Origin of the sequence: Erwinia mallotivora (genome assembly GCF_000590885.1) — a bacterium.
GTDB lineage: Bacteria > Pseudomonadota > Gammaproteobacteria > Enterobacterales > Enterobacteriaceae > Erwinia > Erwinia mallotivora.
Genome location: NZ_JFHN01000075.1, coordinates 57,672 through 114,419 on the forward strand (window position 1 = coordinate 57,672; position 56,748 = coordinate 114,419).

Annotated in this window: 58 protein-coding genes, 3 tRNA genes, 1 other RNA gene, 1 pseudogene and 1 riboswitch (1 of these 64 cut by a window edge); of the genes and pseudogenes, 19 read left to right on the plus strand and 44 right to left on the minus strand. The window is 52.9% G+C overall.

Features of this window, described 5'->3' with window-relative positions; genetic code table 11:
• Nucleotides 1-909: the 5' portion of an ATP-dependent RNA helicase RhlE gene (gene rhlE, locus BG55_RS20325; protein WP_034941475.1), read on the minus strand. 504 nt of this gene lie to the left of the window's left edge; the window shows 909 of its 1,413 coding nt (coding positions 1-909); its start codon is at nt 907-909; its stop codon lies beyond the left edge, outside the window.
• 277 nt (nt 910-1,186) lie between these two features.
• Nucleotides 1,187-1,576: a YbhQ family protein gene (locus tag BG55_RS20330; RefSeq protein WP_034941476.1), complete on the minus strand. Its 390-nt coding sequence runs from the start codon at nt 1,574-1,576 to the stop codon at nt 1,187-1,189.
• 182 nt (nt 1,577-1,758) lie between these two features.
• Between BG55_RS20330 and BG55_RS20335 the strand changes: the two genes are divergently transcribed.
• The 3 genes from BG55_RS20335 to BG55_RS20345 are packed head-to-tail and all read left to right on the plus strand — an operon-like array spanning nt 1,759 to nt 4,705.
• Nucleotides 1,759-2,520 (plus strand): endonuclease/exonuclease/phosphatase family protein, encoded by a 762-nt coding sequence (locus BG55_RS20335; RefSeq protein ID WP_034941478.1) that lies wholly within the window; start codon nt 1,759-1,761, stop codon nt 2,518-2,520.
• Nucleotides 2,521-2,522: 2 nt separating this feature from the next.
• On the plus strand, nt 2,523-3,755 hold the full coding sequence (clsB, locus tag BG55_RS20340; RefSeq protein WP_420889626.1) for a cardiolipin synthase ClsB: 1,233 nt from the start codon (nt 2,523-2,525) through the stop codon (nt 3,753-3,755).
• On the plus strand, nt 3,755-4,705 hold the full coding sequence (locus tag BG55_RS20345) for a lysylphosphatidylglycerol synthase domain-containing protein (protein ID WP_034941481.1): 951 nt from the start codon (nt 3,755-3,757) through the stop codon (nt 4,703-4,705). The genes clsB and BG55_RS20345 overlap by 1 nt, the downstream gene beginning before the upstream one ends.
• Nucleotides 4,706-4,790: 85 nt before the next feature.
• Here the strand turns inward: BG55_RS20345 and BG55_RS20350 are convergent, their stop codons facing one another.
• The 7 genes from BG55_RS20350 to moaA form a co-directional block, all read right to left on the minus strand.
• The gene (locus tag BG55_RS20350; protein WP_034941483.1) at nt 4,791-5,501 is read right to left on the minus strand and encodes a Bax inhibitor-1/YccA family protein; all 711 of its coding nucleotides are present in this window, start codon (nt 5,499-5,501) and stop codon (nt 4,791-4,793) included.
• Nucleotides 5,502-5,732: 231 nt separating this feature from the next.
• Nucleotides 5,733-6,836 carry a DUF1615 domain-containing protein gene (locus tag BG55_RS20355; protein ID WP_034941484.1) on the minus strand — a complete coding sequence of 368 codons (1,104 nt, stop codon included), beginning with the start codon at nt 6,834-6,836 and terminating at the stop codon, nt 5,733-5,735.
• A gap of 112 nt (nt 6,837-6,948) precedes the next feature.
• Entirely contained in the window at nt 6,949-7,401 is a 453-nt protein-coding gene (gene moaE / locus BG55_RS20360) for a molybdopterin synthase catalytic subunit MoaE (RefSeq protein ID WP_034941485.1), read from the minus strand.
• A gap of 2 nt (nt 7,402-7,403) precedes the next feature.
• A complete protein-coding gene (moaD, locus tag BG55_RS20365) occupies nt 7,404-7,649 on the minus strand; it encodes a molybdopterin synthase sulfur carrier subunit (protein WP_034941870.1) in 246 nt (81 codons plus the stop codon).
• On the minus strand, nt 7,642-8,127 hold the full coding sequence (gene moaC, locus BG55_RS20370) for a cyclic pyranopterin monophosphate synthase MoaC (protein ID WP_034941486.1): 486 nt from the start codon (nt 8,125-8,127) through the stop codon (nt 7,642-7,644). Before moaC ends, moaD begins: the two co-directional genes overlap by 8 nt.
• A 3-nt stretch (nt 8,128-8,130) precedes the next feature.
• Complete coding sequence (gene moaB, locus BG55_RS20375) at nt 8,131-8,646, minus strand: molybdenum cofactor biosynthesis protein B (protein WP_034941489.1); 516 nt, start codon at nt 8,644-8,646, stop codon at nt 8,131-8,133.
• Between the two features lie 17 nt (nt 8,647-8,663).
• The gene (gene moaA, locus BG55_RS20380) at nt 8,664-9,653 is read right to left on the minus strand and encodes a GTP 3',8-cyclase MoaA (protein WP_152542870.1); all 990 of its coding nucleotides are present in this window, start codon (nt 9,651-9,653) and stop codon (nt 8,664-8,666) included.
• Nucleotides 9,640-9,770: riboswitch (molybdenum cofactor riboswitch) on the minus strand. (Overlaps the previous gene by 14 nt.)
• A 181-nt stretch (nt 9,771-9,951) precedes the next feature.
• Between moaA and BG55_RS20385 the strand changes: the two genes are divergently transcribed.
• A complete protein-coding gene (locus tag BG55_RS20385; protein ID WP_034941494.1) occupies nt 9,952-10,860 on the plus strand; it encodes a gluconeogenesis factor YvcK family protein in 909 nt (302 codons plus the stop codon).
• Nucleotides 10,861-11,046: 186 nt separating this feature from the next.
• On the opposite strand, the gene uvrB is transcribed toward BG55_RS20385, so the two are convergent.
• Both uvrB and BG55_RS20395 read right to left on the minus strand, forming a co-directional pair.
• Entirely contained in the window at nt 11,047-13,071 is a 2,025-nt protein-coding gene (gene uvrB, locus BG55_RS20390; RefSeq protein ID WP_034941496.1) for an excinuclease ABC subunit UvrB, read from the minus strand.
• 300 nt (nt 13,072-13,371) lie between these two features.
• Nucleotides 13,372-13,755 (minus strand): hypothetical protein, encoded by a 384-nt coding sequence (locus BG55_RS20395; RefSeq protein WP_034941499.1) that lies wholly within the window; start codon nt 13,753-13,755, stop codon nt 13,372-13,374.
• A 202-nt stretch (nt 13,756-13,957) separates the two neighbouring features.
• On the opposite strand from BG55_RS20395, the gene BG55_RS20400 reads away from it, so the two are divergent.
• The gene (locus BG55_RS20400) at nt 13,958-14,677 is read left to right on the plus strand and encodes an ABC transporter ATP-binding protein (protein WP_034941501.1); all 720 of its coding nucleotides are present in this window, start codon (nt 13,958-13,960) and stop codon (nt 14,675-14,677) included.
• Nucleotides 14,678-15,155: 478 nt separating this feature from the next.
• Here BG55_RS20400 and BG55_RS20405 read toward each other — a convergent pair whose 3' ends face one another.
• The 8 genes from BG55_RS20405 to bioB form a co-directional block, all read right to left on the minus strand.
• Complete coding sequence (locus BG55_RS20405; protein WP_034941502.1) at nt 15,156-15,899, minus strand: hypothetical protein; 744 nt, start codon at nt 15,897-15,899, stop codon at nt 15,156-15,158.
• Nucleotides 15,900-16,196: 297 nt separating this feature from the next.
• On the minus strand, nt 16,197-17,375 hold the full coding sequence (locus BG55_RS20410; protein ID WP_034941503.1) for a hypothetical protein: 1,179 nt from the start codon (nt 17,373-17,375) through the stop codon (nt 16,197-16,199).
• Between the two features lie 90 nt (nt 17,376-17,465).
• Nucleotides 17,466-17,720: a hypothetical protein gene (locus BG55_RS20415; protein WP_160170879.1), complete on the minus strand. Its 255-nt coding sequence runs from the start codon at nt 17,718-17,720 to the stop codon at nt 17,466-17,468.
• Nucleotides 17,717-18,190: a hypothetical protein gene (locus BG55_RS22725; RefSeq protein ID WP_152542872.1), complete on the minus strand. Its 474-nt coding sequence runs from the start codon at nt 18,188-18,190 to the stop codon at nt 17,717-17,719. The genes BG55_RS20415 and BG55_RS22725 overlap by 4 nt, the downstream gene beginning before the upstream one ends.
• A gap of 248 nt (nt 18,191-18,438) precedes the next feature.
• Nucleotides 18,439-19,113, minus strand: coding sequence for a dethiobiotin synthase (bioD, locus tag BG55_RS20420; protein WP_034941506.1), 675 nt, complete (start codon nt 19,111-19,113; stop codon nt 18,439-18,441).
• On the minus strand, nt 19,106-19,861 hold the full coding sequence (gene bioC, locus BG55_RS20425; protein WP_034941509.1) for a malonyl-ACP O-methyltransferase BioC: 756 nt from the start codon (nt 19,859-19,861) through the stop codon (nt 19,106-19,108). Before bioC ends, bioD begins: the two co-directional genes overlap by 8 nt.
• A complete protein-coding gene (bioF, locus tag BG55_RS20430; RefSeq protein WP_034941512.1) occupies nt 19,845-21,002 on the minus strand; it encodes an 8-amino-7-oxononanoate synthase in 1,158 nt (385 codons plus the stop codon). The genes bioC and bioF overlap by 17 nt, the downstream gene beginning before the upstream one ends.
• On the minus strand, nt 21,003-22,034 hold the full coding sequence (gene bioB, locus BG55_RS20435) for a biotin synthase BioB (RefSeq protein WP_034941515.1): 1,032 nt from the start codon (nt 22,032-22,034) through the stop codon (nt 21,003-21,005).
• 88 nt (nt 22,035-22,122) lie between these two features.
• Here bioB and bioA point away from each other — a divergent pair, with 88 nt between their 5' ends.
• On the plus strand, nt 22,123-23,412 hold the full coding sequence (gene bioA / locus BG55_RS20440; protein WP_034941522.1) for an adenosylmethionine--8-amino-7-oxononanoate transaminase: 1,290 nt from the start codon (nt 22,123-22,125) through the stop codon (nt 23,410-23,412).
• Nucleotides 23,413-23,423: 11 nt separating this feature from the next.
• On the opposite strand, the gene BG55_RS20445 is transcribed toward bioA, so the two are convergent.
• From BG55_RS20445 to BG55_RS20465, 5 genes are read right to left on the minus strand one after another with little or no spacing between them, the layout of a single operon-like run.
• A complete protein-coding gene (locus tag BG55_RS20445) occupies nt 23,424-24,473 on the minus strand; it encodes a fimbrial protein (protein WP_034941530.1) in 1,050 nt (349 codons plus the stop codon).
• Nucleotides 24,473-26,479, minus strand: coding sequence for a fimbria/pilus outer membrane usher protein (locus BG55_RS20450; RefSeq protein ID WP_338070029.1), 2,007 nt, complete (start codon nt 26,477-26,479; stop codon nt 24,473-24,475). The genes BG55_RS20445 and BG55_RS20450 overlap by 1 nt, the downstream gene beginning before the upstream one ends.
• A gap of 6 nt (nt 26,480-26,485) precedes the next feature.
• Nucleotides 26,486-27,016 (minus strand): FimD/PapC N-terminal domain-containing protein, encoded by a 531-nt coding sequence (locus BG55_RS20455; RefSeq protein WP_034941534.1) that lies wholly within the window; start codon nt 27,014-27,016, stop codon nt 26,486-26,488.
• Between the two features lie 27 nt (nt 27,017-27,043).
• The gene (locus tag BG55_RS20460; protein ID WP_034941536.1) at nt 27,044-27,781 is read right to left on the minus strand and encodes a fimbrial biogenesis chaperone; all 738 of its coding nucleotides are present in this window, start codon (nt 27,779-27,781) and stop codon (nt 27,044-27,046) included.
• Nucleotides 27,782-27,839: 58 nt separating this feature from the next.
• A complete protein-coding gene (locus tag BG55_RS20465) occupies nt 27,840-28,583 on the minus strand; it encodes a fimbrial protein (RefSeq protein ID WP_235192809.1) in 744 nt (247 codons plus the stop codon).
• Nucleotides 28,584-29,068: 485 nt separating this feature from the next.
• On the opposite strand from BG55_RS20465, the gene BG55_RS20470 reads away from it, so the two are divergent.
• From BG55_RS20470 to BG55_RS20480, 3 genes are read left to right on the plus strand one after another with little or no spacing between them, the layout of a single operon-like run.
• Nucleotides 29,069-30,112 carry an NADPH-dependent curcumin/dihydrocurcumin reductase gene (locus BG55_RS20470; protein ID WP_034941542.1) on the plus strand — a complete coding sequence of 348 codons (1,044 nt, stop codon included), beginning with the start codon at nt 29,069-29,071 and terminating at the stop codon, nt 30,110-30,112.
• 10 nt (nt 30,113-30,122) lie between these two features.
• Nucleotides 30,123-30,803, plus strand: a complete 681-nt coding sequence (locus BG55_RS20475; protein ID WP_034941544.1) for a type 1 glutamine amidotransferase domain-containing protein — start codon at nt 30,123-30,125, stop codon at nt 30,801-30,803.
• Nucleotides 30,804-30,818: 15 nt separating this feature from the next.
• Nucleotides 30,819-31,295 (plus strand): kinase inhibitor, encoded by a 477-nt coding sequence (locus BG55_RS20480; protein ID WP_034941547.1) that lies wholly within the window; start codon nt 30,819-30,821, stop codon nt 31,293-31,295.
• Between the two features lie 77 nt (nt 31,296-31,372).
• On the opposite strand, the gene pgl is transcribed toward BG55_RS20480, so the two are convergent.
• On the minus strand, nt 31,373-32,368 hold the full coding sequence (gene pgl, locus BG55_RS20485; RefSeq protein ID WP_034941549.1) for a 6-phosphogluconolactonase: 996 nt from the start codon (nt 32,366-32,368) through the stop codon (nt 31,373-31,375).
• Between the two features lie 147 nt (nt 32,369-32,515).
• Here pgl and BG55_RS20490 point away from each other — a divergent pair, with 147 nt between their 5' ends.
• Nucleotides 32,516-33,334, plus strand: a complete 819-nt coding sequence (locus tag BG55_RS20490) for a pyridoxal phosphatase (RefSeq protein ID WP_034941552.1) — start codon at nt 32,516-32,518, stop codon at nt 33,332-33,334.
• Between the two features lie 6 nt (nt 33,335-33,340).
• On the opposite strand, the gene modC is transcribed toward BG55_RS20490, so the two are convergent.
• The 4 genes from modC to BG55_RS22165 all read right to left on the minus strand — a co-directional run bounded on the left by modC (nt 33,341) and on the right by BG55_RS22165 (nt 36,163).
• Entirely contained in the window at nt 33,341-34,399 is a 1,059-nt protein-coding gene (gene modC / locus BG55_RS20495) for a molybdenum ABC transporter ATP-binding protein ModC (protein WP_034941554.1), read from the minus strand.
• Entirely contained in the window at nt 34,393-35,088 is a 696-nt protein-coding gene (gene modB / locus BG55_RS20500) for a molybdate ABC transporter permease subunit (RefSeq protein ID WP_034941557.1), read from the minus strand. Before modB ends, modC begins: the two co-directional genes overlap by 7 nt.
• Entirely contained in the window at nt 35,085-35,858 is a 774-nt protein-coding gene (gene modA, locus BG55_RS20505) for a molybdate ABC transporter substrate-binding protein (protein WP_034941558.1), read from the minus strand. The genes modB and modA overlap by 4 nt, the downstream gene beginning before the upstream one ends.
• 149 nt (nt 35,859-36,007) lie before the next feature.
• The gene (locus BG55_RS22165) at nt 36,008-36,163 is read right to left on the minus strand and encodes an AcrZ family multidrug efflux pump-associated protein (RefSeq protein WP_034941560.1); all 156 of its coding nucleotides are present in this window, start codon (nt 36,161-36,163) and stop codon (nt 36,008-36,010) included.
• A gap of 143 nt (nt 36,164-36,306) precedes the next feature.
• Between BG55_RS22165 and modE the strand changes: the two are divergent.
• From modE to gpmA, 6 genes and pseudogenes are all read left to right on the plus strand, one after another.
• Nucleotides 36,307-37,078, plus strand: a pseudogene (gene modE, locus BG55_RS20515) (molybdenum-dependent transcriptional regulator).
• Nucleotides 37,079-37,153: 75 nt separating this feature from the next.
• The gene (modF, locus tag BG55_RS20520; RefSeq protein WP_034941563.1) at nt 37,154-38,626 is read left to right on the plus strand and encodes a molybdate ABC transporter ATP-binding protein ModF; all 1,473 of its coding nucleotides are present in this window, start codon (nt 37,154-37,156) and stop codon (nt 38,624-38,626) included.
• 336 nt (nt 38,627-38,962) lie between these two features.
• On the plus strand, nt 38,963-40,009 hold the full coding sequence (gene galT / locus BG55_RS20525; RefSeq protein WP_034941565.1) for a galactose-1-phosphate uridylyltransferase: 1,047 nt from the start codon (nt 38,963-38,965) through the stop codon (nt 40,007-40,009).
• Between the two features lie 2 nt (nt 40,010-40,011).
• Complete coding sequence (gene galK, locus BG55_RS20530) at nt 40,012-41,160, plus strand: galactokinase (RefSeq protein ID WP_034941567.1); 1,149 nt, start codon at nt 40,012-40,014, stop codon at nt 41,158-41,160.
• A complete protein-coding gene (galM, locus tag BG55_RS20535; protein WP_034941570.1) occupies nt 41,154-42,194 on the plus strand; it encodes a galactose-1-epimerase in 1,041 nt (346 codons plus the stop codon). The genes galK and galM overlap by 7 nt, the downstream gene beginning before the upstream one ends.
• Nucleotides 42,195-42,346: 152 nt before the next feature.
• Nucleotides 42,347-43,099: a 2,3-diphosphoglycerate-dependent phosphoglycerate mutase gene (gene gpmA / locus BG55_RS20540; protein WP_034941572.1), complete on the plus strand. Its 753-nt coding sequence runs from the start codon at nt 42,347-42,349 to the stop codon at nt 43,097-43,099.
• A 49-nt stretch (nt 43,100-43,148) separates the two neighbouring features.
• Here gpmA and aroG read toward each other — a convergent pair whose 3' ends face one another.
• A complete protein-coding gene (gene aroG / locus BG55_RS20545) occupies nt 43,149-44,213 on the minus strand; it encodes a 3-deoxy-7-phosphoheptulonate synthase AroG (RefSeq protein ID WP_034941574.1) in 1,065 nt (354 codons plus the stop codon).
• A gap of 283 nt (nt 44,214-44,496) precedes the next feature.
• On the opposite strand from aroG, the gene BG55_RS20550 reads away from it, so the two are divergent.
• A complete protein-coding gene (locus BG55_RS20550) occupies nt 44,497-44,841 on the plus strand; it encodes a protein YbgS (RefSeq protein ID WP_034941576.1) in 345 nt (114 codons plus the stop codon).
• 308 nt (nt 44,842-45,149) lie between these two features.
• Nucleotides 45,150-46,067, plus strand: a complete 918-nt coding sequence (zitB, locus tag BG55_RS20555; RefSeq protein ID WP_034941579.1) for a CDF family zinc transporter ZitB — start codon at nt 45,150-45,152, stop codon at nt 46,065-46,067.
• Here zitB and pnuC read toward each other — a convergent pair.
• The 3 genes from pnuC to BG55_RS20570 form a co-directional block, all read right to left on the minus strand.
• The gene (pnuC, locus tag BG55_RS20560) at nt 46,061-46,765 is read right to left on the minus strand and encodes a nicotinamide riboside transporter PnuC (RefSeq protein ID WP_034941581.1); all 705 of its coding nucleotides are present in this window, start codon (nt 46,763-46,765) and stop codon (nt 46,061-46,063) included. The two genes, zitB and pnuC, sit on opposite strands and share 7 nt — an antisense overlap.
• Nucleotides 46,766-46,801: 36 nt before the next feature.
• On the minus strand, nt 46,802-47,845 hold the full coding sequence (gene nadA / locus BG55_RS20565; RefSeq protein ID WP_034941583.1) for a quinolinate synthase NadA: 1,044 nt from the start codon (nt 47,843-47,845) through the stop codon (nt 46,802-46,804).
• Nucleotides 47,846-47,973: 128 nt separating this feature from the next.
• A complete protein-coding gene (locus BG55_RS20570; RefSeq protein WP_034941585.1) occupies nt 47,974-48,504 on the minus strand; it encodes a methylated-DNA--[protein]-cysteine S-methyltransferase in 531 nt (176 codons plus the stop codon).
• A gap of 174 nt (nt 48,505-48,678) precedes the next feature.
• Here BG55_RS20570 and BG55_RS20575 point away from each other — a divergent pair, with 174 nt between their 5' ends.
• Nucleotides 48,679-50,142 (plus strand): AlkA N-terminal domain-containing protein, encoded by a 1,464-nt coding sequence (locus BG55_RS20575; protein ID WP_034941872.1) that lies wholly within the window; start codon nt 48,679-48,681, stop codon nt 50,140-50,142.
• 66 nt (nt 50,143-50,208) lie between these two features.
• On the opposite strand, the gene BG55_RS22170 is transcribed toward BG55_RS20575, so the two are convergent.
• The 11 genes from BG55_RS22170 to ybgC all read right to left on the minus strand — a co-directional run bounded on the left by BG55_RS22170 (nt 50,209) and on the right by ybgC (nt 56,482).
• A non-coding RNA gene (locus BG55_RS22170) (RtT sRNA) lies at nt 50,209-50,333 on the minus strand.
• Nucleotides 50,334-50,364: 31 nt separating this feature from the next.
• Nucleotides 50,365-50,440: transfer RNA gene (locus BG55_RS20580), tRNA-Lys, on the minus strand.
• Between the two features lie 64 nt (nt 50,441-50,504).
• Nucleotides 50,505-50,580, minus strand: a tRNA-Lys gene (locus tag BG55_RS20585).
• Between the two features lie 68 nt (nt 50,581-50,648).
• A tRNA-Lys gene (locus BG55_RS20590) sits at nt 50,649-50,724 on the minus strand.
• Nucleotides 50,725-50,888: 164 nt separating this feature from the next.
• Nucleotides 50,889-51,689, minus strand: coding sequence for a cell division protein CpoB (cpoB, locus tag BG55_RS20595; RefSeq protein WP_034941587.1), 801 nt, complete (start codon nt 51,687-51,689; stop codon nt 50,889-50,891).
• A gap of 9 nt (nt 51,690-51,698) precedes the next feature.
• Nucleotides 51,699-52,214, minus strand: coding sequence for a peptidoglycan-associated lipoprotein Pal (gene pal, locus BG55_RS20600; protein ID WP_034941589.1), 516 nt, complete (start codon nt 52,212-52,214; stop codon nt 51,699-51,701).
• A gap of 44 nt (nt 52,215-52,258) precedes the next feature.
• Complete coding sequence (gene tolB / locus BG55_RS20605) at nt 52,259-53,551, minus strand: Tol-Pal system beta propeller repeat protein TolB (protein WP_034941593.1); 1,293 nt, start codon at nt 53,549-53,551, stop codon at nt 52,259-52,261.
• Between the two features lie 120 nt (nt 53,552-53,671).
• Nucleotides 53,672-54,931: a cell envelope integrity protein TolA gene (tolA, locus tag BG55_RS20610; protein ID WP_034941595.1), complete on the minus strand. Its 1,260-nt coding sequence runs from the start codon at nt 54,929-54,931 to the stop codon at nt 53,672-53,674.
• 29 nt (nt 54,932-54,960) lie between these two features.
• Nucleotides 54,961-55,389 carry a colicin uptake protein TolR gene (gene tolR, locus BG55_RS20615; RefSeq protein ID WP_034941597.1) on the minus strand — a complete coding sequence of 143 codons (429 nt, stop codon included), beginning with the start codon at nt 55,387-55,389 and terminating at the stop codon, nt 54,961-54,963.
• Between the two features lie 8 nt (nt 55,390-55,397).
• Nucleotides 55,398-56,081: a Tol-Pal system protein TolQ gene (gene tolQ, locus BG55_RS20620; RefSeq protein ID WP_034941599.1), complete on the minus strand. Its 684-nt coding sequence runs from the start codon at nt 56,079-56,081 to the stop codon at nt 55,398-55,400.
• Nucleotides 56,078-56,482: a tol-pal system-associated acyl-CoA thioesterase gene (gene ybgC / locus BG55_RS20625; RefSeq protein ID WP_034941601.1), complete on the minus strand. Its 405-nt coding sequence runs from the start codon at nt 56,480-56,482 to the stop codon at nt 56,078-56,080. The genes tolQ and ybgC overlap by 4 nt, the downstream gene beginning before the upstream one ends.
• Between the last annotated feature and the right edge of the window lie 266 nt (nt 56,483-56,748).

A 56,748-nucleotide genomic window follows, 5' to 3' on the forward strand; every position in this document is an offset into this window, starting at 1 on the left:
ATCGGTGGCAACCAGCACGCGAATTTTATTCTCTTTAAAATCGCTCAGCGCGCGGGTGCGGGCACCCTGGCTCTTGTTACCGTGGATCGCCGCGGCGGTGATACCGTCTTTATTCAGCTGTTCCGCCAGATGGTTAGCACCGTGCTTGGTCCGGGTGAACACCAGCACCTGCTGCCAGTTATCACGGCCAATCATCAGTGACAGCAGCTCCCGCTTACGCTTCTTATCAACAAAATGCACATGCTGAGTGACCTGTTCAGATGCGGTATTGCGACGCGCAACCTCAACCTGTTCCGGATTGTGCAGCAGCTTCTCTGCCAGCCCTTTAATTTCATCGGAGAAGGTGGCGGAAAACAGAAGGTTCTGACGTCTGGCGGGCAGTTTTGCCAGCACGCGGCGGATATCGTGAATAAAGCCCATGTCCAACATGCGATCGGCTTCGTCCAGTACCAGGATTTCCACTTTCGACAGATCCAGCGCGTTCTGATGTTCGAGATCGAGCAGGCGGCCGGGGGTGGCAATCAGCACGTCAACGCCACCACGCAGCTTCATCATCTGCGGATTAATGCTGACGCCGCCGAACACCACCAGCGAACGCAGATTGAGGTATTTGCTGTAATCATGCACATTTTCACCCACCTGTGCCGCCAGCTCGCGGGTGGGGGTGAGGATCAGGGCACGAACCGGACGCCGCCCTTTCGGGTTCGGCTCCGCACTGCTGAGTCGTTGTAACAAAGGCAGGGTAAAACCGGCGGTTTTACCGGTACCGGTCTGAGCGCTGGCCATCAGGTCACGGCCCGCCAGTACCACAGGAATCGCCTGACGCTGAATGGGCGTTGGCTCGTTATAGCCCTGTTCAGCAACAGCGCGCAAAATATCGGCATTCAGGCCGAGAGAATCGAATGACATAAAATTGACAGACTCCGGATCCGCCCTGACCGCGCCAGGCGGTGTAGTTTCCAGGGGGAAAATATGACGCCAGGCACTGCCTGACGTTTGAAAGGGGGCACAAACCACGGTGCGTAAGGCGCAGATTATACCAGAGATTATCCTGACACAGAGAGTATTTCTTTTGGCCTCATCCCCCACGGGGAGCAGAGAGAGCTCATTGCGCAACAGTTAACCGGGTTTTGACTCAGGAGAAATCAGAGGGAGAACGGACCACCAGTCTGTGGTCCGTTGTGGCTCAGCGCTGACGCTGGCGGGCGCGGGCCGTCTCTTTCGCCAGCAGCGAAACCACTGCGGGTCCGGTAAGCATCAACACCCCGGCAATACCAAGCAGCAGATTGTTGTGGATAACCTGCGAAAGCAGGTAAAGCACCAACATGGCGGCCCCAAAATAGTAAGTGGTGGTGACGTCTTCAAGAAAGTCACCTGTCCGGCGGAAACCGCTCAGACGCTGGGTCAGTAACATGGCGGCGAATACGCTGGCGTAAAGCGCAAGTAACACCACGCTGACCTGCAACAGTGCCTGGTGCTTCCAGCCCAACACCAGCGCGGCAATCAACATCAGGTGCAGCGTAATATGTACCCAGGTTTGTCCGGTGACAATCTGCACACGATTAGACCATTTCATGATTTTCTCCTGGCAGACCCAACCGGGGTCGCCCAGCTTTGTTAACACGACAGGTGATAACGAATCTCCTCAGACTAACGCAGTTTTCAGATAATGCCGCAAAGATCGCGGCCCGGTGCCACTCTTTTGTGACAAAGACTACACTTTACTCTTCACTTTTCGAAAAGGAGAGCGCGCATAGTATGCCACAGGAGCCGCAAGGATTTTCATTAAAAGTCCTGACGATCAATACACATAAAGGTTTTAACGCCTCAAATCGTCGTTTTATCCTGCCTGAGCTGCGTGATGCAGTCAGAGCAACGGCGGCGGATATTGTTTTTTTACAGGAAGTTATGGGAGCGCACAAGGTCCATCAACTTCAGGTTGCTAACTGGCCCGATACGCCTCACTACGAATTTCTGGCTGATACCATGTGGAATGATTTTGCCTATGGCCGTAATGCCGTCTACCCGGAAGGGGATCACGGTAATGCCGTGCTCTCCCGCTTGCCAATTGTGCAATATGAGAACCGGGACATTTCGGTAGAAGGCACCGAAAAGCGGGGATTGCTGCACTGTCAGATTACCCTTCCCCATGCCCCGGGTACTCTGCATGTGGTCTGTGTGCACCTCGGCCTGCGCGATGCGCATCGGGCACGCCAGCTGTCGTTATTGTGTGAGCTGGTCAACAGCCTGCCAACAGATGCGCCGGTTGTGGTGGCGGGCGACTTTAACGACTGGCAGCAAAAAGCCAATGCCATCCTGCATCACGAAGCCGGGATGGAAGAAGTATTCAGCCGTCAGTCAGGCCGCCCGGCACGCACCTTCCCTGCCCGCTTTCCCCTGCTGCGCCTCGACCGTATCTACGTGCGCAACGCCCGCGTCAGCCATCCGCAAACCATCCCCCTGCGGCCCTGGTCACATCTTTCCGATCACGCCCCTCTGGCAGTGGAGATTCATCTGTGAATATGCAATGGCGTGACGGTAACCGGCTGCGGCTGCTGATCAACGGCGAGGACTATTTTCCCCGCGTGTTTGAAGCTATCCGACGGGCCAGAGAAACGGTGCTGCTGGAAACCTTCATTCTGTTTGAAGATGAGGTGGGAAACCAGCTGCATCAGGTATTGCTGGCAGCCGCCCGACGCGGTGTGAAGGTTGAAGTGATGGTCGATGGTTACGGTTCGCACGAACTGTCTGAAGATTACATCAGCAGCCTCACTTCAGCGGGCGTGCGCTTTATCTGGTACGACCCGCGACCGCGGGTGTTTGGTATGCGAACCAATATTTTTCGTCGTCTGCACCGCAAAACCGTGGTCTGCGACGGCGTGATTGCCTTTGTCGGCGGGATTAACTTTTCTGCCGAGCACAACGTCAGTTTTGGCCCCGAGGCTAAACAGGATTATGCCGTGGAGGTGCGTGGCCCGGTGGTGGATGATATCAGTCGCTATGTGCTTCAGGCGTTCAGCCAGCAAACGCCCGGGCGCTGGCGACGCGCGCGCTCAGGTCGGCCCTCGCGTCACGCCGCGCCGGGTAAGACTCAGGTGCTGTTTGTCTGGCGGGATAACGAAGACCATCGCGACGATATCGAGCAGCATTATCTTGCCATGCTGCGTGAGGCAAAGCAGGAAGTGATCATCGCCAACGCCTACTTTTTTCCGGGTTACCATCTGTTGCGCGAGATGCGTCACGCAGCAAAGCGTGGCGTCAGGGTAAAGCTGATTGTGCAGGGCGAACCCGATATGCCGATTGTTAAGGTGGGTGCTGAGCTGCTCTATAACTATCTGGTGGGCGGGGGGGTGGAAGTTTATGAATATATCCGCCGCCCGCTGCATGCCAAGATTGCCGTACAGGATGAGGCCTGGTCCACCGTGGGCTCCAGCAATCTCGACCCACTGAGCCTGTCGCTTAATCTCGAAGCCAACCTGATGATCGACGATCCTGCTTTCACCCAGATATTACGTCACGAACTTAACAGGCTGCTGAAGGACGAGTGCCGACAGGTGATGGCAGATGAACTGCCGCCGCAAAACGCCTGGCAGATGGTTAAAAACGTGGTGGTGTTCCATTTTTTACGCCACTTCCCGGCCATCGCAGGCTGGCTGCCTGCCCATACCCCAAAACTTGCCCAGGTGCCCCCGCCGGTGCAGCCTGAAATGGAAACGCAGGATCGCGTGGACGCTGAAGAGAGGATGAAATCCTGATGACCCGCCGGAAATGGTTCAAAAAAGTGCTGACGTGGCTGTTTTTTATTGCGGTCACGGTGCTGCTGGTGCTTTACGCCAGCAAAGTGGACTGGCAGGAAGTGATGGAGGTCATTCTCCACTACAACCGGGTGGCTGTTCTGGTTTCGGTGGCGCTGGTGGCAATAAGCTACCTGACCTATGGCGTCTACGATCTGATTGGCCAGGCGTATTGTGGACATAAGCTGCAAAAGCGCCAGGTGATGCTGGTGTCGTTTATCTGCTATGCCTTTAATCTGACCCTCAGCACCTGGGTTGGCGGCGTGGCAATGCGCTATCGACTCTACTCCAGGCTGGGACTGGACAGCAGGACCATCACCCGCATTTTTTCGCTCAGTATTGCCACTAACTGGCTGGGCTATGTGCTGGTTTCCGGCGTGGTGTTCAGTGCGGGTTGGGTGCCGGTGCCTGCCGGCTGGTTTATCGGCGCAGGGACGTTACGGGTAATCGGCGTGGCGCTGCTGGCTTTTGTGGTGGTGTGGCTGGCATTTTGTGCCTTCTCCCCGCGCCGCCGCTGGGCGGTAAAGGGCCATCAGCTGGCACTGCCCTCATTTCGCATGGCGATGTTGCAGTTTGCGGTATCCGGGGCTAACTGGCTGGTGATGGGTGCCATTATCTGGCTGCTGCTGGCGCAGAAGGTGGACTATCCGCAGGTGCTGGGGGTGTTGTTGATCAGCAGTATTGCCGGGGTGATTATTCATATTCCGGCAGGCATCGGCGTGCTGGAAGCGGTGTTTCTGGCGTTGCTCAGCGGCGAACACCTCTCCCACGGCGCAATTATTGCGGCGCTGCTGGCGTATCGGGTGCTCTATTTTATCGCGCCGCTGTTGCTGGCGCTGGTGCTCTATCTGGGGCTGGAGAGTCAGGCGAAAAGCCTGCGGCGAAAAAATCAGCAGGCGATCAACCGGTGAAGGGCGGAGCCTGTTGACGCCAGCAATAAAAAGGGCGTTATTAAACGCCCGTTGGTGTCTGGCGGGGGCCGCCCCGCCACGCCGGTTAACGCCGGTTGCCAAAAATACGTAACAACATCAGGAACAGGTTGATAAAGTCCAGATAGAGGGTCAGCGCGCCCAAAATGGAGTAACGGCGCAGGTTCTCTTTGTCGTTGACGTTGATCTCCTCACCGATATTTTTCAGTTTTTGCGTGTCATAGGCGGTCAGCCCGACAAACACCAGCACTCCGATGTAAGTCACAGCCCACATCAGCGCGGTGCTTTTCAGCCAGATATTGACCAGGGATGCCAGCACAATACCAATCAGCGCCATAAACAACATGCTGCCAAAACCACTGAGGTCGCGTTTGGTGGTGTATCCCCAGAAACTCATTACGCCAAACATACCGCCGGTCACCACAAAAGTACTGGCGATTGAGGAGTAGGTGTAGACGAGGAAAATGCTGGCCAGCGTCAGGCCGGTCAGCGCCGAGTAGAGCATAAACAGCCCGGTCGCCGCCGCGCCACTGAGTTTATGCACCATGCCGGACAGGACAAACACCAGCCCCAACTGGACAATAATCAGGCCAAAGAAGGTGATGCGGTTGGCAAAAACCAGCTCCATCACCGCCGGGGTGTTGGCCGCAAACCACGAAACGAAGGCGGTCAGCAGCAGACCGCAGGTCATCCAGCCATAGACCTGGGCCATATAGGTTTGTAGCCCGGTACTGGCAGGCGAAACAATGGAACCGCCATTGCGTGGATATCTGTCCATGATGCTCCCCTTTAAAGAACGTGAAGGTAATTGTATGCCCCAGATAATTCAGGTTGCAGCAAGGCAGCCAGCAACTCAGGTCAGTGACCGGGATGCGCTTGTGCAGCCAACGCACCTGCAACCTGAAATATGAAGGATATAAAACGATAAGCAGTGAGTCTGGCACAGTCATACCAGGTCAGGCCAGCCCCCACCGCGCTTTTTTTCAACAGAAAAAACCGTTCAGCACGATCAGCGGGCAGCGCCGCCACGGCTGAGGCAGCTCTGATAGCGGCCATCCACCCGTTGAGCAAACCACGCCGTGGTCAGATTACGGGTGATTTTCGGGCTTTCCAGTTTAATGCCCGGCAGCATCTCACGCGGCAGGCGTTTTCCGGCCTCTTTATCCGCCAGCGTAAACACCTGCTGCCATAAAGTCGTCTTCTCAAATGCCTGCGTCTGGCTCTTTTCCAGCGCACGTCGTATAGCGCTGTTGCTCATATCCAGACGTTTCCCCAGCGTGCGTACCGCCAGTTCGGTTGAACCGGCCGCATCGGAATCGTACTGGATCAGATCGCCGTCGAGCGCCAGCCGGATCCCACTCAGGCGGGTGACCGCCGCCTGGAAAGCCGCATTGCGGCTGGCATACCAACCGGCGTTGAAATCAGCGAAGCGATACAACGGTTTGCTGTAATCGGCCGGGTAGCCCAGCAGGTGCTGAGTGCCAAACCAGACGCCGCCACGGCGGGTAAACACTTCCTGACGCAGGGTGCCGTTAATCGGGTATGGATAGCCGCTGGCATGAGCCTCGGCAAAGGCAATGCTCACCTGCATCGGTCCGCCGGTATGGACGGGATTAAGGTTGCCGAACAGCTTCTGTCCCATTGGCACCATATTGATGAAATCGTCAAAAATGGCGCTCAGCTCTTTTTCGTTTTTAACCTTGTCCAGCCGTTCGGCGTAACTTTTGCCGTTGGATGAGTTAATCATCAGCGCGGTGCGCACGAGGATAGCGGGGATGTGCAACTTTGCCGCGCGACGGTCAATCTCTCCCCAGGCAATTTTCGGCAGGCCGGGCACGCTGGCATCAGCATTAAAACCGGACTCCTGGTCGGCAACGGCAATTACCGAGCACAGGTTGCTGACGGAAGGGTCAATTCCCTGGCTGGTTATGGCGACCATAATGTCGTCACTCCAGCCCTGGCGGTCGGTGACTTTCGGGGGGAGCAGCTGGTTAATCTGCGCCTTAATATCGGCCGGACGTCGTTCCGGCCCCTGCGACGTCGGCTTGCTGCTACAGCCTGCCAGCACCAGCAGGGCCAACAGCGCAACACGCTTAATGGAGGAGTGATTCATTATTTTCCTTGTCACGGCCGGTTCCGTCAGGCCATTTATTTTTCTGTCAGTATGCGGAGGTACGGATATCGGTTCTGCCGCGCGCTGCATCAGAGCAGCGGTCGTCTCAGGATTATTTCCAGCGAGCGGCCGCCTGCTGGTCACTGTCCCGGGCGGCCACCCAGCGCTCGCCCTCTGTCGTGGCTTCGCGTTTCCAGAAAGGGGCGCGGGTTTTCAGTTGATCCATAATAAACTCCGCTGCGGCAAATGCGCCTGAACGGTGAGCCGCGCTGACGCCAACCAGCACAATCTCTTCGCCCGGAAACAGCTCACCCGTGCGGTGGATAACCATAACGCGCTGCACTGTCCAACGCTGGCGGGCTTCCGCGACAATCGCCGCCAGCGCTTTTTCCGTCATCCCCGGATAGTGCTCCAGCGTCAGGGCGGCCACTTTATCGCCGAGATTATGATTGCGAACCTTACCGGTGAAGGTAACGACCGCGCCATCTTCATCGCTGGCCGACAACCAGCGATACGCTTCATCCACGCTGAAAGGGGCGGCGTCGACAACAATACGGGTTTCCATTTTTATCCCCCGGTAACCGGAGGAAAGAACGCCACCTCATCGCCGGAATGCAGCGGATGCTGTGGTGAAACCAGCGTCTGATTGACCGCCGCCAGCAGCCTGCCGGATTCCAGCGCCAGCGTCCAGCGCTCACCTTTCGCCGCCAGCGCCGCACGCAGGGCTTCCACCGTCGCATACTCCCCGTCCACGGTAAGGCCTGCGCTACCAACCAGCTCGCGCACCTGCGCAAAAAACAGTACGTTAATCATCATCTTCCACCTGAAAATCTCCTGATTTCCCCCCGCGTTTGCTCAGCAGGCGACAGCACTCAATGCGGATATCTTTCTGCACCGCTTTGCACATGTCATAGATGGTGAGCGCCGCGACCGAGGCCGCCGTCAGCGCCTCCATTTCCACCCCGGTTTTGCCGGTCAGGCGGCAGAGGGATTCGATCCTTACCCGGCTGTTTTCTTCGTCCGCACTCAGGCTGACTTCGACTTTACTCAGCAGCAGCGGATGGCACAGCGGGATCAGCTCCCAGGTGCGTTTTGCCGCCTGAATACCGGCAATGCGCGCCGTGGCAAACACATCACCCTTATGGTGACTGCCGTCGATGATCATCCGCAGGGTGTCGGGATGCATCACCACGAAGGCCTCTGCACGGGCTTCACGGACGGTCTCTTTTTTTGCCGAGACATCCACCATATGGGCTTCACCTGCGGCGTTAATGTGGGTCAGGTCAGACATGGTTCAGCACTTCTTCAGATGAGAAACAAAGTTGCAGGGGCGCGTGCGGGCATCGAGTTGCTGGCAGATGATCCTTTCCCAGGCACTCTGGCAGGCCCCGGTCGAACCGGGAACGGCGCAAATCAGCGTCTGGTTTGCCATCCCGGCCAGCGCGCGGGACTGAAGGGTCGCGCTGGCAATCTCCTCCCAGGAGATCATCCGGAACAGCTCGCCAAATCCCTCGATTTCCCGATCAAACAGCGGCAGCAATGCTTCTGGCGTGCTGTTTTTGCTGTGAAAACCGGTGCCGCCATTGATGATTACCACCTGCACATTTTCGCTGGCGATCCAGCCAGAGACCACGGCGCGGATCGCGTAGCGGTTATCGGCCACCAACGCCCTGTCTGCCAGCCGGTGTCCCTCTTCACTTACTGCCTGTTGCAACCAGTCACCAGAGGTGTCACTGGCCGTATCGCGGCTGTCCGAAACGGTGAGCAGAGCAATATTAAGCGGGATAAATTCAGCCGTGGATTTTGCCATTATTGATCTCCTTAAGGTTAGCCACCGAGATAAGAGAGATTTTGCGTGATGCCGGTATCTCCCTGGTGCAAAAAATGGGTCTGCTTTTTCCCCTGCAAAGCCTCAGTTATCCGTGCCTGCAACTGGTCGAGTTGATTATCTTCTGCCAGTAAATCACGCAGCGAAATGCCCCCATCGCCAAACAGGCAGAGATGCAGTTTCCCGGTGGCCGACACGCGCAGGCGGTTACAACTGGCGCAGAAGTCTTTTTCGTAGGGCATGATCAGCCCCACTTCACCAAGGTAATCCGGATGACGAAACACCTGTGCCGGACCATCACTGCGCCCGCGAGGCTGGCAAACCCAGCCTTCCCGCAGCAGATGGTCACGGATAACGGTGCCGGCAACATGCTGCTTGCGGAACAGTTCGCCGCCGTCGCCGGTTTCCATCAGTTCGATAAAGCGCAGCTGAATGGCCCGGCGACGGATCCAGTCAAGAAAGGTTTGCAGGCTGTGAAGATTAATGTGACGCATCAGCACGGCGTTGACTTTTACCTTGCTGAACCCGGCATCAAACGCCGCATCAATACCGTTCATCACCTGCTGAAATTTATCCTGTCCGGTAATGGCATGAAACTGTCGCGCGTCGAGGCTGTCGATGCTGACATTCAGTGCCGTCAGCCCGGCAGCGCGCCACTTTGCCACATCACGCGCCAGGCGGTAACCGTTGGTCGTCACCGCCAGCTGACGAATTTCAGAATTTTCGCGCACGGCGGCGATGATATCGGTAAAATCACGACGCAGTGAGGGTTCCCCGCCGGTGAGGCGAACTTTTTCCGTGCCCGCTGCCGCAAAAGCACGGGTTACCCGCCGGATTTCATCCAGTGAAAGGAAACTTTTGTTGGCTGTGCCCTGCGGTTTGTAACCATCAGGCAGGCAGTAGCTGCAACGAAAATTGCAGACATCAGTAATCGACAGACGCAGATAATAAAACCGGCGGTCGAAGCTATCGGTAAATTGTGGCACCAGTACACCTTTCCAGAGACGGGAGATGCAGGCATTTCTTTCTGCACCCTGGCAACAACAGTTGCGGCCGGGGCACCCTATCCGCAGACTTAGGTGCCAGGGCTAAGTGTGACTTACCGCAGGCCGGTAAGTCTTGGTGGCGAAATAGTACCGCTAATAGAGCACGCTTACCAGTTCGGCATTACGCTATGCATTTTGATATATAACGATTTTTTACCCCGTTTTTACCTCATGTCAGCGTAATATAAGAAAATAATGCCGTATATTTTCCAGTAAATTCTTAACATTTGGACAAAATTCTATGCGTAATCGCACCTTAGCCGACCTTGACCGCGTGGTGGCACTGGGAGGCGGCCACGGCCTTGGTCGTGTGATGTCTGCCCTTTCTCCTCTGGGATCACGTCTGACCGGCATTGTTACCACCACGGATAATGGGGGTTCCACCGGGCGTATCCGGCGTTCGGAAGGTGGCATCGCCTGGGGCGATATGCGTAACTGTCTGAACCAGATGATCACTGAACCGGGTATTGCTTCCGCCATGTTCGAGTACCGTTTTTCCGGCAATGGTGAGCTGGCAGGGCATAATCTGGGCAATCTGATGCTGAAGGCACTGGATCATCTCAGCGTGCGGCCTCTGGAGGCGATCAATCTGATCCGTAATTTGCTGAAGGTGGATGCGTTTCTGATCCCCATGTCAGAACAGCCGGTTGACCTGGTCGCCATCGACCACGATGGTCATCAGATTTATGGCGAAACAGAGATTGATCAGATGCAGCAACCGCCGCAGGAGCTGATGTTATCGCCAACGGTCAACGCCACGCGGGAAGCCATTGAGGCCGTGGGCGAAGCGGATTTGATCCTGATAGGGCCCGGCAGCTTTTATACCAGCCTGATGCCGGTTCTGCTGATGCCGGAGATGGCGCAGGCATTGCGCCGTACGCCTGCGACTATGGTGTTTATTGGCAATCTTGGCAAAGAGTTAAGCCCGGCGGCCGCGCAGCTGACACTGTCAGACAAACTGGCAATGATGGAAAAATACATTGGCAAAAAAGTCATTGATGCAGTGGTGATTGGACCAGCGGTAAATGCCAGCAATGTCACCGATCGCCTGATTATTCAGCAACCACTGGAAGCGGCAGATATTCAGTACCGCCACGATCGTCAGTTACTTCACAGCGCGCTGGAACGCGCCGTTCAGTCGTTTGGCTGAATCATTTCGACCCTGTTGTCCGCTGAGCTTTATGGAGTGAGACGCCCGGCCCTGCTGTCAGGTAGCGCCGGAACGGCAAAACCAGGCAGAAAAAATGGCTTGCTGGTTGGTGCGCTTTGTTGACCAGAACCCGGTGGCCGTCCAGCCGGGGCTACGGCCAGAAACTGAAGTACCCGACCGGCAGCATCAGGAAGCCGTAATAAACAATTCACGCATCTGATGCAGCTGATCACGAACCTGCGCCGCTTCTTCAAACTCCAGATTCTGCGCATGCTCCTGCATTTTTGCCTCCAGCTCGTGGATTTTCTTTTGCAATCCTTTTGGCGACATATCCAGCGCCACCGCATCCTCTTCAACGATGCTGCGGGAAGATTTGCCCCGGGATCGGGTTTTGTTCTTATTAATCCCCTGCCCCAGCTCCAGAATATCGGCAATTTTTTTGTTAAGCCCCTGCGGAACAATACCGTTCTGCTGATTATAAAGTTCCTGCTTTTCACGGCGACGCTCCGTCTCGCCAATGGCTTTGCTCATCGATGGGGTGATCCGATCGCCGTAAAGAATGGCTTTGCCGTTCACATTACGCGCGGCGCGCCCGATAGTCTGAATCAACGAGCGTTCAGAACGCAGGAAGCCCTCTTTATCAGCATCCAGAATCGCCACCAGCGAGACTTCCGGCATATCCAGCCCTTCTCTCAGCAGGTTGATCCCCACCAGAACATCAAATTTACCCAGTCTGAGGTCACGGATAATTTCCACTCGCTCGACGGTATCAATATCCGAATGCAGATAGCGCACCCGTTCGCCGTGCTCTTCAAGATATTCGGTCAAATCTTCCGCCATCCGTTTGGTCAGCACAGTGACCAGCACGCGTTCGTTAATCGCCACCCTTTTGCGAATTTCCGATAGCAGGTCGTCTACCTGAGTCGCAACGGGCCGGACTTCAACCAGTGGATCAAGCAGCCCGGTTGGACGCACCACCTGATCGATGATTTCACCACCGGACTTCTCAAGTTCATAATTGCCGGGTGTGGCAGAGACATAAATGGTTTGCGGTGCCAGCGCTTCAAACTCTTCAAATTTCATGGGTCGGTTGTCCAGCGCAGAGGGCAGCCGAAAACCATACTCCACCAGCGTCTCCTTACGCGCCCTGTCCCCACGATACATGCCGCCAATCTGCGGGATGGTGACGTGCGACTCATCAATCACCAGTAAACCGTCAGCGGGAAGATAGTCAAACAGCGTCGGCGGGGGTTCGCCAGGCCCGCGGCCCGACAGATAGCGTGAGTAATTTTCAATGCCCGAGCAGTAACCCAGCTCATTCATCATTTCGAGATCAAACTGGGTCCGCTGAGACAGACGCTGTTCTTCCAGCAGTTTATTGTTTGCCAGCAGGTTTTTACGCCTGTCGGACAGTTCCACTTTGATCTCTTCCATCGCCTGAAGAATACGCTCGCGCGGGGTAACATAGTGCGTTTTGGGATAAATGGTATAACGCGGGATCACCGAATCAACCTGCCCGGTCAGTGGATCAAAGATTGACAGCCGTTCAACCTCTTCATCAAACAGCTCCACCCGCAGCGCGTAGTCATCAGACTCTGCCGGGAAAATATCAATCACCTCACCGCGCACACGAAAGGTGCCGCGCTGAAAAGCCTGATCGTTACGGGTATATTGCAGTTCCGCCAGTCTGCGCAGGATGGCGCGTTGATCGATGACCATTCCACGCGTCAGGTGCAGCATCATCTTCAGATAAAGATCGGGGTCGCCCAGACCGTAAATTGCCGATACGGAGGCCACCACGATGACATCGCGGCGCTCCAGCAGTGCTTTGGTGGCGGAAAGGCGCATCTGCTCGATATGTTCATTAACTGATGCATCTTTTTCAATGAAGGTATCAGAACTGGGCACATAAGCCTCAGGCTGATAATAGTCGTAGTAAGAAACAAAATACTCCACGGCGTTATCCGGAAAAAATTCCTTCATCTCACCGTAAAGCTGAGCTGCTAAGGTTTTATTGGGTGCCAGTACCATAGTGGGACGGTTAAGATCGGCAATCACATTGGCGACGGTAAAGGTTTTACCTGAGCCGGTTACGCCAAGCAGCGTCTGATGAGCCAGACCGTCCTCCAGTCCCTCTTCAAGGCGGCGGATGGCTTCAGGCTGGTCGCCGGAAGGTTTGAATTCGGAGTTGAGTTTAAAAACTTTGCTCATTACAAGGCTACCCGCATAAAGATTACATCCACCGGATTCTGATTTTACTCTGCCCTGACATTTTTGCCAGCAAAAAATACTGGATATAATTACAGTTGTATTGCATGATGTTTATCCGCTGTTGAGAAAATGATTTTTGAAAATGCGCGCAATGTTTCTCCCTTCCCCTGCACGGCATTTTATCCCCAGGGGGGGCCATGCTTTAACATTTGTCAAGATGTGCTGACAAAATGCCTGAGTTTGTATCAGGTGGCGTTTTCTGTCGCTTGCTTTTATCCAATATATTGAAATATAACAACTTTATATTTTAGTTAAGTTTCGCACCAACTTAAGCGCAGCCCGCACCCGCTCTCGTTTCTCGCAGGTTTTAAGCCGTTCATGCACAAGTTTATCCACAGGAATAGTGGATAACTGATTACAGCGCCTGAGCCGTCTGATGTGAATAAATTGTCCCTGCGCCATAAAGCAGGCGGCAAATATTTTTTTTTGAATTTTTTTTTCCGGCTCGTAAGTATCAGCGGGACTGAACTGCATATTTACAGCACAAGTACTACCTTTTTTTTCAGTTTTTTGCTGGCCTTTTTTACCACCTGTCTCTTTCCGTCGTGCTGGAGAAGAAGTGGCAGGCACCACAAAAGTGCAGATGAAAATTACCTGGGGCAATTGTTTAACAATTCTGACCATTAACGCGGCTGATTATTTACTTTATTACCCTGTTTCGGTGTTTTTGAAAACTGGCCCGTTAGTTGCCTGTTTACCACAACCGCCCTGTGCAGAGACGCGGGAAACAACAACCGCAGGCCATGCGCAGCTAAGACCGTTAGCCAGACAGCGGAAAGTGGATGCAATCAGGTGCGATCTAAAACTGTATGAAGGAGAGTGTCAGATGCTCAGCTTACGTTCAATCAACCAGTTCTACGGGCAAAATCACATTCTCTGGGATGTAGATCTGGATTTGCCTCCTGGCACCTGTACCGGCGTGCTGGGGCAGTCAGGAATGGGTAAAACCACCCTGGTTAACTGCATCATGGGCCATCTGCCCATTAACAGCGGCTCGATGATCTGGCAGGAGGCAAATCTGCCACCGCAGAATTTGCTGCTACAACCGATGGAACAGCGTGCAGCGTTAGGCATTGGCTATGTGCCGCAGGGACGGCAGATTTTCTCGCAGTTAAGCGTGGAAGAAAACCTGCAAATTGCTCTTCTGGCAGGCGCGGGCCATGAACGTCATCGCGCCATTCCTCAGATGGTTTATGACCTGTTTCCCGCACTCTATTCCCTGCGACACCAGCGCAGCGGTGAGTTAATGCCTGACCAGCAGCAGCAGCTGGCGCTGGCCAGAGCGCTGGTGTTAAAGCCAAAGTTGTTAATTCTCGATGAGCCAACGGAGGGGATGTCGCCCTGGCTGGAAGAAGAAATGGGTAATCTGATCCACCGGCTGAACCACGATTTTGGTCTGACTATCCTGCTGCTCGAACAACGGATTTCATTTATTCGCCGCGTGGCCGACTATTTTTTACTGCTGCACCGTGGGCGCAATGTTGCTCATGGCAGGGTTGCCCAGTTGGATGAACGCATTATTAATACCTGGCTTACGGTGACATGATTGTTTTCAGCCAGCCACCTGTATGGATGCGCAGATCCGCTGCCAGTTTGTTCCCGAAACAACCGGACTGAATGTCAGACAATATTCAGTCCGGAAACCTGTTGCTGCATGACTTTTCCGCAGAATGAGCCTCAGCCACTTCGGGATCAGCAGGATTAATATCGGTAACAATAAACCAGATCCCGTATCTCTTGCTCAGAGCCGTACTCTGCCTGTGTTTACCCTTACCGAGGGAGCCGGGAACTAAAATATATTCAGCTAAGCGGATTTATTAATATTAAGATATTTCTGTTATCTGGCGGTCATCATATTAAAGGGAACATTTTCCCTGCCCGAGAACGCCATCCTTCACAGAATAATTTTTCTAAAAATATTTTTTTTCAAAAGAGACATTTTTTTAAAAAATTTTTCGATTTATTCTTTTCTGCTCCAATTTATTAGAAAGAGCAAGATTTTAAATATCGATTTTATCACCACTTCAATCTACACGATCATTGTCATCTTTATATCCGCTGCTATATTCGCTGTCATAGCCATTTCCATATTCGCTGTCATAGTCATTTCCATCTCCACTCCCGGACAGCTCAGCGTCATCAGAACCGAATTTCACTACAGGAGTGTTGGAATATTCAGATTTCCAGCCGGAATAAGCTTGTGAAACACCTTTTTCCAGCCCTTCGATTGTGCTCATATCACTGGAGTTATCAGGTTTCAGGCCATCAGGCAGCCCTTCATCATGACTGCTATTTTCACCAGACAACATCTCACGGGAAAAATACCCCAGGCCTAAAATGGCAGCTACTGCTGCTGAATACACAATAATTTTTTTTACAGATGAATTATTTTTCCCTGCCCAAGAATTATTGGTTTTTTTAGTCTTTTCCTGCTCCAGAATCATTTTATGGGTTCTACCATCTTTAAGGAAAATTTCTTTCTCTACATCGCCATCTGATGCATAAGCCTGCCGGTTGGTTGAGATACCAAAAACCGACTTTATCTTTGCAGTAAATAGAGTTAACAGTGTATCGGATGTTTTTGGGGAGGATGAAACCAGTAACTCTGGCTTTGTAAGAATGGGCTTATCTTCACTAATATTAATCACCGATGATAAATTTTTTGAGAATCCTTCCGGATTCTTTTTCTCTCCATTTTTATACCCTGAAGATAAATCAGAGTAAATTTTTTGTGAATCGATACTTCCTTCCGTCTTTAAAGGTCCCATACTAAATCCCCATTATAAAAATCAATCTGATAAAAAACCGAGACAAAAAAGCGTGAAAATAATACATTATCCCCGAAGAGAAAAATGTCAAAAAACGCATTTAACAGCTACTACTGCATCGTGGAAGCAACGTTGTTAACAACAGGATTGCCTGATTGGATCAACGCAATTATTAATAACAGGCTGACGGTAAAATGATTTTTCTATCAGCCTTAAACTATCAAATAATTCGCAACGGCTTACCGTAACCGGCCTGAAAGGAGCACAGCCATTGCCTGCTCCTTTATGCCCCATTACTCATTTATTTTGTGCCGGATAGGTATCAGCATACAGCTTTCTGAACCTTGTCAGGGTCCCTATTACTTTGTCACTGAACTCGATCGGAAAACCTCTTTTTTCCATTTCATGCCCCAGAACTCTCAATGTTTCAACCCCGCTTTCAATCTCGCTTCTGGTCAGGGTGTTGCCGTCTTTTTCCAGTTTGCTCAGCATTTCCCTTGCGGTTTCCAGAGCCTGTGCGAAATGTCTGTTATTTGTACCCGATATATCTTTTGTTTTCTTATGCGCGGATTTAATTGATGCATCGAACATTTTTTTTGCTTTTCCGTTTTTAATCCCTTTGTGCAATTCATCAAGATAATCAGATATATTTGAATAGCTTTCATCAATTTCAATTGATGGATGCATTACCAGATCTTCCCTTGGCAGATAGGGAACAGGTGCAGCAATCGCGGTTTCGTCTTCAGTGCTGATGATAAATGATTTATTTCTGATACCAGGAAATTCCCTTGTTAAATCAGCCTCATACTGTAAAGACATGTTACTGGTTTCAGCAGAAATTTTGCCGGGAATACCTAATTTGTCAGCAAGCCTTTCCATTTTCCGCAAAACTTTTTTACCTTCTTTATTTTCCTCTGTTGATAACGTTCTTTTATTTTCAGACAGAAATTTTTTCATTTCAACTCTCATCTCAAGAAACTTACGGTAGTTCTGAGAGTCTGCTTCACTTTCGATGGTGAATTTTTTATTAATAGATACTCTTTCTACAATATTTGTGAAAAGAGATTTTATTTTTTCATTTTTAATATCACCTTCGAAATATTGAATTATTAAAGATAAATTTTCATAAGTTGCTGTTTGTGAAGATGTATCTTCCTTTACAAGAACCGAAGTGCCCTTTGATTCCGGGCCTGTTTTTTCTCCGACAGAAGGAGACTCGCAAGTCAACAGGGAAACTTTTTTTTCAACGGCCTGAAATCTGCTCTGATATTTCTCAGGAACCGCCAGATTTGTGAAAATTTTGTTAATGTGAGTCAATACCTTTTTTCTGTCACTTAGCTCTTCTTCTGGTAGGGTCCGAGCTTCAGCGTAGGTAGCATCGGCAAAGTATTCCACAGCATGATATAAATTCAGAAAATCCTTCTCATCATTATTCTCTGGTGGCTCGATATTAATATTTTCATTTTTATTCGCCACAGCCCGGTCAAGTAGTCTTTTACTACTTCCTTGCGGAAGTCTGTCAACGTAATTCAGAAAGCTGTCGTAATTATAGGCTATTCTTTTACTTCAGGTTCCTTGCGCCTGCGTTACCAACTCCTCATGTTGTTCAGCTTGATAAGCAGAATAAGGAAGTGATGTATCACTTTCCTGAAAAAACACATTATTCAGATCGCTGCTAATATCTGGATTAAGGTTACCTGGCTGCGCTTTACCGTTATTATCACCAGAGCGTATTTCACTGATAAAATAACTTCCTGCAAAACCTAAAATTGTTAAAGCCGTCATTGGCACGGCGACGGCTTTTTTTCTGTTAAAATTCAACAAGGGCTGCTGCCGACAGGTGATATAATGACTGTCTTTCTGTTCCTGGGCCATCTTATCCAATCCCCACCAACAGAACGTATTTCCTCTAACTCCACAGCATATGGTGTCTCTGCCTGTTGCGGCATAATCATTGCTGAAACTGATTCCGTTAAGGTAGTAATACCACCGCTCAATGCATCATATAATTTCGAAGAGAAAAAGTTGAATGAATTTTGATTTTTAATTGATGTTTTATCTTCGTTTGAATTAACAACAGATGATACATTGTTCGAAAAGCCCCCCTTTCCACTCTCACTGCCATTCCCGTTTATATTGTCTGATGGTAATTCACTATAGCTTGCTCGTACATTTCCATCTCTTACAATAGCGGCTAATCCCATTTTTAAAATCCTTTTTCCAGAAAATATATTCAATAAATCACAAATACAACGCAACGCAACGCAACGCAACGCAAGAAAATAGTACATTATCCCTGATGAGAAAAATGTCAAAAAAACGCATTTAATACTAAGCAGGATCATTCCGAGTGAATGATCACTCAGATGAAAAACGGGTAATATTGTTTTTTTAATAGCCTGTGCGAGAAAAAATGCCAGACGGCTATTTAATCTGATAAAACGGCAAAGAATAAGGGGCAGTTTCAGGCCCCCCCTCTTTTGCTGATTTAATTTCCGATAAAAAATAAGAGCGCAGGCCTGTTTACCCGACCTTCAAATTACTCCGGCAGCCGGACGAAATCCGCAAGGCTGTTAAACTGATTGCTATTGGTCAGATAAGGGATCTCGCCGAGCATGGGAACGGGAATACGGTGTTGTAGCGTTGCCAGATACTCAGCATGTCGTCTGCCGGGAGGGTGAATGCCATTAGCAATCCAGCCTGCCAGCCGTAGCCCGCTGCTCTCAATTGCCTGCGCGGTCAGCATCGCATGATTAATACACCCCAGCTTAATTCCTACCACCAGCACGACCGGTAACTGCTCCTGCTTTACCCAGTCGGCAAAGGTCGTTTCAGCTGAAAGCGGCGTATACCAGCCACCGGCACCTTCGGTTAATACCCAGTCAGCCTGACTGGACAACTTTGCCAGCCCGGCTGACAGTTGTGAAAACAGAATGGGCCGCTGCTCTTCTGCGCTGACAATATGGGGAGAAGTCGGCTCCAGAAACGCCATGGGATTAATATCATCATAAGGCAGTGATACCGCGCTGTTGCGCTTCAGCGCCAGTGCATCTTCGTTACGAATGCCGTCAGGCGTCTGCTCGCAGCCCGACGCCACCGGCTTGTAACCAACACAACGATAGCCTGCCGCCTTCGCCGCCTGTAACAGAGCGGTGCTGGCAACCGTTTTGCCCACTTCGGTATCTGTCCCGGTAATAAACCAACGTTTAGTCACAATCAATCACTCCATACACCAGATGGTAACTGAGCAGAAATCCGCGTCTGTCCTGCGGCCAGTAACGCGTCAACAGCGGTAAATGCCGACGGCTGAACAGGGTCGTCTGTCGCCCCTGATGCAAATGGGTCACCCCGGTGCCTTTCAGAGAGCGCAGGGCACTGAGTACATCTGGAAAGGCCAGCGTCAACGTCTGCTGTTGAAAACGTGCCGCCAGTGGCTGACCTGCCCGCTGTATCGCATCAACAGTCAGAAAGCGATTGACAGGTGCCGATAAATCAAGCTGCTGCCAGGCAATATTCAGTTCGCTCAGGCTGCCGGCGGCGAGCGTTGAGAACAGCACCTGGCCGCCTGGCCGGGTCACCCGATGCATTTCACACAGGGCCACCCTTAAGTCACTGCACCATTGCACGACAAGGTTGCTCCAGCAAAGGTCAAAGCTCGCCTCCGCAAACGGCAGAGCTTCGATGTCACCTGACTGATAACCATCGGCAACCTGCTGTGATCGCGCATGAAGCAACATATCGGCTGATAAATCCAGCGCGGTGACATGATTCCCGGCCCGACGCCAGCGCTGACTGAACCAGCCGGTTCCGCATCCCGCATCAAGTATTTTCTGGCCCTGCTGTTGCCGCGCAAAGGTGACCAGATAGTCACCACTTTGTCGTTGCAGTTCCGCGTGCTGATCATAGCCGGTGGCGGCCCGACCAAAAGCCTGTGCAATGGCAGGTTTATTGACGGTTTGCATTTTGCAACGCCTCCAGTAAGCGATGAATATCTTCTGTCTGGTGCTGCGCGGTCAGAGTTATTCTCAGCCGTGCCGTACCCGGCGGGACCGTCGGTGGACGAATAGCGGTCAGCCAGCAGCCCTGTTCTCTCAGCGCCTGCGCCCGTTGTATCGCCAGATGTTCATCACCCACGATCAGCGGCTGTATCGCCGTGTCGGACGGCAATATATTCAGCCCCTGCTGCGCTGCCCCCTGACGAAAAAGGGCAATATTTCTGTGCAATCGATGGCGTAATTCATCCCCCTGCTGAATGCAGGAAAGGGATGCCTGCAATGCGCAGACCTGCGCGGGAGGCATGGCGGTGCTGTAAATCAGATGACGGGCAAATTGCAGCAGGTAGTCAGCCGTGTCATCGCTGCACAGCACCGCTGCACCGCTGATGCCAAACGCTTTCCCAAAGGTCACCACCAGCAGTTCGGGTTTTACCTGCTGCTGCCAGCAGCTTCCCCTGCCCTGCTCGCCAGCTATGCCGATACCGTGGGCATCGTCCACCATCAGCCAGCCCTCGTGAAGCCGGGTCAGCCGGTGCAGTTCTGCCAGCGGCGCACTGTCGCCGTCCATACTGAATACGCCTTCGGTCACCACCAGCGTCTCACCTGTTGTATGTGGTTGACGCAGTAGCTGTGCCAGTGATTCAGGCTGATTGTGGGTAAAGCGCCGCAGGCTGGCAGGACTGAGGGCCGCCGCTTCCAGCAACGAGGCGTGGGCCAGCCGGTCAGCGAAGATGCGGTCATTTTTAGCCAGCATTGCGGTAATCACCGCCTGATTGGCCGCGAAACCGGAGATAAACAGCAGCGCACAGGGATAGCCAAGCCACTCTGCCAGCTGCTGCTCAAACTGCTGGTGCCGATAGCCATATCCGCTGACATGCCCGGAAGCGCCCGCGCCAACGCCATACTCTTCCGCCGCCTGCTGCCAGGCCGCAACGATCTGTGGATGCCGACTCAATCCCAGATAGTCATTGGAGGAAAAGTTGAGGTAGCGACGCCCGCCAGTGTGCAGCGTTCGCGCATCGGCGTGGTGATTCACGCTGCGCTGGCGAAAGAGTCCTTTTTCCCGGCGCTGCGCCAGCGCCAGGCTGATACGTTCTGACCAGCTCATTTACAGCGCCGCGTTATAGAACAGGTCAGTATCGGCATGAAGAAGCTGCCCCGCCAGCGCCTGCTGCTGCTCGTTATCCCCGGCATCCGTGGTGGTTTGCTGCGGGTTCAGCCCCAGCTTGCGGAACAGTTGCAGATCTTTGTCTTCTTCCGGGTTCGGTGTGGTCAGCAGTTTACAACCGTAGAAAATGGAGTTTGCTCCGGCCATAAAGCACATCGCCTGGGTCTGTTCACTCATCGTCTCGCGCCCCGCAGACAGACGGACGTGAGAGGCAGGCATCATAATGCGGGCAACGGCAATGGTGCGAATAAAATCAAAAGGATCGACATCCTCGTTGTCTGCCAGCGGGGTGCCTTTTACCTTCACCAGCATATTGATTGGCACACTTTCCGGTGGGACAGGCAGATTAGCCAGTTGCACCAGCAGACCGGCACGGTCGTTGACCGTTTCTCCCAGGCCGACGATGCCACCGGAACAGACTTTGATCCCGGCATCACGGACTTTACCCAGGGTATCGAGACGCTCCTGATAGCTGCGGGTGGTGATAATGCTGCCATAAAATTCCGGCGAGGTATCGAGATTGTGATTGTAGAAATCCAGCCCGGCACTGGCGAGACGTGCTGCCTGGTCGCCGCTCAGCGTCCCGAGTGTCATGCAGGTTTCCAGCCCCATGGCTTTTACCCCTTTCACCATCTGTTCCAGATAAGGCATGTCACGCTCATGGGGATTTTTCCAGGCCGCGCCCATGCAAAAACGGTCAGATCCGGCGGCTTTGGCTTTACGGGCAGAGGTTAGCACTTCTTCCACTTCCATCAGCCGTTCGGATTCCAGTCCGGTCTTGTAACGCGCACTCTGCGGGCAATATTTGCAGTCTTCCGGGCAGGCACCGGTTTTAATCGACAGCAGGGTGCTGACCTGAACCTGACGGGGATCAAAGTGCTGGCGATGAACCTGCTGTGCCTCGAACATCAGCTCTAAAAAAGGCTTGTCAAACAGGGCCTGAGCCTGTGGGATTGTCCAGCGATTTGCCATTGCTTGCTCCAAAAAAGTCGGTCGTTTATGGTTTTTGACTGCTTGTGGCTGTAAACTAAATTTTTTGAAATTGGTTTACAAGACATTTATGACTCCTTCCGACCTGGCGTTTGACCGTGACCACATCTGGCATCCCTATACCTCCATGAGTCATCCCCTGCCGGTATACCCGGTGGTTGCCGCACGCGGAACGTCGCTTTTTCTGGATGACGGACGCGAGCTGGTTGACGGTATGTCTTCCTGGTGGGCCGCTATTCACGGCTATAACCATCCCCGTCTCAACCAGGCGATGACCACACAGATTGAACAGATGTCACATGTGATGTTTGGCGGCATTACGCATCCGGCGGCGGTGGCCTTGTGTCGTAAGCTGGTAGCGATGACGCCAGCGGGGCTGGACTGTGTTTTTCTGGCAGATTCCGGGTCAGTGGCGGTTGAAGTGGCGATGAAGATGGCCCTGCAATACTGGCAGGCCCGTGGTCAACGCCGCCAGCGTTTTCTCACGCTGCGCAACGGTTATCATGGCGACACCTTTGCAGCCATGTCGGTATGCGATCCGCAAAACTCAATGCACAGCCTGTATCAGGGCTATCTTGCTGACCATCTGTTTGCCCGCGCGCCACGATGCCGTTTTGGTGCAGAGTGGCAGCAGAACGATATTGATGATTTTGCCCGTCTGATTGCCCTGCACGCCGATGAGCTGGCCGCCGTGATCCTTGAGCCGGTGGTACAGGGCGCAGGCGGCATGCGCTTTTACCATCCCCGCTATCTGCAACAGGTCCGCGAGCTGTGCGACCGCCATCATCTGCTGCTGATTGCCGACGAGATCGCCACCGGCTTTGGTCGTACCGGCAAGCTGTTTGCCTGTGAGCATGCGGAAATTGCGCCGGATATTCTTTGTGTAGGCAAAGCGCTGACCGGCGGCACCATGACGCTCTCCGCCACGCTCACCACGCGCGATGTCGCCAGCACCATCAGCAACGGAGAAGCAGGCTGCTTTATGCATGGTCCCACCTTTATGGCTAATCCGCTGGCCTGCGCGGTCGCCTCGGAAAGCCTGGCAATATTGCAGGAGAACCACTGGCAGCAGCAGGTTGCTGACATTGAAGTTGCGCTGCGTGCGGCCCTGTTGCCGTTGAAGAAGAAGCCGGTGGTTGCTGATGCCAGAGTGCTGGGGGCCATCGGAGTGATTGAAACCCACCAGCCGGTTGATATGGCACGTATCCAGGCCTTCTTCGTGGCGCAGGGTGTCTGGCTACGCCCATTCGGCAAACTGATTTATCTGATGCCACCTTATGTGATCGCACCCGAAGCCCTGTTAAAGCTGACTCAGGCTATAGCCGATGCGCTGGATGATCCTTCGCTGTTCAGCCACTGACCTCGGCCCGGCTAGTCATAGTCAAACCACAGCGTGGCGGTGGCGATCACCGTTCCCGGACTGAGCGCTGCGGCGTCGAAGATTTTATAAGCCGCGTAGAGTTCAATGGTCGGATCGACGATGGCCGCGCCTCTGGCGAGGCTGAACAGTGACGTTGCCCCGTCAGCACCGGCAGTGGTGGATAGCGTCACCGGATCCCCTGTGGCGGTGGTCAGTGCCACTCCCACGCCGGATGAGCCCGAGGAAGCGTTGCGCATGATTTGCTGGTTACTGTCAATCAGGTCGGTACTGGAAAGCCGGGCATTAACCGAACGGCTTGCAACGCCCCCCAGCGTGTTGCTACAGCTGACCGGCAGGGTGAAAGCGGTGCGGCCATCAGTCAGACCAGTGCGCAACATGTCCAGCGACACCGAAGGTAATGTTATCGTCTGGTCGGGCATCTGGCAGGTGGTTTCCGCCGGATTGAAGGTTATCGTCAGCGACTGGTAACCCAGATAGTTATTAGTCCAGCTGCCCGCTGCCACGACTTGTGCAACTTCATCTACCGTCGGGACCTTTCCGGTAAAATCAAGATTGGCATTATTCAGCGCCATGGTCACCACCGTGGCGCTGTTGCCTGTGGCAATGGTGTAATAATTGCGGTCAGTGATCCCCGGATCCTCCGTCAGTAATGTCACCGTCAGCGTATAGAGGTAAGTAGAACCATTCAGTATCCAGTCACCATTGGTATGGTTTTCCGGGCTGAGATAATTGCTGGTACTCAGTTTAAGCCAGCGGTCGGCACCTGATGCATCGCTGAATTTTATCCAGTAACCGTTTGCCAGGGGGCTGATGTAATGCACGTTATTCGAATTAATAAATAAAGCGTAACAGGTTATCGGGATCATCCAGCTTCCTGCCCGTGTCTCCGTATAGCTGTCCTGACTGGTCAGCAAATCGGAAAGATTAATAGCATCTGTGGCCTGCACCGTGGAGCCACTTTTCAGCGCACATCCTGCCCAGGCAGCAGATGAACACAGCAGCAGCAAGCTGGCGCAAAGCCGTAATCGAATGTTCATCATCACTGTTCCTTTCTGTCAGCTGCCCGTTGCCAGCCCGCATCGTCTGACGGCAGGCAACGGTTATGAGTGTTGATTTGCGGATTCGCTATCCGGCAGCTTTTGCGTGTGGTCCCTTCTGTCAGTCTGATAATCAGGGATTCCGGCAGCCTCGAGGATTTAATGTAGAGCTGGCTTCCCTGGGCAACATAGCCCAGCGGATTGCCATCAGCATCGGTAATATCAGCTCCGAAAGGCAGAGGTTCGTCGTTCGCTAATCCGGCCGTAAGGGTATAAACCTTGCGGGTGTCGGTCTGATATCTGATGTAGCTGATACTGCCCGCCCAGGGGGCGACATAACCGATATTGCCTTTCAGTTCACCATCATCCTGCCGGTCATTCCTCTCCAGCAGCCGGAAACTGTTCATTTTGTAGGGCGTTACTGAGGTGACCAGCACCAGCCCGTTACGATTGGTGCTGGCATTGGCATTGCCATTCACCGTTGCGTCAGCAATCCCCGGCGCATCGAGAATGGTGAAGGTATTTCCACTGGAGCCGGAGGCCAGCACACCGCCCTGCCAGAGTACCGCGCTGCCACTGACGCCCGCCCCCACCTGGCGGTAACGGGATGCCTGGCTTAAATTGCCGCTGAGTCGCGCATAAGGTGTACGCCAGGCACTCCACAGCCCGGCTACCGACGAATGGTCAGCACGGTCTTCACTGTAATTGAGATGGTAATCGAGGTGCGATGTTGAACCGGCGATCCCGGTCTGAATGCCGTTGTATTTACCGTTTTTCAGGGTGCTGCGCAGCGTGGCACTGGTGCTGTTGCCAGACCAGTTAAAAGGCAGGGTAACGGTAAAATCGATGCGGTTTTCATCATAGCGTTTACGATTAACGTCACTCGGCTGCTGATAGTCGTCGCTGCCGTCATGACTGTCGTACTGATAAAAGCTGCGTCCGATCGCCAGGCTCCAGTTTGCCTGACGAAACATATTGCTCCAGCTCAGGCTGAACTGGCGGGATGACTGTTCACTGTTCCAGTATTGCCGCCACAGCCCGGTCATGGCGACACGTCCCCACCCCGGCGGAAGCGTCTGGTCAAGATTGATGCTGAAACTCTGCCGACTTCTTTTCCAAGTCTGGCTGCCAGATTTATTCAGCCTGATGGCGTTAATCTGGACAGCATCATAAAAGGAGTAATAGTCCGGAGTGCGGTAATACCAGCCTGCCAGCGAAAGATTAAGATTACCGGGAAAATAGCGACTCCAGGATAATTTCCAGCGTTGTCCCTGCCTGACTGCGCCATCGTTAAAACGTGCAGAAGCAAGATCCATCGAGCTGGAAAATGATCCCAGTATCGGTACGCTGATGGCACTTCCCAGCAGCAAAGAGTGGTAGTCTCTGGCCAGTGTGGTGCCCCCGTAGCCGGTCAGATAATTGTTGAGGCCATAAGAGGCGCTTCCCTGAACAAAGTCCGGATGGTATTCCACCCCACGAATCTGCACACTGCCCGCATTCAGCATCCATTCAGCTGAGCCGGTTCGTAGCATGTCGCTGACGGTTGACCAGGGAACAATAAAACGTTCCGTGGTGCCATCGGCATTCGCCACCTCAACGGTCAGATCGTTGCGCGCCCCTGATGGCATCAAATCGGCAATTTCAAACGGACCAGGCGGCACAGTAAGCTGATAAATAAGCGTATTATTCTGATACACCCTGACCAGCGCGTTAGCGGTGGCGATGCCGCGAATCACCGGCATGTAAGTGCGATAAGCATCCGGAAACATTCTCTGTTCCTGCCTGAGCGTAACGCCCCGAAAACGCAGGTTTTCGAACCAGGGCGAATGGGTATAGCTGTCTCCAAAACGGACCAGCGAACGATAAGATGGCAGTGCGCGCTCAACATAGCGGGACTGGGTGGTCCATAACCCCTGATGACGTCGGTTACGGAGATAAGTACTGTTATCCAGCAGTTGCCAGCCGCCCATATTCAGCCCGTTATTCAGAGTAAGAAAAATATTATCAATATTGCTTTAGCCGTCTTTACGCTGAGAATTGTAATAGTTGAGATTGTAATTAGTGAAAGCACCATTGATGCCGCTGTCCCACAATTCAGGCGCGATCCAGCGGCGATCCCGGGTGATGATATACGCCTGAGGAATGGTCAGATTCAGTCTTAATAAACCCGAATTCAGATTTGCATTACCACCATGAAGCAGTTCCGACACGTTAATCCATTCGGCATTATCAGCCGGGTTATTATTTTTATAGCGAACTGAAAGCAGCTTAATCGTGTCTGGCTGGACTAAAAATGTTTTGCTGTCGGCAATTTTTACAGGAAGATTGCCCCGCCATTCACCATTAACATAAATATCCAGGGAGTAAAGGCCTGCTGACAGCGTCTTACCGGCATCATTCCATTCCGCCTTTGCAGAGTCTCCCACCATCAGGCTGGTATTAAAACTGGCTGAGGCCTGTACCTCGCAACATAACAAAGTGATGACTGCACCAGAAAATAACGCTTTCAACATGTCATGGGAGAGCAAAGTGCTCAGTGCTTTCATAGCATCCCCGATAAAATCCGTTTTTTATTATTTCAGCACCGCAATAACAGGAACGCGGCTGCCATAATCATCAATGTATACCAACTGGTATTTGCCTGAAGCCGGCCTGAATGATTTATCTGCCGGTGCAAGACAACTGAAAGGAGGAATAAAGAGGGTTTTATCGATCAGATTATCCTGCTTTTTTCCCTGCTGTATGCGATGACTTTTACCATCCCATTTCATCAGTTGAACGATGGTCAGATAATAGGGCGTGGCATTATCAACACAGGCCTTGTGTGAATCAGTTATTATCGATAAATGCTGCGGTATATCCCGGGGTGACAAATTTAATCTTTCCGGACGCCAGAATAATTTTATTCGATTACGAATAGCAACCTGCATATAATTTCGACCTGCATCCAGACTCTCAGGCGTGGGCGGAATATCCAGTACGTTAAGCCAGAAAACCGACTCGCGGTCATCAGGTAGTGCAGTCACCTGATGGTTATGATTTATTTTTAAAATCTGCCCGTCATTGCCATTTATTTTTACCACCGGCGGAATAATCATGAAAGGCGTAGAGATATTCTCCGGTTTTTCATTTTGCCGCCCATCATCCAGCCAGGTCTGAATAAGATGTTGCTCCTTACTTTTGTTGATAAGCTGCACCGATACGCTTTTGCTGCCAGCAGGAAAGATGACGCGTGTTGCATTGATAATTACATTCGCTCTGAGCGGAAAAATAAAAAGAGTGCAAATGGAGAGGAGAATAATTTTTCTCACCGAACCTCCTGAAATAAAATTCGTAAACCAGGAAGGCAAATGCCTTCCTGTCAGCAGATTATTCGTAGCTGAATGTATAGGTGGCGGTGCTCACAACCGAACCTGTTTTAGCGCCGATACCGCCATAATTATAATAATTGGCGTAAAAAGTCATGTTTCCCTGCGCCCCGGTATCAAACGAACCAGTAGTGGTAAATTTAGTGGTCTTAAGGCCGGTATCAATGGCTTTATTCATTTTCAGCAATGTGGAACCGTCGCTGGTGATGGCAATCCCTACCCCCTCTGCCGAACCTGACTCATTTTTCAGATAATTCATATCGTCAGAAACATTAGATCCTGTGAAAACAATATTCAGTGCCTGGGCAGCCGCGCTGGTATTGTCAAAGCCGGTACAACCTGAAACATTAATGGTAAAAGGCGTTGCGCTGGCGCTGACTACGCCAACCGCCGTGCCTAATGCATCTCTGGTGACAGGCGAAACGTCAACGGTGAAATCAGATCCGTTATTCGTTGTCACATCACAGGTTGTGTCACTGACCGCGCCACTGAAGGTAATCACGCCACCTGCAACCGCATTATCTGTTGCAGCAACGGTATTACCGGCAAACATCGTTGCCATTAGTGCACCAATGGCACAAATCAAATTTTTTTTATTCATTTTTGTCCCTCTAAACTCCGCAATATTACGGTGTGTAATCTCCTGAAAAAAACAGCAGAAATAAGACAATACCGATTTACTCATCAGCAAAGTTAATTTCCGAAAAACATTTTCTATCTTTTTACAGCAAGAAGTAAATAGCATCACTTCAAATTACAGCCTGTTAAAAAGCAATAACAGGCTAATTATTCAATTGATATAATATTTTACTTCAGGAGGTAACCGGAATTTTTTAACAAATCACAGCAAGATATCTGGCTGCAACATCAGGTGCAAAATAAAAGGCCCCTGCAAGAATCTCTGCCGCTGATTACCCGAAAAAAAACAGCAGCCGTCTTTCCGGTAATTTATTCATTTCTGGTTTGCTAACAACTGACTGTTAACATATTAATAAAAATCATTCACCATCAGGAATCCGCTTTACCATAAATTCAGAAATAACACATCAATAAACACTTCTGATATTAACGGTAAACAGAGCAGTCATAATACATAACCGTAAAAACATTCAGTTCTGCTGAATAATATTTTTTTCAGTCAGTGACGCTCTCCCTGTCCAGTCCGGGCACAACTGACACAGATGCACTACCCTTTCAGCTGGCAATATCATGTCATAAAGGAGGGAAAATATGCCGCAAGATAAACAGACCAACCGTCGCATCCTGCTTGCCTCACGCCCACAGGGTGCACCAGGCGCTGCCAACTTCCGCATGGAAACCGAACACCGTCCCAACCCTGCTCAAGGGCAGGTGTTACTCCGCACCGTATGGCTGTCATTAGATCCTTATATGCGCGGTCGGATGAGCGATGCGCCTTCCTATGTTGCCCCGGTGCAAATCAATGAGGTAATGGGTGCCGGTACGGTTGCCGTCGTCGAACAGTCCAGGCATGAGGGTTACCAGGTGGGTGACTGGGTGGTCAGCCAGAACGGCTGGCAGGACTTTGCGCTGTCCGACGGCCAGGGCTTATTCAAACTTAGTGGCCCGGTGTTGAAACATCCCTCCTGGGCGCTGGGCATGTTGGGGATGACCGGTTTCACCGCCTATATGGGACTGCTGGATATCGGTAATCCGCAGCCGGGAGAAACCGTGGTGGTGGCAGCGGCTACCGGTGCAGTCGGCTCGATAGTCGGCCAGATCGCCAAACTGAAAGGCTGCTATGTGGTCGGCATTGCCGGTGGTGCGGATAAATGCCGCTACGCCGAAGAGGTGCTGGGTTTTGACCGCTGTCTCGATCATCGCAGTGAGGGACTGGCCGGGTCGCTTAAGCGTTATTGTCGCGACGGCATTGATGTCTACTTTGAAAGCGTAGGCGGCAAAGTTTTCAATGCGGTGCTGCCGTTAATGAACACCAAAGGACGCATTCCGGTGTGTGGCCTGATTGCGGACTATAACAGCACTGAAAAAAGTGGGATGGCCGGAGAGCTTGCGCAATTTCAGAGCGCGATCCTGCGCAAACGCCTTCGCGTTCAGGGTTTTATTATCAATCAGGACTACGGCCATCGCTTCGACGAGTTTTTCCGTCAGATGAGCCAGTGGGTGGCGGAAGAGCGCTTCATCTTTCGCGAAGACATCATTGACGGACTGGATAACGCCCCGGAAACTTTCATCGGTATGCTGGAGGGTAAAAACTTCGGCAAGGTACTGATCAAAGTGGCAGGCGACCACCCCTGAGGAGAGCGTGATGAAAATATTGATGGTGCTGACGTCTCACGATCAGCTGGGTGATACCGGCAAAAAAACCGGCTTCTGGCTGGAGGAATTTGTCGCGCCCTGGTATGTCTTTCGCGATGCGGGTGCAACTGTGGTACTGGCCTCTCCGGCCGGAGGCCAGCCGCCGCTGGACCCGGTCAGTGACCAGCCGGCAGCACAAACATCTGATACCGAACGTTTCCGTAAGGATATCGCCGCCCAGCAGGCTCTGGCTAACACGCAACAACTGGCCACTATCGACAGCAGCAGGTTCGATGCGGTGTTTTACCCGGGGGGTCATGGTCCACTCTGGGATCTGGCGGAAGATCAGCACAGTATTGAACTGATTGAAAATTTTTATGCCAACGGTAAACCCGTAGGCGCAGTTTGCCATGCACCCGGCGTGCTGCGTCATGTCAAAAAGCCGGATGGCAACATGCTGGTGACGGGAAAACGCGTGACCGGCTTCAGCAACAGTGAAGAACACGCCGTTGGATTGACGGATGTGGTACCTTTTCTGGTCGAAGATGCGTTGACTGCGCTCGGGGCCCACTATGAAAAGACTGCGGACTGGGGCGTTTATACCCTGACCGACGGGCATCTGGTCACCGGGCAGAACCCTGCATCTTCCGCTGCGGCAGCCGAAGCGTTGCTGAAACTGTTACATCAATAAACACCAGGAGGTGGAATGAAACTGTTAAGCCAGGATTTTAACGATGGCGCGAAGCTGCCTGAACGTCAGGTGTTCAACGGCATGGGCTATAGCGGTGATAATCTGTCGCCGCATCTGGCCTGGGACGAGGTTCCGCCCGGCACCAAAAGTTTTGCCATCACCTGCTATGATCCCGACGCGCCTACCGGTTCCGGCTGGTGGCACTGGGGCGTCGCCAATCTGCCGGCGGATACCCGCGTGTTGCCACAGGGGGCCGGTTCTGGCGTGGCTGAACTGCCATCCGGTGCGGTACAGACCCGTACCGATTTTGGCAAGGCCGGTTACGGCGGCGCAGCACCGCCAAAAGGTGAAAGTCACCGCTATATTTTCACCGTGTATGCGTTAGACGTGGAAAAACTGGAGGTGGATGAGAATGCCAGTGGCGCTTATCTGGGCTTCAATATTCATTTCCATCAGCTTGGCAGTGCGTCGATTACGGCGATCTACAGCTGAGCATGTCGCGACGTCTGCGGCAAAGTGAGGGGCGAAAATTCGCCCCTTTATTTTACCTGTATGCCATTGCTGACTGCTCAGATTTCAGTAATAACCACCCACATCGGTCCCTGGCCAACGGCATAACGCGCCAGCGGTTGCAGCGTCCCCTGCTCAGGACTGATTTTACTGACTTCAATGTGGTGTGACTTCTGCCCGGCGGCCACCAGGTAGTTGCCGCTGTTATCAATATTAAAGCCACGCGGCTGCGTTTCGGTAGGATGATAGCCGATGACGGACAACTGTCCCCCGTCTTCACTGACACTGAACGCGGTCAGAATGCTGCCGGTACGATCACAGCTGTACAGATGACGACCATCTGGTGTCAGATGGATATCTGCTGCCCAACGTGTGCCGATAAAATCCGCAGGCATCATATCCAGACTTTGTACCCGCTCGACTTCTTCACTGGCATTATTCAGCTGCCAGACATCCACGGTGCTGTTCAGCTCATTAATGCAGTAAGCATATTGCCCGCCCGGATGGAACACCATATGCCGCGGGCCCGCGCCTGCCACCGTATTCACCTGAGGCTGTCGGTGTGGCTGTAGCTCGCCGTTTTCCTGCAAATCAAACAGGCAAATGCGATCCTGCTTCAGCGCCGGGACATAGAGGATCTTATTATCCGGATCAATGTTTGCTGAATGACACCCTTCCAGGCCATTGATCACCTGAAGCGGCGCTCCCGGTAGGCCATCTTCTCCGATCGGAGAAACGCTGACACAGGCATCATTGTAAGACCCGACGAAGATAAAGCGTCCCCGACGATCGGTAGAGATATGCGTCGGGCTGCCAGGTAGCGCAGCGTGACCGGCCTCGGCCAGCTTACCGTCAGCGCTAATTTTAAAGGCGACAATACGAAACGCCGGACGTACCCCCACGTAAAGGAAACGTTTATCCGGACTGACCACCATTGGCTGTACCTGCCCGGGCGCATCCACAACCTGTAACAGCGTCAGTGCGCCCTCATCGTCAAGCTGCCAGACATAGATCTGCTGGCTTTCCGGGCTGGCGGTATACACGATTTGTTTCATCAGTTCTCCTTTCTCGGCATCATCTTTTCAGCAAAGCGTAGCGCGTTTTTTCTGCCGACGAGGCAGCTTTTATCGCGGCTGATTTTGTTAAGCCGCTCACACGGTGTACACTTGACCGTTCCTGTTCAGTTACTTCCGGAACTGTTTATGAGTTATCGCATCATTGCGTTGGACCTCGATGGCACCCTGTTAACACCCCGTAAAACTATTCTTCCTGAGTCACTGACCGCACTGAAAAAGGCCCGTGAGGCTGGCGTTAAGGTGATTATTGTCACCGGCCGCCATCATGTTGCTATCCATCCTTTTTATCAGGCACTGGCGCTGGATACACCTGCAATCTGCTGTAATGGCACCTATTTGTATGATTATCATGCAAAAAAGGTACTAAAGTCCGATCCCCTGCCCAAAGAGCAGGCTCAGCAGGTTATTACCCTGCTGGATGAATCAGCTATTCACGGGCTGCTGTACGTGGACAACGCCATGCTCTGGCAGACCGAAACCGGACATGTCACCCGCACCATGCAATGGGGACTGACGCTGCCAGAACATCAGCGTCCGGTCTTTATTCAGGTAGAGGACCTGGCAGAGGCCGCGCGCCAGGCTGACAATATCTGGAAATTTGCCCTCTCCCACCCGGACACCGTTGCCCTGCAACAGTTTGTCGATAAGGTGGAAAGCACCCTCGGTCTGGCCTGTGAATGGTCCTGGCATGACCAGGTGGATATTGCCAGAGCGGGTAACAGTAAAGGAAAACGGCTGGCAGAGTGGGTGGCCTCACAAGGATTGCAGATGAGTGACGTACTGGCTTTTGGCGATAATTATAACGATCTCAGTATGCTGGAAACGGTGGGACTGGGGGTGGCGATGGGAAATGCCGACGACGCCATCAAGGCCCGCGCGGGCCGCACCATCGGCAGCAATCTTGAAACAGGCATCGCCGACACGATTTATCGCGAAATACTCTGAGACTGTTCAGGGGGTGATGGCGACGCTTTTAATCTGCGCATACAACCACATTCCCGGTTTGATCATCAGTTCATCTCTGGCCCACGGCGTGATCCGTGCCCAGATTTCGCTCAGTCCAACCAGCAGTTTCACCTCAACCTGCTGGTCCGTATCCAGCAGTTCTGCCACCTGAGCCGGGATAACGTTGCGAATGCTGCTGTTAACCGGCGGTTGTAACACCAGCGAAACATCGTCTGACTGGATACGGATGCGCATCGGCGTTTTCGCTGGCGCATCGATCCGACTGACCCAGATATGCTGGTCGCCCAGCGACAGCGCCGTCATCGCGTAGTGCGGATGCTGTTCCAGCACCTGCACCCGCAGTACGCTGCTGAGCTCTGAACGGGGCAACCACGGTCGCATTGCGCTGCTGCCCCAGACTTTCTCCAGCGTATCCAGCGCCTTCACCTCGCCGTTATCCAGTATCATGACGTTATCCGCCAGATGCAGAATTTCATCAAGGCTGTGGCTGACATACAGGACAGGAATTTCCACCTGCTTCGCCAGCGATTGCAGATACGGCATCAGCTCACGTTTACGTGGCAAATCCAGTGACGCCAGCGGCTCGTCCATCAGCAAAATTTCCGGGGCCGTCAGTAACGCCCGGCCAATAGCCACGCGCTGTTTTTCTCCGCCGGACAGCTCTGCCGGAAAACGCTCCAGCAGGTGCGCTATGCCCAACAAGGTGATCAGTGAGTCAAACTGCGGCCGCATCGACTTCGCCATGCCATAGCTGAGATTGCCCCGCACACGATAGTGCGGAAACAGCCGCGCATCCTGAAAGACATAACCAATACGGCGTTTTTCCGGCGGCAGGTTCAGCCGTCTGGCCACATCGAACAGCGGTCTGCCGTTCAGCATAATATGCCCTTCCTGCGGCTGCGACAGCCCGCCGATGGCATTAATCAATGAGGTTTTCCCCGCCCCTGAGACGCCAAAAATGGCGGTAATTCCCTTCGCGGGTAGGCGGGCATTAATTTTCAGCTGGTGTTCACCAAGACGCTGAGTAAAGTTCAGCTCTAACATTTGCCCCCCAGACGCTTACGCCCCCAACGGGACAACCACTCCGACAACCACAGAGAAACCAGTGCCAGCACAATCGCCATGATACAAAGTCGCGCAGCGGCGTTTTCAGCACCCGGCGTTTCAATCAGCGTGTACATCGCGGAAGGCAGGGTCCGGGTTTCGCCGGGAATATTGGAAACAAAGGTGATGGTCGCACCGAATTCCCCCAGCGAGCGGGCAAAAGCCAGCACCATCCCGGTGATGATCCCCGGAAAAATCAGCGGCAGGGTGATGGTAAAAAACACCCGGCAGCGGCCAGCGCCCAGGGTTCGGGCCGCCAGCTCGATTTTGCTATCCACGCCTTCTAACGCCAGACGAATAGCCCTGACCATCAGCGGAAAAGCTATCACCGCTGAAGCCAGCGCCGCGCCGCGCCAGCTGAAAGCAAAGGTGAAGCCAAACCAGTCGTAAAGATATTCACCAATCAGGCCGCGACGGCCAAATCCTGTCAGCAACAGATACCCCACGACTACCGGCGGCAGTACCAGCGGCAGATGGACGAGGCTGTCAAGCAGGGTTTTACCCGGAAAACGACACCGCACCAGCAGCCAGGCAACCAGTACCCCGAAAGGCAGACTGCACAGCACCGCCACGGTGGAGACTTTCAGGCTGAGGGCAACAGCCTGCCATTCGGGCTCGGTCAGGATCATGATTTTGGTGTGAATCCGTAACGTTTGAATACCGCAGCCGCCTGCGGCCCTTTCAGATATTGATAAAAGCCGGATACGGCAGCCGGGTGACGTTCGCCAACCATTGCCATCGGGTATTCCACCGGCCGGTGGCTGTTTTCAGGAAACAATCCCACCACGGTGACTTTTTTACTGGCCACCGCATCCGAACCATAAACAATGCCATAAGGCGTTTCATTGCGCTCTACCAGTGCCAGTGCGGCACGCACGCTGTTACCTCTGGCAAGTTGGGGCTCAAGTTCAGACCAGACGCCGAGATGTTGCAATGCGTCCCTGGCATAAATACCTGCCGGTACGTGGTCCGGATCGCCGACAGAGAGCCGTTGTCCCTTCAGCAAGCTTTTCCAGTCAGTGGAGGTCGATAGCCGGACCTGCTGCGTCTGACTCGCCGCCGGGGCCACCAGCACCAGATCGTTGCCCAGCAGAGTGACACGGCTTGCGGAATCAATGGCTTTTTTCTGAGCGACGTAGTCCATCCATTGCTGGTCGGCAGAGATAAAGATATCGGCAGGTGCCCCCTGCTCAATCTGGCGAGCCAGCGTGGAAGAGGAAGCAAACGAGCTGACCACCTGTACCGCATTATCTTTCTGATATTGCGCGGCGATTTCCTGCAAGGCATTGGTCAATGAGGCCGCAGCAAAAACGGTCACGTTATCTGCCGCAACGGCATAGCCGTTAACGCCGATACTGATAGCCGCAACGGCAAAAAAACAGCGTAATTTCACAGACATGGTGTTCTCCAGAGGGTGTCGTTATGTACGGGATACTATAACGAGACAAAAAACACTGTCATTGGGATTATCGGCAGAAATAGCAGGAAGTTGAGCCAGAACAATAAAAACAGACGCCCGGCAGAAGCCGGGCGTGAAGGGAAATTGCGTTACTGCCGGTTTTTGGCAGGCTGGTCGTCGCGGTGACCAATTTTAGAGATGATATTAAAGACTTCACCCAGTCCGTAAATCAGGCCCAGGATGATCGCCATCACCACGGGAACCATCAGGATCGCTTCACCCAGACCAATCAGTAATTCCAGCATGATGTCTCCACTGTCTGATATAAAAAAGCTATTGTATCGACAGCCCAAAAAAGTGCACTGACCTTTTGTGCGTTTCAGCCATTTTTACTGTCCGGCGTTCAGGCGTGTAAAATTCAGGACACTGACCTTTTCCAGGAGCCATTATGCAGGCCGAACTTACCCTGATCCTGAAACTGCAACAGCGGTTGTTTGCCGACCCCCGCCGGATTGAATTGCTGAAACAAATTCGCCACACCGGCTCAATCAGCCAGGCTGGCGGGCATCAGCTATAAAAGCGCCTGGGACGCCGTTAATGAGATGAACCAGTTAGCTGAACGTCCACTGGTTGACCGCTCAACCGGGGGCAAAGGCGGCGGCGGCGCACAGCTTACCGCTTATGGCGAGCGATTAATCCAGCTGTTTGCGCTGATGGAACAGATCCAGCAAAAAGCATTTGACGTTTTGCAGGACGATGCCCCTCCCGTCAGCCTGCTGGGGGCTATCGCCCGGCTTTCCCTTCAGACCAGCGCCCGAAACCAGTGGCACGGCACCGTGGTGGCACGCCGAATGCAATCGGTACAGCAACAGGTAGATATTTTACTGAAAGACGGCACGACGCGAATTACCGCTGCGCTGACGGAGCAAAGCGCTAACCGACTGGCGCTGGAAAACGGTAAAGAGGTTCTGGTTCTGATTAAAGCGCCGTGGATTGATGTCACCCAGGCCTGTTCGACAGCCGATAACCAGCTGAGCGGCATCCTCACGCATATTGAGCACGGCACCACCCACAGCGAAGTGCTGATTACCCTGCCCGGCAACGAAACCTTGTGCGCCACACTGACCCGGCAACATGTGGCGCAGCAAAAACTTCAACAGGGTATGGAGGTCATCGCGCATTTTGATGCAGACCGGGTGATTGTCGCTACGCTGCTCTGAACGCTGAGCCGTAATTTGACAGCATCGCCAGCGATTATTCATAGTGGGCTGGTCATGCACTAAATGGAATAAAGAATGTCAACGTTGCACATTTCGCAAGGCCAGTTTTACCCCGGCGGCAATCAGACGCTCTCTCTGGGCGATTTCAGCCTGCGAGCCGGAGAAGCCTGGGCCTTTGTCGGCGCTAACGGCAGCGGGAAATCATCGCTGGCCCGGGTACTTTCCGGCGAGCTACCTGTCGGAAAAGGCCAACTGGAAAGTACTTTTCTGCGACCATTTCGCCTGTCACTGGAGCAGTTACAAAAACTGGTCGCGGATGAATGGCAACGCAACAACACCGATATGCTCGGTGTTGATGAAGAGGATAGCGGACGCACCACCGCCGAAATTATTCAGGATGAGGTGAAAGATCCCCTTCGCTGTCAGCAGCTTGCCAGCCAGTTTGCCATCACCCCACTGCTGCCGCGCCGTTTTAAATATCTCTCTACCGGTGAAACCCGTAAAACGCTGCTGTGCCAGGCACTGATGTCCCGACCAGACCTGCTTATTCTTGATGAGCCTTTTGACGGGCTGGATGTGGCTTCGCGTGCCAGTCTGACGCAGGTCCTGGCGGAGCTGCATCAGCACGGCCACACTCTGGTGCTGATTTTAAATCGCTTTGAAGACATTCCCGATTTTATTGACAACGTGGGTGTACTGGCGGAGTGCTCACTGGTTGAGGTTGGTCCTCGCCAGACGATCCTGGCCCAGGCCCTGATTGCGCAGCTGGCTCACAGTGAGAATTTACAGGGCATGGCGCTGCCAGAGTCCGACAATGACCAGCAACCGGCACTGGCGGCAGATACGCCTCTTATCATCCTGCGTAACGGCGTGGTCAGCTGGAACGACCGGCCAGTTATCAATCAGCTGAGCTGGCAGGTGAATCCGGGGGAACACTGGCAAATTGTTGGCCCCAATGGCGCAGGAAAATCCACGCTTCTGAGCCTGGTCACCGGCGATCATCCACAGGGTTACAGCAACGATCTGACCCTGTTTGGCCGTCGTCGCGGCAGCGGCGAGACTATCTGGGATATTAAAAAGCACATCGGCTACGTCAGCAGCGCGCTGCATCTGGATTACCGCATCAGCAGCAGCGTTCGCAATGTGATTATCTCCGGCTTTTTTGACTCGATTGGCATTTACCAGGCGGTTTCCGATCGCCAGCGTTTTCTTGCCGGGCAGTGGCTGCACCTGCTTGGCATGGATACGCCAGTGGCCGATGCCCCGTTTAACACCCTGTCATGGGGACAGCAACGGCTGGTGCTGATTGTCCGTGCGCTGGTGAAACATCCCACGCTGTTGATTCTGGATGAACCCTTGCAGGGGCTGGACGCGATCAATCGCCAGCTGGTGCGCCGTTTTGTTGATGTGCTGATTGGCGAAGGCAAAACTCAGCTGCTGTTCGTCTCTCATCACGCTGCGGATGCGCCCCGGTGTATCACCCATCGCCTGACCTTTATCCCCGATGGAGACAGCTGGCGCTATCACCAGCAAAAGACAGAATGTTGAGCGATGCCAGCAATGCAAAGCCCCTGCCGGTAGCAAGAATGCCCACCGCAGCCCGCGTATCTGGACAAAACTGAACCAGGATCTTCCGCGCGGTTCAACCTCCTGTGGCCAGTGTGCGCTGGCCATAAGCCCCGTATCATTTCAGTGTAACCGTTACCAATATATTGCACTTTGAGTTTCATCTGCATGAATGATTAGGGCATAACACCTTATAATCAGGATTTTTCACCTTGTGTAAACGATTCCATTTATCCAGACTCGATCACGCTTTATTACCCGGCTTTGTGCTATTTTTTTTTAATCACCCGAGGCATTAGAAGGCTATCAGGATTTAACATGCAAAAATTCAACCCGGTCGACCACCCGCATCGCCGTTACAACCCGCTGTCCGACCAGTGGATTCTGGTTTCACCTCATCGGGCGAAGCGTCCCTGGCAGGGTGCGCAGGAGACGGCATCATCACAACAGCTTCCCGCTCACGATCCTGACTGCTTTCTCTGTCCAGGCAACAGTCGCGTTACGGGTGATAAAAATCCTGATTACACCAGCACCTGGGTTTTTACCAATGATTTTGCCGCGCTGATGACCGACACGCCGGATGCCGCAGAGAGTGACGATCCGCTGATGCGATGTGAAAGTGCGCGAGGAACCAGCCGGGTGATCTGCTTTTCACCCGATCACAGCAAAACGCTGCCGGAACTTTCTCTTACCGCGCTGGAGCAGATAGTACGCACCTGGCAGGAGCAGACGGCCGACCTTGGGCAACACTATCCCTGGGTGCAGGTATTTGAGAATAAAGGGGCGGCGATGGGCTGCTCAAATCCCCATCCGCACGGCCAGATCTGGGCGAACAGTTTTCTGCCAAATGAAGCAAAACGTGAAGACGATTTGCAGCGCACTTATTTCCAACAGCATCAGTCACCGATGTTGCTGGATTACACCACCCGCGAGCTGAAAGATGGCAGCCGGACGGTAGTGGAAACCGAACACTGGCTGGCAGTGGTTCCGTGGTGGGCAGCCTGGCCATTTGAAACCTTGCTGTTACCTAAAGCGCATATCAAACGCCTGGTTGATCTGACCGATGCCCAGCGCCGGGACTTAGCGCTGGCGCTGAAAAAACTGACCAGCCGCTATGACAATCTGTTCCAGTGCTCTTTCCCCTACTCAATGGGCTGGCATGGCGCACCGTTCAATGGCGAAGCCAATGAACACTGGCAGTTACACGCCCATTTCTACCCGCCGTTATTGCGCTCTGCCACAGTGCGCAAGTTTATGGTGGGCTATGAAATGCTGGCAGAAACGCAACGCGATTTAACGGCGGAGCAGGCAGCAGAGCGTCTGCGTTCCGTCAGTGATATTCATTTCCGCGAGACGGGAGCATAACAATGACTTTAAAGACCTCTGCCCACCAGATTTTTGCCGATCAATTTGGCTATCAGGCCAGCCACACCATCCAGGCACCAGGTCGGGTGAATCTTATTGGTGAACACACTGATTACAATGATGGCTTTGTTCTGCCCTGCGCCATTGATTACCAGACGGTGATTGCCTGCGCGAAACGTGACGACCGGCAAATTCGGGTGATCGCGGCGGATTACGATAATCAGCAGGATATTTTTTCTCTCGATCAACCGATTCTCAGCCATCCGGATCAGATGTGGGCAAACTATGTGCGCGGCGTGGTGAAACATCTGCAAAAACGCGATGCCAGCTTTGGCGGCATGGATATGGTGATTAGCGGGGACGTGCCACAGGGGGCAGGTCTCAGCTCTTCAGCCTCTCTTGAGGTCGCGGTCGGTACGGTTTTCCAGCAAATCTATCATCTGTCGCTGGACGGGGCCGGGATTGCGCTGAACGGACAGGAAGCAGAAAATCAGTTCGTCGGCTGTAACTGCGGCATTATGGATCAGCTGATTTCCGCCCTGGGCAAAAAAGATCATGCCATGCTACTGGATTGCCGGACGCTGGGCACCCGCCCTGTGCCGATGCCGGAAGATATTGCCGTGGTAATCATTAATTCAAACTTCCGCCGCAGTCTGGTGGGAAGTGAATACAATACCCGCCGTCAGCAGTGTGAAACCGGCGCACGCTTCTTCAGCCAGACGTCACTGCGCGATGTGGATCTGAACCAGTTTAAAGCGGTCGAACAGCAGCTGGATCCTGTGGTGGCAAAACGCGTTCGCCATGTACTGACCGAGAATGCCCGCACGCTGGAAGCCGCCGATGCGCTGGCAAAAGGCGATCTTTCGCGGATGGCCGTGCTGATGGCAGAATCTCATGCTTCGATGCGCGATGACTTCGAAATTACCGTACCGCCGATCGATATGCTGGTTGAGATTGTCAAAGCCACGCTGGGTGAACGCGGTGGCGTGCGTATGACCGGCGGGGGTTTTGGTGGCTGCGTGGTGGCGTTGATGCCACAGGCGCTGGTCGATACCGTGAGAACCGCCGTGGCAGAACAGTACGAAGCGAAATCCGGGATTAAAGAAACCTTTTATGTCTGCAAAGCGTCGGCAGGAGCAGGACAATGCTGAACGAACAAACTTCTCATGCCCCGGATGGTCAGCCGTGGCATATCACCACCTTGCGAAATGCCGGGGGAATGGTAGCAACCTTTATGGACTGGGGGGCCACCTGGCTCTCCGCCCGCGTACCAATGCATGACGACACGGTGCGTGAGGCGCTGCTGGGCTGCGCCACACCCTCCGATTATCTGCATCAGTCAGCCTATCTGGGCGCAGCGATAGGCCGGTACGCCAATCGCATTGCCCACTCGACCTTCAGCAGAGAGGGTAAAAGCTGGCAACTGGTGGCAAATCAGGGCGCACATCAGTTGCATGGCGGCCCGACCGGCTTTCATTATCGCCGGTGGCAGATAGTGCGTCAGGCAGAGCAGGAAGTGGAATATCAGCTGGTTTCTGCCGATGGCGATCAGGGCTATCCCGGAAATTTACGGGTCACGCTGCTTTACCGGCTGGATGATGATAATACGGTGTCAGTCAGTTTCGGGGCAGAAGTTGACCAACCCTGCCCGGTCAATCTGACCAACCACGCCTACTTTAATCTGGACGCCGAACATGGTGATGCCCGCCATCATCGCCTGCAACTTAATGCCACACATTATCTGCCGGTTGACGGTGAAGGCATTCCGAACGGCGATTTAAAACAAGTGACAGGCACCAGCTTCGACTTCAGCCAGCCAAAACTCGTGGCAAAGGACTTTTTACAGGATGACGACCAGCGTGCGGTGAAGGGCTACGATCATGCTTTCCTGTTGAATAAAGAGAGCGCCTCGCAGCCCGCTGCCCGGCTGTGGTCAGCGGACGGTAAGCTTGAGCTGAGCGTGTTCACCACCGCCCCCGCTTTGCAATTTTATTCTGGCAACTATCTGCAAGGCACGCCGGCTCGCGAACAGGGTGTTTATGGTGCGTTTCAGGGGATCGCGCTGGAAAGTGAGTTTCTCCCCGACTCGCCAAATCATCCGGAGTGGCCACAACCTGACTGCTGGTTGCAGCCAGGTGAATCGTATCAGTCAGTGACCCGCTATCGTCTGACAGCATTTGACTGAGCGCATGAAAATCGCGCATGGTGTACGCTACAGGCTTACTTGCCGTGAAGATTTCAGCTATGGTATTGACCAGCAAAAATTGCGACGGCTGCATCAGGCAATTTTCGGTTTACCATTATCTCAGAAACGTCAGATTATTAAGGAGTTAAGCAATGGCTGTAACCAAGCTGGTTCTGGTACGTCACGGCGAAAGCCAGTGGAATAACGAAAACCGCTTTACCGGATGGTACGATGTGGACCTTTCCGATAAAGGGCGTACCGAAGCGAAAGCAGCGGGTCAGCTGCTGAAAAAAGAAGGATTTACCTTCGATTTCGCTTACACCTCCGTGCTGAAACGTGCCATCCACACGCTGTGGAACATTCTGGATGAAGTGGACCAGGTATGGTTACCTGTGGAGAAATCCTGGCGTCTGAATGAGCGCCATTACGGTGCACTTCAGGGTCTGGACAAAGCGGAAACGGCCCAGAAATACGGTGACGAGCAGGTTAAACAGTGGCGTCGTGGCTTTGCGGTAACACCACCAGAGCTGGATCGTGCTGATGAGCGTTTTCCCGGCCATGACCCGCGTTATGCGTCGCTGACTGCTGAGCAGCTCCCTACCACCGAAAGCCTGGCGCTGACCATCGATCGCGTATTGCCATACTGGAATGAATCCATTCTGCCACGCATGAAAAAAGGCGAGAAAGTGATCATCGCTGCTCACGGTAACTCGCTGCGTGCGCTGGTGAAATATCTCGACAATATGAGTGAAGAAGAGATCCTCGAACTGAACATCCCTACCGGTGTGCCACTGGTGTATGAATTTGACGAAAACTTCAAACCAGTCAAACACTACTATCTGGGTGATGCCGACGAGATTGCAGCCAAAGCGGCTGCCGTGGCTAATCAGGGTAAAGCGAAGTAATTTTTCGATCCTGTATAACGTCAAACCCCACCACCGGTGGGGTTGTTATTCAGACACCGGAGCCAGTTTTACGACGCCTTACGGCTTCAGCCAGTTGGCGTAACACGTTCTCCGTATCTTCCCAACCGATGCAGGCATCCGTCACGCTTTTGCCATACACCAGCGCTTCACCGCTTTCCAGACTCTGATTACCCTCAACCAGATGGCTCTCAATCATCACCCCGATAATTGCCTTTTCACCGCCAGCAATCTGCTGTGCAACATTTTCAGCGACGGTCAGCTGTTTCTGAAATTGTTTGCTGCTGTTGGCATGGCTGAAGTCAATCATGACCTGCGGGTCGAGACCCGATTTCTCCAGCCCGGCTTTAACCTGACTGACATGGTGTGCGCTGTAATTAGGTTCCTTACCACCGCGCAGGATAATGTGGCAGTCGCTGTTGCCGGCGGTTTCAACGATGGCAGAATGTCCATATTTGGTCACTGAGAGGAAACAGTGTGGTGCGCTGGCAGCATTGATGGCATCAATTGCCACTTTGATCGTGCCATCCGTACCGTTTTTAAAACCAACCGGACAGGATAATCCGGATGACAGCTCACGATGAACCTGTGACTCCGTGGTACGCGCACCAATCGCTCCCCAGCTCATCAGGTCAGCGACATATTGCGGAGAGATCATATCCAGGAACTCTCCCGCAGTGGGCAGCCCGGTATCGTTAATCTCCAGCAGCAATTTACGGGCAATGCGCAGACCATCGTTGATCTGAAAACTGCCATCCATATGCGGATCGTTGATCAACCCTTTCCAGCCTACCGTCGTACGGGGTTTTTCAAAGTAAACCCGCATCACTACTTCCAGCGAATCACTGAGTTCTTCACGCAGCTTCAGCAGACGCCCGGCATACTCTTTTGCCGCAACGGTATCGTGAATTGAGCAGGGACCAATGACCACTAACAGCCGATCGTCACTCTTTTTCAGAATATGATGAATAGCCTGGCGGGCGCTGGCAACGGTTTGCGCCGCCTTTTCAGTAGCCGGAAACTTTTCTAATAAAGCAACAGGAGGAAGTAATTCTTTTATCTCTTTGATTCTTAAGTCATCGTTCTGATAATTCATAGTCTTTCCAGGTATTTTCTAAACCGTAACTTGCAACGGGCGTATCTCCTCCAATTTATCGTGTGGGCCGGATGCTGTAAATCAACTTTGCGCAAATTCCTTTCACACTGGTTTGCTGTTTTGGGGTTCTTAACTACACTTTATTATCAACATTTTAAAACAATTCCTTGTTACAAATCTGGCTCAGGTAACTTCTTACGGAGATTGCCTCAGATGAAAGACCTTTATCCAGCCTCCTGCAATTGGGCCTGGTTCTGCAAAGTGCAAATAGTGATGGAGAATGATGATGAATAAGTTTGCAATTGTATTTCTGACAGCAGCAATGACTCTGACTGGTGGCGCAGCAATGGCCGAAGACAGCAACAATGGCACAGCTAACCAGGCTGCGGCGGCTGGTGCCGTGTCTGGTGGCGCCGCTCAGAAACTGGCTCCTAACGGGGTTGATAACAGTAAAATTAATAATACGGGTGATGCCACTACCCATCATAAAAAAACCAAACACCATACTAAAAAGATGACGGCTACCCAGGTTCACAAAAACAGTGAGTGTAAAGACGGTAAATGTCCGGACGTGAATAAGAAAGTTGGTCCGGATGCGAATACTAAAACTGACGGCACCACCCAGTAATCCATTTCACTCGTTGTCATCGGGGAGAGCTTCGGCTCTCCTTTTTTATTTCAACTCCTCCCTGCCGCACTACTGATGAATAAGGGCGGATAATCTGAAAATCTCCCTTAGCCGTTGGAGAAAAGGGTCAGCTGTCAGCGCCCGCAGCCACTGACCTGCCCGAAATGAGTGGCGAACGGAGGATATTTCACCTGGTGCTTAAGGTCGTTCTGAACTCAGACCTTACGGGGTATCCCACGACATCGCTCTCCTGCTGCCCTGAATTAGTTGATATCATTGAACCAGGCAAATTTAGAAAACGGAAATCTATGGCACACACCCACTCTGAATCCAACAGCAATCGCAGCCGACTGTTGGCTGCTTTTCTGGTGACCGCCGTTTTTATGGTGGCAGAAGTCGTCGGGGGTTTACTGTCCGGCTCGCTTGCTTTGCTGGCTGACGCCGGGCATATGCTCACCGATACCGCAGCCTTGTTGATGGCCCTGCTGGCGGTGCAGTTTGCCAGGCGTAAACCCAATGCCCGCCATACTTTTGGCCTTTTACGGCTGACCACGCTGGCCGCTTTTGTCAACGCTATTGCTCTGGTTGCGATCACTGCACTGATCGTCTGGGAAGCCGTGCAACGCTTTCTGCACCCGGCCCCGGTAATGGGGAGCTTCATGTTGGGTATTGCCGTAGCCGGACTGCTGGCGAATCTGCTGTCCTTCTGGCTGCTGCATCAGGGAAATGAGGAGAAAAACCTCAATGTGCGCGCCGCCGCGTTGCATGTGATGGGCGATCTGCTGGGTTCGGTTGGAGCCATTGTCGCTGCGCTGATCATCATTTTTACCGGCTGGACCCCCATTGACCCTCTGCTGTCGGTACTGGTTTCAATGCTGGTATTGCGCAGTGCCTGGACCTTGCTGAAAGAGAGCCTGCATGAGCTGCTGGAAGGCGCACCTGCCTCACTGGACGTGGAAAAAGTACAGCGGGCATTAACCCGTGGGATTGCTGAAGTGCGCAATGTTCATCATCTGCATCTATGGCAGGTGGGCGAAAAACCGGTAATGACGCTGCATGTGCAGGTTGTCCCGCCTCATGACCACGATGCCCTGCTGCGGCGTATTCATGACTTTTTGCATAACAATTATCAGATCGAACACGCCACGGTGCAGATGGAATATCAGCGCTGTGAAGACAGTGACTGCGGGTTGAGTCTGAACAAGCACGCCCACCATCATCACTGAGCGCCCTGACGGGCGCTTTTAATCCACAGCCAGCAGCCGTTCAGAGCAATCAGGGTTAAGACAGCGTACTCGAGGGACATGGCATAGACACCCTGGCGAGCAAAAATCATCACACTGATAATATTGACCACTACCCACAGCAGCCAGTTTTCAACATATTTCCGCGTCATCAGGACCATCGCCACCACCGACAGCACCAGCAGGCAGGCATCCCAGAACGGGAAAGCATCCGGTTGCAACACAGGCATCACCACTGAGATACCCAGCGCCTGCATCAACGATACTGCCACCCTGGTCAGCCAGCCAAAAACCGGATTGATATACAGCGTCATTAATGCAATCGCCACAATGCATGCTATGGTCCATCCCAACCTTTTTGGCAGACTCATCCAGCGGATCTGCAACAGGTTCTGATTGTCTGCCGTCTGTCGGCTCCACGCATACCAGCCATAAATATTGGCGACGAAGAAAAAGATCTGTAACAGCAGGCTGGCATAGAGCTGAATCTGAAAGAAGATCACGGCGAAGAGCGTGACGTTGATCAGCCCGAAAGCATAGTTGGTGATTTTTTCCAGGCTGGCCAGCCAGATGCAGAGAAGCCCCGCCACGGTGCCAATCGCCTCGATCCATGAGAGATCGTATCCCCCGGTGCCCAGAGGAATATGAACCAGAATGTTATGCGTACTAAAAAAATCCATATCAACACCGTTGTCCTGAGCAGCAAGGGGCCAGGGTTACCCTTTTAAACGTGCAGCAAAGGTTAGCATACGATTCAGTGGCAACAACGCGCTTTCACGCAGTTGCTCATCCACTGCAATCTCGTGCGCCTTGCCGCCTTTCTCCAGCCCTTCAGCAATGGCTTTCAGACCATTCATCGCCATCCAGGGACAGTGTGCGCAGCTACGACAGGTTGCCCCCTCTCCTGCCGTGGGTGCCACCAGCAGCTCTTTATCCGGGCAAGCCTGCTGCATTTTGTAAAAAATACCCCGGTCGGTCGCAACAATCATTCGGGAGTGCGGTAAGGTTTTAGCCGCCTGGATTAGCTGGCTGGTCGACCCCACCGTATCGGCCAGCTCAACGATGGATTGTGGTGATTCCGGGTGTACCAGCACCGCCGCATCGGGAAACATCGTTTTCATCTGGTGCAGTGCCTGGGTTTTAAACTCGTCATGAACGATGCAGGCTCCCTGCCAGCACAGGATATCCGCACCGGTCTGCCGCATGACGTAGCGGCCCAGATGCTGGTCCGGCGCCCAGATAATTTTTTCCCCCAGGCCGTCAAGATGTTCAATCAGCTCGACCGCGATGCTGGAAGTGACCACCCAGTCAGCACGCGCTTTTACCGCCGCTGAGGTATTGGCATAAACCACTACGGTGCGCTCAGGATGCATGTCGCAAAACTGACTGAACTGTTCAACCGGGCAGCCCAGATCGAGCGAGCATTCCGCCTGTAAAGTGGGCATCAGAATGGTTTTTTCGGGGCTGAGGATCTTAGCGGTTTCCCCCATAAAACGCACACCCGCAACCAGTAAGGTTGATGCACTATGCTGACTGCCGAAACGCGCCATCTCCAGTGAGTCGGCTACACAGCCGCCGGTTTCTTCAGCCAGCGCCTGGATTTCAGGATCGGTGTAGTAGTGAGCGACAATGACGGCATTGCGCTCTTTAAGTAATTTTTTGATTTTATTACGGTAAAACTGTTTGTCATCCGCAGTAAGCGGTGCTGGCTTAGGCGGGAACGGATAAACAGCGGTGTCGGGATCGAACATCAGGCTCATAGCACTACTCACGTTTTCCTGACTGAACAAACAAGCGGAAAACTGCCTTTATCCACCGCCTGCAAGGTCATTATTGTTTTATATGCTAAACAAGATAACCTTAATCACGACCCATGTCGCTCAGTTTTTTACACGCCTTCGGCACCAGCAAGCGTCGGAAGCTGAACAAATTCTCCACATGGCCTGTTTTCCATTTCCAGCAGAAAGGCTTTCACTGCCAGCCCTCCGGCAAAACCCGTCAGCTTACCATTTGCACCAATTACCCGATGACAGGGAGCAATAACAGAAAGGGGATTTCTGCCATTGGCTGCGCCAACAGCTCTGACCGCTTTTGGATGACCAATTTCCTGTGCAATTTCCCGGTAACTGCGGGTTTCACCGAAGGGAATGGCCAGCAAAGCATGCCAGACTTTTTTCTGAAATTCCGTTCCCCGAAAGTCGAGGGCTAATGTAAAGCGCCGACGACTGCCGTTAAAATATTCACTGAGTTGCTTTTCCGTTTCCAACAGCAGTGGATGTTGAGCATCCTCCAGCTGATCCGGCAGCCGTACGCGACCGGGTGGGTCATTCTCCCACAACACGGCCATTAAGCCTTTTTCGCTGGCGACTAATTTCAGTTCGCCCACGGGCGAAGACATTGTTTTGAAAAAACAGCTCATTACGTTTCTCCCCTGTCACCTGTATCGCTCACACTGCACTTATTATCCGCGAATCTCTTCTGTGCGCCAGCCGTTTTCGGACAGCAAAAAACTTTTATATCGTTGTCCGAAAACGGCTGGTACAGCTGACAAAATAGACTTAACCTGCCAGAAAACCGTATGCAGGAACTGACTATGATTGATGGAAAAGTCGCTTACCGTGCCTTAACTTCCCGCGATAATCGCTTTGATGGCGTCTTTTATGTCGGCGTGACCTCTACCGGGATTTATTGTCGGCCTGTCTGCCCGGCCAGATCACCTCGTGAGGAAAACTGCCAGTTTTTCTCCAGCGCCGAAGCCGCTGAAAAAGCCGCCTTTCGTCCCTGCCTGCGCTGCCGCCCGGAACTGGCACCCGGTAATGCGCCGGTAGATAACAGCAAGCGTTTAGCCCATCTGTTACTGCAAAAAATTGAGCAGGGACTGAGTGAAGAGGTTATTACGCTTGATCAAATAGCCAGAGAGCTTGCAATCAGCTCCCGGCAGTTACGGCGTATCGTGCAGAAAGAACTGGGGGTATCACCGCTTGAACTGAGACAAACCCGCCGCCTTCTGCTGGCAAAGCAACTGCTGACGGAAACGTCGTTGCCGGTAACCGAGGTGGCCTATGCCAGTGGCTTTGGCAGCCTGCGACGCTTCAATGATGTTTTCAGTGCACAGTACCGACTCTCCCCCAGTCGTCTGCGTAAAGAAAGCGGCAATGTAAGGAGTGCGGCTGGGGTGGATCAGAGCTCAACCTTATTGCTCAGCTATCGCCCACCTTATGACTGGGCGGCGATGCTCGCCTTTCTGCGCCTGCGCGCGCTGAAGGGGGTGGAGTGGGTTGATGCTGACAGCTATTCCCGCACGGTATGCCTTGGGGAACACAAAGGCTGGATTCGGGTTGCAGAGGCTCGTCGGGATGCATTGCAGGTAGAGTTCAGCCATTCCCTCACGCCGGCACTGCCTGTCTTACTTCGCCGCTTGCGTAATTTGTTCGATCTGGATGCACATCCCCAGCTGATTGCCAGTCATCTGCAAAAAGATGCATTGTTGCGGCAGAGTGTAATTGATAATCCGGGTTTACGCGTTCCTGGCGTTTTTGATGGCTTCGAAATGGTGATCAGAGCGGTACTGGGTCAGCAGATCACCGTTAAAGCCGCCACCACTCTTGGGGGGCGCTTCACAGCTGCTTTTGGAGAACCTTTCACTACGCCTTTTGCTGAACTGACTTCGCTTTCACCGCAGTCGTGCCGCGTGGCAGAGAGTACGGTGGATCAGATTGCCAGCCTGGGTATCGTCAGCGCCCGATCCAGAACGCTGATCGGCCTCGCTGAAGCCTTTGCCCGCGGCGTCTTGCCCGTTGAACCTGTGTTACATCCCCAGCAGGCGATTGCGCAGTTGATCGCTCAGCCCGGTATCGGTGAATGGACGGCACATTATATCGCGATGCGTGCTTTGCGCTGGCCGGACGCGTTCCCCTGCGGAGATGTGGTGATCAGAAAAAATCTGGGTGGCGTTACCGCCCGGCAGGCAGAAGAGATTTCCCAGGCGTGGCGCCCGTGGCGAAGTTATGCGGTGATGCATATCTGGAAAAATCTGACGCCAGAGAAAACCCTTTAGCGGCAGGTTCGAACCCTGCACGATTTTTCAAAAGCAAAAAGGCACCTTTAGGGTGCCTTTCTACACTGGTGGGTCGTGCAGGATGACTCGGCTTACGCCTCGCCCTGCGGGTCGTTGCCGCTGGCAACGCTGTCTCACTGCGTTCGACTCGAACTGCGGCAGGTTCGAACCCTGCACGATTTTTCAAAAGCAAAAAGGCACCTTTAGGGTGCCTTTCTACACTGGTGGGTCGTGCAGGATTCGAACCTGCGACCAATTGATTAAAAGTCAACTGCTCTACCAACTGAGCTAACGACCCGCTCTGAATAAATTATTTTTACTGCTTTATGTCGTGCGGGTAACAGATACCATCGTGCTTTAAGTGGTGGGTCGTGCAGGATTCGAACCTGCGACCAATTGATTAAAAGTCAACTGCTCTACCAACTGAGCTAACGACCCGCCGTGCGATGTACTACCCTTACTACCTGCCATGCCGTTGACGATAACTGCATTATTATCGCTTAAAGTGGTGGGTCGTGCAGGATTCGAACCTGCGACCAATTGATTAAAAGTCAACTGCTCTACCAACTGAGCTAACGACCCACTTTTACACTGTCAGAACGTTTTAACATATGTCCCGGCAACGGCGGCATATATTACTGATTTGACGTCACAGCGCAACCACTATTTTCAGATAAGCCGTTCAACTGCCTGACTTTCATCCGTGCAGGGTAGAAAACATCCAGTTAACGAAGAAAGGCTGTCAGTTAAAGGGCCGCAGCACGCTTTTGCGCCTGTTTTGCCACATCGCTGTTGGGATACTGTTTTATCACCTGCTGGAAAACGGCTTTCGCTTTCGCACTGTCGCCTTTCTCCTGCATGATCACCCCAACCTTGTACAAAGCGTCGGCACTTTTGGGCGATTTGGGATAATTTTTTACTACCGTTGCAAAATAGTATGCCGCGTCGTCTTTTTTACCTTTGTTGTAATTCAACTGACCAAGCCAGTAGTTAGCGTTAGGCTGATAAGTCGAATCCGGGTATTTCTTCACAAAGGCCTGAAAAGCCGCAATAGCCTGTTCATTCTGTTTTTTCTCCAGCACCAGTGCCACAGCCGCATTGTAATCGGTATTGGCATCCCCGCTCTGCACCGGGGCGGCGTTACTGCTGCTGTCCTGCGCAGGCGTTCCGGCGCTGCTCGCTGCTGAACCTGTGGCAGCGTCACTGGCGGCAGGTGAGGCCGCACTGCTGCTGTTACTGCTGCTGAGCGTATCAAGTTGCTGGTAGATATTTTTCTGACGTTCAGTGACCTGACTCAGTTGATACTGATTTTCCTGAATCTGTCCACGGAGAGAGTCGATGTCGCGTTGTGTGTCGGAGAGCTGCTGCTGGAGTTGCTGAACAAGTTGTCCCTGAGCATTAGAAATACGCTCAAGGGTAGTGACACGGTCCTCGACCGAGCCAGAGCCAACGTTACTGATTGACGCCTGGGCATTAGCGGCCCAGGGAGCCGCTACGCCAACCAGTAACGACAGACTCAACAAGTGAAGTCTGAAGTTACTAATCATATGATTCTCTTAGTATACCAGTACGGCACGACGGTTTTTGGCGTAAGCCGCTTCGTCATGACCCAGTACAGCTGGCTTCTCTTTACCGTAAGAAACGATAGAGATCTGGTCAGCAGACACACCTTTACCTTGCAGGTACATTTTCACCGCGGTCGCACGACGTTCGCCCAGGGCGATGTTGTACTCAGGCGTACCACGCTCATCCGCATGACCTTCTACAGTCACTTTGTAAGACGGGTTGCTACGCAGGAAGGTCGCGTGCGCATCCAGCATCTGAGCGAACTCTGACTGGATGTCGAACTTATCCAGACCAAAGTAAACGATGTTGTTTTTTTGCAGTTCCTGCATTTGCAGACGAGCCTGCTCATCAGAGGACATATTACCGCCGTTCATGCCGCTGTTTGCAGAGCCATCGCCCATACCGTTGGTCTGGTCGTTGTTGTTATTTTTGTGTGAGCTACATGCAGCCACTGCGATTACTGGCAGTGCCAGCATTAAGCCTTTCAGCACTTTATTCAGTTGCATTTCTACAATCCTATTATTGTTTGCCATACATATTTACACATGCATCACAGATACGGCGACCAGGCAGGAAATTTGACCTGTCCATCGGTTGCCGGAAGACGCGCTTTGAAACGCCCGTCCGTCGATACCAACTGCAATACAGAACCCATGCCCTGAGTAGAGCTGTAGATTACCATTGTACCGTTTGGTGCGAGGCTTGGCGTTTCATCCAGGAACGTGTCCGTTAATTGTTGAACGGCTCCCGTTTCCAGATCCTGTCTGGCGACGTGTTGTGCGCCGCCATTGGTGCTAATCATCACCAGAGATTTTCCATCAAAGCTGACATCGGCGTCCTGATTCTGAGAACCTTCCCAGGTCAGGCGCTGCGGCGCACCGCCGTTAGCACTGATTTTATAAATTTGCGGACGACCCGCCTGGTCGGAGGTGTAAGCCAGACTCTGGCTGTCCGGGAACCAGGTAGGTTCAGTACTGTTAAAACGCCCGTCGGTGATCTGATTGATCTGACCTGATGCCAGGTCCATCACGTAGAGGTTCAGACTGCCGCTTTTGGAGAGGGCAAAAGCCAGCTTGCTACCATCAGGGGAGAAAGATGGCGCGCCATTATGACGAGGGAATGAAGCGACCTGCCGGATAGCGCCGTTCGCCAGCGTCTGTACTACCAGCGCAGACTTACCGCTCTCAAAGGTAACGTAAGCCAGTTTGCTGCCATCTTTCGACCAGGCTGGCGACATCAGTGGCTGCGGTGAACGATGCACGACGAACTGGTTGTAACCATCATAGTCTGATACGCGCAGTTCATACGGGAACTGGCCGCCGTTGGTCTGCACCACGTAAGCGATACGGGTACGGAAAGCACCTTTAATGCCGGTCAGCTTCTCAAAGGATTCATCACTGGCGGTATGTGCGGCATAGCGCAACCACTGTTTGGTCACTTTGTACTGGTTCTGGGCCAGAACGGTGCCGGGATTGCCCGAGGTATCCACCAGCTGGTAAGAAACCAGATAGCTGCCGTCAGCCCCTGGCTGGACCTGTCCGACTACCACGGCATCAATACCGAGAGCGGTCCAGGCCGCAGGCTGCACTTCAGCGGCTGAAGTCGGCTGTTGTGGCAGACGCGCCCGATCCAGTGGATTAAATTTTCCGCTGTTACGCAGGTCGGCAGCGATGATACCGCCAATATCTTCTGGTGCAGCGCCAGGGCCATCCCATTTGAAAGGCAAAACCCCGATAGGACGTGCGGTGTTGACACCCTGGGTAATTTCAATGCGAACTTCTGCCTTCGCCACGGCGACGAACAGCAGTAAGAAACTCAGTGCTACGCGAAATGCCTGCTTCATCTTTTCTCCCTTATCTGAACGTAACGTCCACGATAATTAGCAGTGTTCAACCAACAAATAGTCAATCTGTAGAGTACGGCATGTTGACCTTAGTTCAACATACCGTTTATTGCCGGATTCTTAAGGTTTGAAAACCAGCGTTGCATCTTTAACTGCCTGATAAACTTCAGCACTGGGCGGCTTTGGCATTCTTGCCATGCGCGCGGCATTAATTGCTGCCTGACAAAGTGCGGCATCGCCACCTGCCGGCGTGGCCGAAATTAACAAACCATCCGGGGCAAGTTTAATATGCACATCACAGGTTCGGCCTTTGAAGGTCTCAGCGTCATAAAACTTACTCTCAATTGCACCTTTAACCTGCCCCAGGTAGCTGTCAACCGCTGCGCCAGATGCACCGGCCTTCTTCTGATTTCCCTGCCCTGCGGCTCCGCCGCCAGCTTTACCTTCTTTCGGCGCATTTTTGCCGGAAGAGAGACCGCCCAGTAAATCGTCCACGTCGCTACTTTGCTTCGCGGCGTCCGCCGCCGCCTTAGCTTTAGCAGTTGCGGCTGCTTTCGCTTTTGCCGCCGCTTCGGCTTTCGCTTTTGCGGCAGCTTCAGCTTTTTCTTTCGCTTCAGCTGCGGCCTGTTCCTTAGCCTCTTTAGCTTCCTGGGCGGCCTTTGCTTTCGCGGCCTGAGCTGCTTTGGCCTGCTCCTCTGCCGCTTTCGCTTTTGCTTCCTGAGCGGCTTTTACTTTAGCGGCTTCTGCTGCGGCCTGTTTCGCCTCTGCCTCAGCCTGTTTTTTTGCCTCTGCTGCGGCTTTTTTGGCCTCAGCCTGCGCTTTTTTCTGCGCATCGGCTGCGGCTTTCGCCTGAGCATCGGCCTGTGCTTTCGCATCAGCTTGCGCTTTCGCCTTAGCGTCTGCCTGAGCTTTTAACTGAGCATCCGCCTCTGCCTTCGCGTCGGCTTTTGCTTTTGCCGCTGCGGCCTCAGCCTGCTTTTGCTGTTCCTCTGCCTGTTTCTGCTGTGCGGCCTGCTCTGCCGCCTGCTCTTTGGCTTCCTGCTGGGCCTGTAAGCGCTCTTTCTCCAGCGCTTTCAACCGCTGCTGCTCAGCTGCCTGTTTCTGTTGTAATTCCTCAGCCTGCTGTTGCGCCTGCTTCTGCCGTTGTTGTTCGGCACGCTTGCTGTCGCTCTGCTGGTTTTGTTGTCGGTTGTACTGCTCGACGACCGCGCCGGGATCGACCATTACGGCATCAATATCGCCACCGCCACCGCCGCTGCTGGCGTCGATGTGTTCGTCAAACGAGCTCCAGATCAGCAATGCAATCAGGATGATATGCAAAATTACTGAAATGATGATGGCACGCTTTAACTTATCGTTTTGCTCGGCTACCTTCGACACTCTCGGTTCCCAAAAACGGTTCGAAAAATTTAAATTGGCTGCGTCATTAAACCGACAGACTTCACACCTGCCTGATGCAGCAGGTTCAGCGCCTTAATGATCTCATCGTAAGGCACATCTTTCGCACCACCGATCAGGAATACCGTCTTAGGATTCGCCTCAATTCGGCGCTGCGCTTCAGCAACAACCTGCTCTGGCGGCAACTGCGACATTCGATCATGATCAACCACCAGGCTGTACTGCCCCACGCCTGCCACTTCAACGATCACCGGAGGGTTATCATCGCTGGAGACGGTTTTTGAATCCGTTGCGTCCGGCAGATCCACTTCCACGCTCTGGGTGATAATCGGCGCTGTTGCCATAAAAATCAGCAGCAGCACCAGCAGCACATCCAGTAAGGGAACGATATTGATTTCTGACTTCAGTTCGCGGCGACCGCGACCACGTTTTCTGGCCATGCTGCCCCCTACCTTGATTCGCTGGAGAAGGCCTGACGATGGAGAATAGCCGTGAACTCTTCCATAAAGTTATCGTAATTCTGCTCAAGCTTATTCACCCGCTGGTTGAGCCGGTTGTAGGCCATCACTGCCGGAATCGCAGCAAACAGACCGATAGCGGTAGCAATCAGCGCTTCTGCAATACCCGGTGCCACCATCTGCAACGTAGCTTGTTTCACCGCACCCAGTGCAATAAAGGCATGCATAATCCCCCAGACCGTGCCAAACAGGCCGATGTAAGGGCTGATTGAGCCGACCGTACCTAAAAAAGGAATGTGTGTTTCCAGGGTTTCCAGTTCACGATTGAGGGAAATACGCATTGCCCTGGTCGCCCCTTCAACCGCAGCCTCAGGCGCATGGTGATTGGCCCGATGCAGGCGAGCAAACTCTTTAAAACCCGCATAGAAAATTTGCTCAGAGCCGGCAAGTTCATCACGGCGTGCCTGGCTTTCCTGATACAACCGCGACAGTTCGATCCCGGACCAGAATTTGTCTTCAAACGCATCTGCTTCGCGCCCCGCCGTATTCAGAATACGGGTACGCTGAATAATGACAGCCCAGGAGGCGATTGAAAAACCAATCAAAATCAGCATGATAAGTTTAACCAGAAGGCTGGCCTTCAGGAACAAATCAAGAATGTTCATGTCAGTCACTGCTTGAACTCCGCGACAATAGACTTGGGAAGCGCAATGGGCTTCATCAGATGTGGATTGATGCAGGCGATCAGGACTTCTGCTTCGTTCAGCGTCCGGCCTTCTGCATTAACAATACGTTGTGCGAACGTCATCGTCGTTCTGGTCACTTTGCTCACCTCACACTGCACCTCGAGAAGATCGTCAAGGCGGGCGGCGGCGAGGTAGTCAACCGTTATCCGACGAACGACAAACGCAACCTGCTGTTCCAGCAGCGCCTGTTGATTGAAATGGTGCTGGCGCAGCATCTCAGTCCGTGCCCGTTCATAAAAAGCAACATAGCTGGCGTGGTAAACCACCCCACCGGCATCGGTGTCTTCGTAATAGACGCGAACCGGCCATCGAAACAGCGTTGTACTCACTCTACATCCCGGCAATGCTTTTAAACGTTGCTACTATACGCAAGAGAATACGCCTTTGGAATGGATTGCCAGACGTGGAAGTAAATAATTATCGTTTGGTAACAATAATGATCACTTACGGATAATTCTTAAACATTTCCTGACCGGAGAAGAACAAATCTGCAAGGAAATCCAGCTCAGCTATCGCCTCATTCCAACGCCTGAACATTTATCGTCAGGTTAACAGCAGCCAAAGAGCACAGAGCACAGAGCACAGAGCACAGAGC

Bases quoted from the DNA above. Each gene is read 5' to 3' on its own strand.
- BG55_RS20330 (WP_034941476.1), bottom strand. From the start codon at position 1,576: ATGAAATGGTCTAATCGTGTGCAGATTGTCACCGGACAAACCTGGGTA.
- BG55_RS20335 (WP_034941478.1), top strand. From the start codon at position 1,759: ATGCCACAGGAGCCGCAAGGATTTTCATTAAAAGTCCTGACGATCAAT.
- clsB (WP_420889626.1), top strand. From the start codon at position 2,523: ATGCAATGGCGTGACGGTAACCGGCTGCGGCTGCTGATCAACGGCGAG.
- BG55_RS20345 (WP_034941481.1), top strand. From the start codon at position 3,755: ATGACCCGCCGGAAATGGTTCAAAAAAGTGCTGACGTGGCTGTTTTTT.
- BG55_RS20350 (WP_034941483.1), bottom strand. From the start codon at position 5,501: ATGGACAGATATCCACGCAATGGCGGTTCCATTGTTTCGCCTGCCAGT.
- BG55_RS20355 (WP_034941484.1), bottom strand. From the start codon at position 6,836: ATGAATCACTCCTCCATTAAGCGTGTTGCGCTGTTGGCCCTGCTGGTG.
- moaE (WP_034941485.1), bottom strand. From the start codon at position 7,401: ATGGAAACCCGTATTGTTGTCGACGCCGCCCCTTTCAGCGTGGATGAA.
- moaD (WP_034941870.1), bottom strand. From the start codon at position 7,649: ATGATTAACGTACTGTTTTTTGCGCAGGTGCGCGAGCTGGTTGGTAGC.
- moaC (WP_034941486.1), bottom strand. From the start codon at position 8,127: ATGTCTGACCTGACCCACATTAACGCCGCAGGTGAAGCCCATATGGTG.
- moaB (WP_034941489.1), bottom strand. From the start codon at position 8,646: ATGGCAAAATCCACGGCTGAATTTATCCCGCTTAATATTGCTCTGCTC.
- BG55_RS20385 (WP_034941494.1), top strand. From the start codon at position 9,952: ATGCGTAATCGCACCTTAGCCGACCTTGACCGCGTGGTGGCACTGGGA.
- uvrB (WP_034941496.1), bottom strand. From the start codon at position 13,071: ATGAGCAAAGTTTTTAAACTCAACTCCGAATTCAAACCTTCCGGCGAC.
- BG55_RS20395 (WP_034941499.1), bottom strand. From the start codon at position 13,755: ATGGTCAGAATTGTTAAACAATTGCCCCAGGTAATTTTCATCTGCACT.
- BG55_RS20400 (WP_034941501.1), top strand. From the start codon at position 13,958: ATGCTCAGCTTACGTTCAATCAACCAGTTCTACGGGCAAAATCACATT.
- BG55_RS20405 (WP_034941502.1), bottom strand. From the start codon at position 15,899: ATGGGACCTTTAAAGACGGAAGGAAGTATCGATTCACAAAAAATTTAC.
- BG55_RS22725 (WP_152542872.1), bottom strand. From the start codon at position 18,190: ATGTACTATTTTCTTGCGTTGCGTTGCGTTGCGTTGCGTTGTATTTGT.
- bioC (WP_034941509.1), bottom strand. From the start codon at position 19,861: ATGCAAACCGTCAATAAACCTGCCATTGCACAGGCTTTTGGTCGGGCC.
- bioF (WP_034941512.1), bottom strand. From the start codon at position 21,002: ATGAGCTGGTCAGAACGTATCAGCCTGGCGCTGGCGCAGCGCCGGGAA.
- bioB (WP_034941515.1), bottom strand. From the start codon at position 22,034: ATGGCAAATCGCTGGACAATCCCACAGGCTCAGGCCCTGTTTGACAAG.
- bioA (WP_034941522.1), top strand. From the start codon at position 22,123: ATGACTCCTTCCGACCTGGCGTTTGACCGTGACCACATCTGGCATCCC.
- BG55_RS20445 (WP_034941530.1), bottom strand. From the start codon at position 24,473: ATGATGAACATTCGATTACGGCTTTGCGCCAGCTTGCTGCTGCTGTGT.
- BG55_RS20455 (WP_034941534.1), bottom strand. From the start codon at position 27,016: ATGAAAGCACTGAGCACTTTGCTCTCCCATGACATGTTGAAAGCGTTA.
- BG55_RS20465 (WP_235192809.1), bottom strand. From the start codon at position 28,583: ATGCTATTTACTTCTTGCTGTAAAAAGATAGAAAATGTTTTTCGGAAA.
- BG55_RS20470 (WP_034941542.1), top strand. From the start codon at position 29,069: ATGCCGCAAGATAAACAGACCAACCGTCGCATCCTGCTTGCCTCACGC.
- BG55_RS20475 (WP_034941544.1), top strand. From the start codon at position 30,123: ATGAAAATATTGATGGTGCTGACGTCTCACGATCAGCTGGGTGATACC.
- BG55_RS20480 (WP_034941547.1), top strand. From the start codon at position 30,819: ATGAAACTGTTAAGCCAGGATTTTAACGATGGCGCGAAGCTGCCTGAA.
- pgl (WP_034941549.1), bottom strand. From the start codon at position 32,368: ATGAAACAAATCGTGTATACCGCCAGCCCGGAAAGCCAGCAGATCTAT.
- BG55_RS20490 (WP_034941552.1), top strand. From the start codon at position 32,516: ATGAGTTATCGCATCATTGCGTTGGACCTCGATGGCACCCTGTTAACA.
- modC (WP_034941554.1), bottom strand. From the start codon at position 34,399: ATGTTAGAGCTGAACTTTACTCAGCGTCTTGGTGAACACCAGCTGAAA.
- modB (WP_034941557.1), bottom strand. From the start codon at position 35,088: ATGATCCTGACCGAGCCCGAATGGCAGGCTGTTGCCCTCAGCCTGAAA.
- modA (WP_034941558.1), bottom strand. From the start codon at position 35,858: ATGTCTGTGAAATTACGCTGTTTTTTTGCCGTTGCGGCTATCAGTATC.
- BG55_RS22165 (WP_034941560.1), bottom strand. From the start codon at position 36,163: ATGCTGGAATTACTGATTGGTCTGGGTGAAGCGATCCTGATGGTTCCC.
- modF (WP_034941563.1), top strand. From the start codon at position 37,154: ATGTCAACGTTGCACATTTCGCAAGGCCAGTTTTACCCCGGCGGCAAT.
- galT (WP_034941565.1), top strand. From the start codon at position 38,963: ATGCAAAAATTCAACCCGGTCGACCACCCGCATCGCCGTTACAACCCG.
- galK (WP_034941567.1), top strand. From the start codon at position 40,012: ATGACTTTAAAGACCTCTGCCCACCAGATTTTTGCCGATCAATTTGGC.
- galM (WP_034941570.1), top strand. From the start codon at position 41,154: ATGCTGAACGAACAAACTTCTCATGCCCCGGATGGTCAGCCGTGGCAT.
- gpmA (WP_034941572.1), top strand. From the start codon at position 42,347: ATGGCTGTAACCAAGCTGGTTCTGGTACGTCACGGCGAAAGCCAGTGG.
- aroG (WP_034941574.1), bottom strand. From the start codon at position 44,213: ATGAATTATCAGAACGATGACTTAAGAATCAAAGAGATAAAAGAATTA.
- BG55_RS20550 (WP_034941576.1), top strand. From the start codon at position 44,497: ATGATGAATAAGTTTGCAATTGTATTTCTGACAGCAGCAATGACTCTG.
- zitB (WP_034941579.1), top strand. From the start codon at position 45,150: ATGGCACACACCCACTCTGAATCCAACAGCAATCGCAGCCGACTGTTG.
- pnuC (WP_034941581.1), bottom strand. From the start codon at position 46,765: ATGGATTTTTTTAGTACGCATAACATTCTGGTTCATATTCCTCTGGGC.
- nadA (WP_034941583.1), bottom strand. From the start codon at position 47,845: ATGAGCCTGATGTTCGATCCCGACACCGCTGTTTATCCGTTCCCGCCT.
- BG55_RS20570 (WP_034941585.1), bottom strand. From the start codon at position 48,504: ATGAGCTGTTTTTTCAAAACAATGTCTTCGCCCGTGGGCGAACTGAAA.
- BG55_RS20575 (WP_034941872.1), top strand. From the start codon at position 48,679: ATGATTGATGGAAAAGTCGCTTACCGTGCCTTAACTTCCCGCGATAAT.
- cpoB (WP_034941587.1), bottom strand. From the start codon at position 51,689: ATGATTAGTAACTTCAGACTTCACTTGTTGAGTCTGTCGTTACTGGTT.
- pal (WP_034941589.1), bottom strand. From the start codon at position 52,214: ATGCAACTGAATAAAGTGCTGAAAGGCTTAATGCTGGCACTGCCAGTA.
- tolB (WP_034941593.1), bottom strand. From the start codon at position 53,551: ATGAAGCAGGCATTTCGCGTAGCACTGAGTTTCTTACTGCTGTTCGTC.
- tolR (WP_034941597.1), bottom strand. From the start codon at position 55,389: ATGGCCAGAAAACGTGGTCGCGGTCGCCGCGAACTGAAGTCAGAAATC.